Below are 52,890 nucleotides of genomic sequence, written 5' to 3' on the forward strand. Positions count from 1 at the left end.
ACGGGCTGCAGCGATCATGAGTCTGATCCAGTCCGCTCGCATGAATGGCCACGATCCGTACGCCTATCTCAAGGATGTACTCACCCGACTGCCGACGCAGAAGGCTAGCGAGGTCGGCCAACTGCTACCGCATCAGTGGATGCCGGGCTGATCGGCGCAAGGTGTATTCCCCGTACGCTTACCACGTTCCAGCCCTGATTTCGGGAGAACGTGATGAATCAAAGGATTAAGCGCACGCAGCGGGATTACACCCTGGCCTTTAAACAGGCGGTGGTGGACGAGGTGGAGCGCGGTGAGCTGACCTATAAGCAGGCCCAGGCCCGCTACGGTATTCAGGGCCGCTCGACGGTACTAAAGTGGTTACGTCGATATGGCGACCAGGACTGGTGTCCTGGCACCTCCCACCGTGCGAGTCGGAGCCCTACCGTGCCGAAGTCCCCACCTACCCCGGAACAGCGGATCAAGGAGCTTGAGGAGAAGCTGCGTCTGGTTGAACAGAAGGCCGAGTTCTTCGAAGCCGTGGTCGATGTCATGGAGAAGTACTACGGGGTGACGGTAAAAAAGCGGCCCGGCAAGTCCTCACGCAAAGACGCGTTGCCGGATTGACCGTCAGCAGGGCCTGTCATCTCCTGGGCATCAGCCGCCAGGCCTGGTATCAGGCCCAGAGAGCGGAGCATGCCAGGGAGGCTCGTGAGCAGCGGGTGGTGGACTGTGTCCGGGCGATTCGCCGCTGCCAGCCTCGCATTGGCGCTCGCAAGTTGCATTACCTTCTCCATGAGCAAGCGGACCGGGCTCTCCACCTTGGGCGTGATCACCTGTTCCAAGTGCTTCGGGCGCGGCGTCTACTGGTACCCCGGCGGCGGGCCTACCACAAGACCACGCACAGCCATCACCGCTTCCGGCGTCACCCGAACCTGCTCAAGCCGGGCCCGGAGCAAGTGGTTGCCAGGCGGCCGAATCAGGTCTGGGTGGCGGATATCACCTACCTGCCGACGCGCTCTGGAATGAGCTACGTGAGTCTGGTGACGGATGCCTACTCCCGCAAAATCGTGGGCCATCATGTGCATGAGAGCCTGCGCAGCGAGGAGGTGGAACAGGCGTTGCGCAAGGCTCTGCGGGAGCGCCCGGGAAGCCTGCCCCTGATCCACCACTCTGATCGCGGCGCTCAGTACTGCTGCGACAGCTACCAGGCGTTGCACCAGCAGCACGGCATCCAATGCTCAATGACCGACGGCTACGACTGCTATCAAAACGCCCTGGCGGAGCGGGTGAACGGCATCCTGAAGACGGAATTCTTGTTGGTACGACCGGGGAACTTGGAGCAGGCCCGCATGATGGTTGATGAGTCGGTGGAGATTTATAACCGGGGGCGGCCTCATCTGGCCCTGAAATACAAAACGCCCGATGCGGTGCATCGGGCGTTCTGAGACAAAATAGGTGTCAACCTATTCCAGGACTAGACATGCGGTGAAAAGACGGACGAGAGCCCTAACAGTTCGACCCGAGACTGGCTTAGCCGAGCCGAGTAATTCCTCTCCGCCAGGCGTGATAGCAAACCACTGATTTCATTGAGATTTCAGGGGTTTTTCTTTTTAGGCCCTAGAATATGTCGATAACTTGTCGAACATACCACGCCTTAACGCTCTCCGTGGGTTGCCAAGCATTGTGCATGACTATGCGTCCCCGATCTTCCTATAGCGCAAAACGTACCCCTCTTATGACGAAATGATCAGCGCGATCGCACAGGGCCTTGTCTATTGCCTAGCCACGAGCACTAGCTGTTTCTGGAAGAGTGAGACCAAGACAAGTTGGAAATAATTCTCAAAAAATGATGTGCGTCAACTAGCCTATGTCTCGTTGCTGATACATTCATAGGCGTCGATAACCGGCGTTTGGACTGATCAAGGTTGTTGCAACGAATTCACCTGTTTATAGGCGTCGCGTCAGGGGTGAATACGGACAGGGCTTCATTCTTCTGGAGGTGTCCAATGGACAGTGCACCCGAGCTAGAGAAAGATAAGAGCCAGGATCTGGCTTCCCGTTTTCCTACCGCGTATTCGATTCTTTTCCTTCTTATCATTCTGATGGCCGGTCTCACCTGGATCATGCCGGCAGGCAAGTTTGACCGCGAGATGAACGAGGCGGTTGGGCGTGAGGTGGCGGTTGCCGGGACTTACCATGAAGTTGAGCCGAATCCGCAGGGCATCGTCGAGGTGATGCTGGCGCCCGGCGCGGGTTTCTATGATCCGGACAGTTATGCGGCCAACGCGATTGATGTGGCGCTGTTCGTGCTGTTTCTGGGTGGCTTTCTCGGGGTAGTGAACGCCACGGGCGCCATTGATACGGGCATCCGGTCGGCGATGGTGCATCTGAAGGGCCACGAGATCTGGATGATCCCGATACTCATGAGCCTGTTTGCCATTGGTGGTACGACCTATGGCATGGCTGAGGAGACGCTGGCGTTCTATGCCTTGCTGATACCCGTGATGATGGCGGCCGGGTATGACTCGGTTACCGGTGTGGCGATCATTCTGGTCGGTGCCGGCATTGGCGTGCTTGGCTCGACAATCAACCCTTTCGCGACGGTCATTGCGGCTAATGCGGCGGGTATTCCGTTCACTGACGGGATTATCCCCCGGTTCGTGATTCTGCTCGGCGGGCTGGTGATCTGCATCGCCTACGTGATGGCGTATGCCCATCGCGTCAAACAGGACCCGTCCAGGTCGGCGGTGGCCAAGCGGCTTGAGGAGCACAAGGCCTTTTTCCTCAAGCGTCAGGCGGCCGAGGAGCATAGTGATCACCTGACCGGCATTCAGTCGGTGGTGCTGGTGCTGTTTGCGCTGACCTTCGCGGTGATGATCTGGGGCGTTTCATCGCAAGGCTGGTGGATGGCGCAGATGGGCGCGCTGTTCCTCGGGTCTGCAATCGTGATCGGCGTGATTGCGCGCCTGGGCGAGAAGGGCCTCACCAACCATTTTGTTGACGGCGCCAGAGAGCTGCTGGGCGTGGCATTGGTTGTCGGGTTGGCGCGCGGGATTGTGGTGATCATGGAAAACGGCCTGATCGCAGACACCATGCTGCACAGCGCAGCGCAGGCGCTGGACGGGGTTGGCGGGTTGGCTTTCGTCAATCTGATGTTCTGGATTGAGGCGGCTATGAGTTTTCTGGTGCCTTCGTCTTCCGGACTGGCCGTGCTGTCCATGCCCATTCTTGCTCCTCTGGCCGATTTCGCAGGCGTAGGACGCGACCTCGTCGTAACTGCCTATCAGTCCGCAAACGGGCTGGTGAACTTCATCAATCCGACATTTGCCGTCGTGGTTGGCGGGCTTGCCATTGGCCGGGTTTCCTATGACCGCTGGCTGGCTTTCATCTGGCCTCTTTTGCTTATTTTGATCCTGTTCATAACCGTCGTTCTGAGCATTTCCACCCTGCTTTGAGCGTTTCACCAATGGAATAGGGAGAAATGGATATGTCTGTACAAGAGCTTGGTGTGCATTCTGAAACGGGGCGTCTGCGTCAGGTAGTAGTCTGCCGGCCTGGTTTGGCGCACCGTCGCTTGACCCCTGGTAACTGCCAGGAGTTGCTGTTTGATGATGTGTTTTGGGTAAAGCAGGCTCAAAAGGATCACGACGTCTTTACCCAGGCGATGCGCAACGAAGGGGTGGAGGTGTTGGACGTCAACACCCTACTGGCAGAAACCCTCGATAATGCCGAGGCGCGCAGCTGGGTGCTCGATCACCGTATTACCGCAGACCAGGTAGGCGTGGGTGCGAAAGCGGAGCTGACCAGCTGGATGACAGAGATTCCGAGTGAGCTGCTGGCGACGCACCTGCTCGGTGGCTTGACGGTAGAGGAGCTGCCATTTGAGCCTTCGGGGCTGTTCGGCAGTTACATCGGGCACCACGGCTTTGTGTTGCCGCCGCTACCCAACGCGCTCTTTACCCGGGATAACAGTGCCTGGATCTATGACGGCGTGGTGGTCAATCCCATGTACTGGAATGCCCGCCGCCCGGAGACTCTGCTGAATACCGCCATTTACAAGTTCCACCCGAACTTTGCCGGCCGCACCAATATCCACTGGGGGGACCCGACGGTCGACCATGGCCTGGCGACCCTTGAGGGTGGCGACATTATGCCGGTCGGCAACAACACGGTATTGGTTGGAATGGGCGAGCGTTCCTCGCCGCAAGCGGTCGGTCAGTTGGCGCAGGCCCTGTTCGCCAAAGGTGTGGTCGAGCGCGTGCTGGCTTTCCGCATACCCAAATCCCGTTCGGCCATGCATCTGGATACCGTATTTACCCTGTGCGGCGGCGACGTAGTGACAACCTTTAAGGAAGTGGCGGATGAACTGGTGTGTTACGACATACGCCCAGGTAACGCTGAAGGGGCGCTTGATTTTCGCCAGGACCCGCGGCCGATCTTCGAGATTGTGGCCGAGGTGCTCGGCTACAACAAACTGCACATCGTGCCTACCGGTGGCGCTACCGAGGAGGAGCGCGCACGTGAACAGTGGAATGATGGCAACAACGTGCTGGCGATTCGCCCCGGCGTAGTCATCGGCTACGACCGTAATGACGATACCAACGCTGAGCTGAAAGCGGCGGGTATCGAGGTGCTAGAGATTCCTGGGGCCGAGCTTGGCCGTGGCCGTGGTGGCGGACATTGCATGAGCTGCCCAACGGCGCGTGACCCGGCGTGAACAACACAGGAGACAAGAGTTATGGCATTTAATCTGAAAAACCGCAGCTTTCTGACGCTGCGCGACTTTACGCCGAAAGAGATAGCCTTTCTGTTGAAGTTGGCAGCCGATCTCAAGGCAGCAAAATACGCTGGCACCGAGCAACCGGGTTTGCAGGGCAAGGATATCGCGCTCATTTTTGAAAAGAGCTCCACTCGAACCCGAGTCGGGTTCGAGGTCGCCGCCTACGACCAAGGGGCCCGAGTCACTTATCTTGGCCCCTCCGGCAACCATATTGGCCACAAGGAAACGGTGAAAGACACCGCGCGCGTGCTTGGCCGAATCTATGACGCTATCGAGTACCGGGGGTTTGGCCAAGAGGTGGTGCAGACCCTGGCCGATTACTCCGGCGTGCCGGTTTACAACGGGCTGACTGACGAGTTTCATCCGACCCAGATTCTGGCCGACTTCCTGACCATGCAGGAACATGTCGATAAGCCTCTGCATCAGGTTGCCTACGCCTTTCTCGGCGATGCGGGCAACAACATGGGCGACAGCCTGCTGATCGGCGGCGCCAAAATGGGGATGGATGTGCGGCTGTGTGCGCCTCTTGCCTGCTGGCCGGTAGAGGACGTTCAGCGCGAGGCGCGTGAGATCGCCGAGCAGACCGGTGCGCGCATCACGCTGACTGAGAGCGTTGATGAGGCTGTGCAGGGTGTGGATTTTGTCTACACCGACGTATGGGTGTCCATGGGCGAGGCGAAGGAAAAGTGGGCAGAGCGTATCAGGTTGCTCAAACCCTATCAGGTGACCCGCGAGGTGATGGCGAAGACGGGTAACCCGCGCGCCTGCTTCATGCATTGTCTTCCTGCCTTTCACAACGCTGAAACAGAGGTTGGGGCGGAAATTCAGCGCGAATTCGGGCTCGACTCGATGGAAGTGACGGAAGAGGTATTTGAGAGTCCGGCATCTATCGTATTCGACCAGGCAGAGAACCGCATGCACACCATCAAAGCGGTTCTGGTCGCCACACTAGGAGGCTAGCATGCTTATCGTCGTCGCCCTGGGTGGCAATGCCCTGCTCAAGCGGGGTGAAGCCATGACCGCAGAGACTCAGCGGGCCAATGTCAACAAGGCTGCTGCCGCGCTGGCTGAACTGGTCAGGGAAGGCCATCAACTGGTGATTACCCATGGTAATGGCCCGCAGGTTGGCTTGCTGGCCTTGCAGGGCGCAGCCTATCGACCTTCTGGTGCTGACCCGCTTGATGTGCTGGGCGCCGAGACCGAAGGCATGATCGGCTACATGATCGAGCAGGAGCTGGAAAATGCCATCGACCATCACAAGCCGGTCGCGACCTTGCTGACCCAGGTGGTAGTGGATATCGCTGACTCGGCGTTTCAAAAACCGACCAAGTTTGTCGGGCCGGTATACGACAAAGCCGAGGCCGAGCGCAGGGCAGCTGCTGCCAACTGGTCTATCGCGCAGGATGGTGACAAGTGGCGTCGGGTGGTTCCGTCGCCGGCGCCGCTTGAAATTCCGGACCTGTCGGTGCTGAAGATACTGCTGCGTAACGAGGTGATTGTCATCTGCGCAGGTGGCGGCGGTATTCCCGTGGTGCGTAAGCCTGACGGCAGCCTGGTTGGCGTAGAGGCGGTGATCGACAAGGACGCGGCCAGTGCCTTGCTGGCAGAGCAGATAGGCGCCGATGCACTGCTGTTGCTGACCGATGTTGATGCGGTCTATCGCGATTTTGGCACGCATCAGGCCCAACGGGTGAGTGCTCTGAGCGTGGATGATCTCGACCACATCAGCCTGCCGGCGGGCTCGATGTTGCCAAAGGCAAAGGCCGCCGCGCGGTTCGCAGGAACCGGCAAGATCGCCGCCATCGGCCGGCTGGAGGATGCGTCAAGCATTCTGCGTGGGAGCGCCGGGACGCGAATCGGCTGACCGTAACAGGGCTACTCCGTCAAACAAAGAGGGCCTTGGCGCAAGCCAAGGTCCTTTTTTTGTGCTCTGGTTACCCTCGGGATAATCCTATGCGTCGCACCGAGTCAGCGAATCATTCACCTGTGCTGACGCTTTCTACCTCAGTATTTACCCTTGTTCCTGTCGCCGTCTCGCGCAATGATCAGGTTGTCGCGGCAGTGTACCGCGTCCCCGGATTGGTCCGGGCCCAATGACAAGGAGTGGGTATGGCGGCGGTTGTGAGTTCGCAGGGTGAATGGCGCAACTGGTCAGGGTCGCAGCGTGCGATGCCTGGGCGCTGGTGGCGTCCGGGTAGCGAGGACGAGCTGGCTGCGCTGTTGCAGGGCTCGAGCGGTGAAGTGCGGGTGACCGGGGCGGGGCATTCGTTCAGTGCGCTGTGCAAAACGGCAGAGCATCTGGTTTCCCTCGAGGGTATGAACGGGCTGGTCTCCCACGACGCGGAACGGCTGACCGCCACCGCGATGGCGGGCACGCCGTTGCACGCGTTGGGCCCGTTGCTCTGGCCGCTCGGCCAGGGGCTGATCAATCAGGGCGATATTGATGCGCAGTCGCTGGCAGGGGCGTGCGGCACCTCTACTCATGGCACCGGGCTGGGTTTGGGGTCGTTCTCTGCACTGGTGCGTGGATTGCGGCTGGTGACGCCGAGCGGTGAGGTGATCGACGCTGATTCCGCGCACAATGCGGACATTCTGCAGGCGGGGGCAACCTCGCTCGGGGCGCTGGGCGTGATCACCCGGATCACCCTGCAAAACCGCCCCAATTATCACCTGGCCGAGCGTGAGTACCTGCTGCCGCAGGCTGAGGTGCTGAATTGTTTTGAGGGGCTTGCGCGGGATAACCGCCACGCCGAGTTTTGGGCGTTTTTCCGCACCGACAAGGCTGTCGTGAAGGTGCTGAATGAGTCAACCGAGCCGCCGACCCCACAGCCCCGTTTCAATCTGCCGGTCGACAGGGTGCTCGATATCACCTCACGGATTGCCCATGGCGTGGCAGGCGCAGATGCGTTGATGCAGCGGCTCCTGACCGCGCTGCACTCGGAGGTGCGTCGAGTCGGGCGCTCCTACCAGGTTTTCCCTAGCCCGCGGGCGTCGCGCTTCAACGAAATGGAATACGAGCTGCCGTTGGCACGCGGGCTTGAATGTGTCGAAGAGGTGCTGGCGACGGTGCAACGCTCGTCGCTGCGCACGTTGTTTCCGCTGGAATACCGCACGGTGGCGGCAGATGAGGCTTGGCTGTCGCCGTTCTACGGGCGTGACAGCGCGTCCATCTCGATTCACCAGCATGTCTGCACGGATTACCGCCCGCTGTTTGATCTGGTCGAGCCCATTTTCTGGAAGTACGGCGGGCGGCCCCATTGGGGCAAGCTGCATTCGCTGGATGCGGTGCGACTGGCGGAGCTGTATCCGCGCTGGGATGACGCTCGCCGCGTACGTGAGCAACTGGACCCGCAAGGGCGGATGCTCAACGATCACTTGCGCACGCTGCTGGTGCTGCCATGAGTACGCATGATGCCTATTTCAGCAGGCTTCAGGCTGCGCTGCAGGCGGAGGGTGAGCTGCTGCCGCGGCTGATCGTCGATCTGGATCGACTGGATCACAATATTGATCAGGCGGTGGCCTTTGCCACGCAGACCGGCAAGGCGCTGCGGCTGGTGGAGAAGTCGCTGCCGTCGCTCCAACTGCTTGATTATATTGCCCGGCGAGCAGGTACCCGGCGGTTAATGTCGTTTCATCAACCCTTTCTCAATCTCGACGCCCAGCACTGGCCGGATGCCGACATCCTGCTGGGCAAGCCCATGCCGGTAGCGCTGGCTGGGCGATTTTACGAGCAGTATTCCGGGCCCTTTGATCCGCAGCGGCAACTGCAATGGCTGATCGATACACCTGAGCGGCTGCAGCAGTATCTGGCGCTGGCGCAGCGGCGCGGGATTCGGCTGAATATAAATCTGGAGCTGGATGTAGGTCTGCATCGTGGCGGCATTCCCGAAGGGGAGGCGGGCGCGGTGATGCTGCGCGCCATGCTGCGGTTGCTAGCGCAGCACCCGCAGCATCTGCGCTTTACCGGTTTCATGGGCTACGAGCCGCACGTGGCGATGCTGCCACGTCTGTTTGGCGCGCCCGAACGGCTGCTGGCGCAGGCGATGGCGACGTACCAGGCTCGAGTGGAGCAGGTGCAGCGTGAGGCGCCGGCGCTCTGGGCCCAGGCGGTGGCCGCAGACGGCCAGCCACCGCTGACGCTGAACACTGCCGGCAGCCCGACCTATCGACTGCACGATCAGGAGCAGGTCAGCAACGAGCTGGCGCTCGGCAGCGGGCTGCTCAAACCCACGCACTTTGATCTGCCAAGCCTGGCCGGGCATCTACCCGCTCTGTTCATTGCCACGCCGGTGCTCAAGGCGGCAGGTGCCTTCACGCTGCCCGGCGCAGGGCGGCTGCCAGCAGCCATCTCGCGGCTGGCCGGGCGCGGTAAACAGGCGCTGTTTATCTACGGCGGCAACTGGCTGGCTGAACCCGTCTCACCCGCCGGGCTGACGGCGAGTGGTTTGTACGGCACCAGCTCCAATCAGCAAGTCTTGCTGGCGCCGACGGATACGGCGCTGCAGGTGGATGATCTGGTGTTCATGCGCCCTACGCAGAGCGAGGCGGTGCTGCTGCAGTTTGGCGATCTGCTGGCTGTCCGTGGCGGGCAGGTGGTCGAGCGATGGCCCGTGTTTGCCGACATCTAACGCTCTCTGGTTTACAGCAATTAGCTTCGCGATTTTTGCGCCGGATCACGCGCGTGGCCTGTGGCGATGGTGTGGCGCGGGTCTTTTTTGCACTCTGCCTCCAGGATTTGCTTGGGGCCGGAGGTAGCATGGATAGCACTCGATGGTTATTGCTGTTGTTAGGATGTGTGGGAGCGTTCTGGGGTTGGGAGCGTTACTGGGCGGCTGTGCCTGTCGCCGCGCCTGTGCCGGCGATCAGCACGCAGCCGCTGGCAGCGCCGGAGCCGATTGTTACGGCACCGGACTACGATGCCATCGTCAATAGCATGTTGCGGGAGTCGGCTGAAGCCGAGCTTAGCGCCGCTCCACCCCCTCGGCAGACGGTTTTCAATGACCGCAACTATGAGGCGCGGGCGCCGGACAACATCATGGAGTCGGCCCATGTACCCCGGTTACCTGCGGCGTCCGCGCGTCGTGAGCGGCCGCGGGCTGGTCTGAGTGGTAGCGGTGATGCCCGTTTTGAATGGGTGGATGCGCGGCGCAAGCGCAGCCGCTGGCAAACCCGCTACGAGTATCGCAATGGCGTCATCAATAACAGCAGTTTCTGCCGCAACTATCGCCGTGGCTCCATTGAATACCGCACCTGCCGCAAGGGCGCCAGGGCCTGGCTGGCCGAGCGTTGCGGGGATGGCACGCGCCTGGCGTCTGCCCGGCAACGGATGTACTGCCATGCACATAGCGGGTTCAGATTGTAGTAGCGAGGTATTCGGGAGGCTTCTTGCAGGGTATATCGACGCGCCAGGCGGGCAGGGGACGGCTTGCTTTTCGCGCCGGATAAATTTAGCTTCTCTATCCGAAGCTAAAAAGCGGGTCGACCAGCTCGACCTGTCACACTCCCCGCAAGAGGCGAAATCAACGTGAAAACACGCATTACAGAACTGTTTGGCATTGAGCACCCGATTATTCAGGGCGGCATGCACTGGGTGGGCTTTGCCGAGCTGGCTGCCGCTGTCTCCAACGCTGGCGGTCTGGGCACCATCACCGGTCTGACCCAGAAAACCCCGGCTGACCTGGCCAACGAAATTGCCAAATGCCGGGAGCTGACCGATAAACCGTTCGCCGTCAACCTGACCTTCCTGCCGACCGTCAACGCCCCGGACTACCCGGGCTACATCGAGGCGATCGTCAAGGGCGGTGTGAAGATTGTCGAGACGGCAGGCCGCAGCCCGCAGGAATACATGCCCGCGCTGAAAGATGCCGGCATCAAGGTCATCCACAAGTGCACCTCCGTGCGTCACTCGCTGAAAGCCCAGTCCATCGGTTGCGATGCCGTTTCCGTTGACGGCTTCGAGTGTGGCGGTCACCCGGGTGAAGATGACATCCCGAACATGATTCTGCTGCCGCGTGCGGCCGAAGAGCTGGAAATCCCCTTCGTTGCGTCCGGTGGCATGGCCGACGGCCGCTCGCTGGTATCGGCCATGGCGCTGGGCGCCGAGGGCATGAACATGGGCACGCGCTTTATCGCCACCAAGGAAGCGCCGGTGCACGAGAATGTGAAGCAGGCCATCGTTGCTGCCTCCGAGCTGGACACCCGTCTGGTCATGCGTCCGCTGCGCAACACCGAGCGTGTACTGAACAACGCGGCGGTTGAGCGCATTGTCGAGAAGGAGAAGGCGCTGGGCGATAAGCTGACCTTTGCCGACATCATCGATGAAGTGGCCGGCGTGTACCCGCGCATCATGCAAAACGGCGAGATGGATCTGGGCGCCTGGTCCTGCGGTATGGTCGCCGGCCTGATTCACGACATCCCGAGCTGTGAAGACCTGATCGAGCGCATCATGAAGCAGGCCGAAGGCATCATTCGCGAGCGTCTGCAGTCCATGCTGTGAGGATGTGCCGATTGATTCTGTAGGCCTTCAGGGTGAGCGGAATTGATCAGCGTGTTCTTGGGTTTTGCCACCGCCCGGCGTTGCCGGGCGGTGGTCATTTGGAGTCGTCATGCCGACCAGCCACATCGATTGCAGTGTTGTTAAAACCGCCGAGATCATCGGTGAATGGTGGTCGCTGCTTATTTTGCGCAATGCCTTTCACGGCATGCGTACCTTTGATGCCTTCCAGCGTCAGCTGGACATCTCCAGCAGCGTGCTCAGTGCCCGGTTGAAAAAGCTCACCGAGGCTGGCGTGCTGCAGAAAGTCCCCTCGGCGGCCGATGGCCGTTCTTTCGAGTACCGTTTGACCGCCGCCGGGCTGGATCTGTACCCGGTGATCATCAGCCTGATGCAGTGGGGTGAGAAGTGGCGCCCCAATGGCAAGGGAGACCGCTTGCGGCTGTTGGAAAAGGCCACCGGTGCACCGATCCGCGGCGCTGAGGTGTTGTCGGCCACGGGGCAGCCGCTCAAAGCCTGGGAAGTACAGGCGGTCGCCGGGCCCGGTGCCGATGGCTATGTCCGTGAACTGGTTGGCGAAGATGTCGCCGTAAGCGAGTAATCCGAGGCTCAAGGCTGGGCATTTGGTCTCAGTGGGGTATCATTTTGCACCCCTGCCGCGCGTTGCGCGGCGTTTTCACCATTACAGGGAAGGTTTTCATGAGAGCACCCTCTTTGCTGGCACTGGGTTTGACTGGTGTCTTGTTATCCATGCCGCTGCAGGCAGCCCCCGAGTACGAAAAGCGCGCCGATCTGAGTGGTCAGCTTACCCAGTGGGTTAAACAGGCCCTGGGCGGCGACGCTGCGGCTCAGCGTGAACTGGCGCAACGTTACTACGATGGTGATGGCGTCGAGCAGGATTACGTCAAGGCATTCGAGCTGTACAGCGAGGCAGCAGAACAGGGCGACGCCGCTGCCGAGTTCTCGGTGGCCTACATGTATGACATGGGCGAGGGTGTTGAGCTGGACGACCTCAAGGCCGTCGAGTATTACACCCGCGCTGCCGAGCAGGGCCATGCTGCGGCGCAGTTCAACCTGGCGTTGATGTACGACGAAGGTGAAGGCGTACCGGTTGATGACCTCAAGGCCATTGACTGGTATCAGCGCGCGGCAGAGCTTGGCCATGCCGACGCGCAGTACAACCTGGCGATCATGTACGACGAGGGTGAAGGGGTGCCGGTCAACGACACACGCGCCGCCGAGTATTACCTGAAAGCTGCCCAACAGGGCCACGCCGACGCGCAGTACAACCTGGCGCTGCTCTATGATCACGGTGAGGGCGTGGCGCTGGATGACCGTGAGGCGGTCCGCTGGTACACCGCCGCTGCTGAGCAGGGCGATGCCTCTGCACAGTACAACCTGGCCATTATGTATGACGAAGGAGAGGGCATGCCGGTGGATGACCGCCGTGCCATCGAGTGGTATCGCAAGGCGGCCGAGCAGGGCCACGCCGATGCCCAGTACAACCTGGCGCTGATGTACGACGAAGGCGAAGGCACCAAGGTAGATGACGCCGAAGCCATCAACTGGTACACCTTTGCAGCCGAGCAGGGCCATGCCAGTGCGCAATACAACCTGGCGCTGATGTATGACGAGGGTGAGGGTACGCCGGAGGACAACCAGGCGGCCATTCGCTGGTATACGGCAGCTGCCGAGCAGGGCGAGGTGAATGCGCAGTACAACCTGGCCATCATGCACGATGAGGGCGAGGGTACGCCGGAAGATAACCAGCTGGCCATTCACTGGTACGGCAAGGCAGCCAGTCAGGGCGAAGGCAACGCCATGTTCAACCTGGCGATCATGCATATGAACGGCGAAGGGACGCCGGTTAACACGCCGATGGCTTATATGCTGTTTGCTCTGTGTGCCGGCCAGGGTGTGGAAGGCGCGCGCAACGCGCGCGACATCGTGGCCGAGGACCTGTCTGCCTCTGAGGTCAAGCGCGCGCAGCGTGCAGCCTCCGAGTGGCAGCTGGGTGAACCGCTGCCGACGCTGTGAGTGCCACCTTATTCATCGTGTGAATGCACTGTATCAGTGTGAACGGGGTCCAATCCGCGCGCAATTTGCGTACTGTATCGGACCCCGCCTGTGACCGCATGGTCGCCGGCAAGCAATTTTCCGTTTTGTCATTTGAATTGGAGGTGGCTGCGATGGCTGCGTTTGAGGATATCAAGAAGGTTGGCGTGATCGGCGCTGGCACCATGGGTCGCGGTATCGTGATGAACTTCGTCAACGCCGGTTATCCGGTCACCTGGCTGGACGTTAACGGCGAAATGCTGGAAAAAGGCAAGGTTGAAATCGCTGCGGTGTACAAGCGTTCGGTCGCCCAGGAGCGTTTTGACGACGCCGAAGCTCAAGCTCGTCTGAACCGCATCAGCACCACTCAGGAATACGCCGACCTGGCTGACCTGGACCTGGTGGTTGAAGCCGTTTACGAGAACATGGATCTGAAGAAGAAGATCTTTACCGAGCTGGACAAGGCGGTTAAGCCGTCCGCCATCCTGGCGACCAATACCTCCTACCTGGACATCGACGAAATCGCCTCTGCGACCCAGCGTCCGACCCAGGTTCTGGGTCTGCACTTCTTCAGCCCGGCGCACATCATGAAGCTGCTGGAAGTGGTGCGCGGCAAGGCTACCGCCCAGGATGTCATGGACGCCTGTCTGGCTGTTGGCAAGAAGATTGGTAAAGAAGCGGTGCTGGCGGGTAACTGCCACGGCTTTATCGGCAACCGCATGCTGGAAAAATACTCCCGCCAGTCGCGCGAAGTGGTACTGGAAGGCGCCACCCCATGGGAAGTTGACCAGGCGCTGCAGGGCTTCGGCATGGCCATGGGCCCCTACCGCATGTACGACGTAGTAGGTGTTGACCTGGGCTGGCGCTCCCGTCAGCTGGCCGGCGTCGGCCGTGGTGAGCCGATCGTATGGCTGGACAACAAGCTGTGCGAAATGGAGCGCTTCGGTCAGAAGAGTGGTCACGGTTTCTACAAGTACGAAGCGGGCAGCCGTCAGGCCATCCACGATCCGGAAACCGACATGATGGCCCGTGAAGTGGCTGAAGAAGCCGGTTACACCGCCCGTGACGTGTCCTCCGACGAGATCGTTACCCGCTGCATCCTGGCGCTGGTAAATGAAGGTGCACGTATTCTGGACGAAGGCTATGCCGAGTCTGCCGAGGACATCGATCGCGTTTATCGCTTTGGCTACGGCTTCCCGGCCGAGCGCGGTGGCCCGATGGCCTACGCCGACAGCCTGGGCCTGGACAAGGTGCTGGCTGAGATCCGCGCGCTGGAAGCTGAGCGTGGCGAGTTCTGGACTCCCGCTGCCGGTCTGGTCAAGCTGGCCGAAGCAGGTGGTCGCTTCACCAAGGCGTGATAGCTCAGTTGCCCGCATCGCTGCGGGCAACGCCATAAAAAACCGCCGCACAGTCAGCCTGTGCGGCGGTTTTTTTTCATCGCTTTACTGGGCGCGGCGTTCCGCGCCTCAACGGCTGCTTCAGTCGCCCTTCACCGGAATGCCGCTGACCGGCTGACCGTCCATGCTCGCTTCCTTGAGCATGATCTGATAGTGCTGGCCGTCGGTTTCGGTCTGGCTCAGGCGTACCAGCAGGTAGTTCCAGTCCTTGGCAAACCAGAGGGTGGTTTCGCGCTTGGCGTCGGGCTCGCGGATACGCTCTACCTCCACGGCGTCAAACTGGCCTACACGGGTGGTCACCCGGTCTTCGCCAACGACGCGGAAGTGGTATTCCTCTACCTCGTCGCCATCCACTACGCGGTAGCGCATGTCTTGTTTCCCCGCTGCCAGGTCGGCCTGCAGAGCGAGCTGGTAGGTGGTTTTGTCCAGCAGGCCGGGTTCGGTCGGCAGGCTGAAGGCTTCGTCTTTGTACTGACCGTTGACTTGACCTTGCTGCCAGTCGAACTGCTGGGTGATTTCCTTGCCGCGGCCAAGGCCACGCCGTTCGTAGTGGTAGCTTAGAGGGCGAATTTGCTCATCAACAACCTGCAGGCTGCTTTGCTCTGTCAGGCGCGCTACAAACATGCTGGCACTGAACGAGAGTTGCCAACTGCCGTCAGCGTTCTGCTGCAGGCTGTGGACTGCTTCGCCGTTGACCGGAATGTTCTTCATGTCGGCGGCGTAGCTGGCGCTGAAAGGGGTTAGTTCAAGTGCGCTGGCGCCGCCGGCGGCGAGGGTTAGTGCCAGTGTCGCCAGAGGGGCGATGAAAAAGCGGGTAGTGCGCGATCTGAGGTTGGCGTGCATCTTTTGTGTCTCACATGCTGGATTCAATGGTTTCCAGTCTTAGTCCACCGGATGGAATCGGCTTGCCGTCCAGGCTGGCCAGTCCGTTAATCAGGCGCAGTCGGCCACTGGCGAACCAGCGTACCACCAGCGGATACAGCCGATGTTCCTGTTGCTGTACCCGCTTCGCCAGGCTGTCAGCGTCGTCGTCGGGATGAACCACTACACGCCCCTGGAGCACCAGAGGGCCGCCGTCCAGCTCTTCGGTCACAAAGTGGATGCTGGCGCCGTGTTCGGCATCGCCTGCGTCCAGTGCCCGTTGGTGGGTCTGCAGACCTTTGTACTTCGGCAACAGGGACGGATGAATGTTCAACAACCTGCCATGAAAATGTGTCACGAAGGTGGCGGTCAGAATGCGCATAAAGCCCGCCAGTAGGACCAGATCAGGGGCAAAGGCGTCGATCTGTTCGATCAGAGCCTGGTCGTAGGCGGCGCGATCAGCGAAGCAGCGATGGTCCAGCGCGCGGGTTTCGATACCTGCGCTGCGGGCCCGCTCAAGGCCGTAGGCCTCGGCTTTGTTGGAAATGACGGCGACAACCTCGGCCGGTGCGTCGGCACCGGCCAGGTCGTCCAGAACTGCCTGCAGATTACTGCCTGATCCGGAGATCAGAACGACAACACGGCAGCTCACCGATCAGTTGCCCTGCAGGACAACGGCTTCGGCGCCGTCGGCGGCGCTGCTGATCTGACCGATGATCCAGGGTTGCTCGCCGGCGTCGCGCAGGCTTTGCAGCGCCGCGTCTGCCTGGTCGGCTGCAACGCAGATGACCATGCCGACGCCGCAGTTCAGTACGCGGTGCATCTCGGTTTCATCAACGTTGCCTTGCTCTTGCAGCCAGTTGAAGACCGCCGGACGCTGCCAGCTGTTCAGGTCGATAACGGCCTGGGCACCGTCCGGCAGCACGCGCGGAATGTTCTCCAGCAGGCCGCCGCCAGTGATGTGGGCCATGGCTTTAACAGCGCCGGTCTGTTTGATCAGTTGCAGCAGGGCCTTGACGTAGATACGGGTAGGCGCCATCAGCAGTTCACTGAGAGACTTGCCGTCGAGCTGGGTGTCGTGGATGTTGATGCCGGCGACTTCGATGATCTTGCGGATCAGCGAGTAGCCGTTGGAGTGCGGGCCGGAGGAGGGCAGCGCAATCAGTGTGTCGCCGGTGCTCACCTTGGTGCCGTCGATGATGTCGGCCTTCTCGACCACGCCGACGCAGAAGCCGGCCAGGTCGTAGTCTTCACCTTCGTACATGCCGGGCATCTCGGCGGTTTCGCCGCCCACCAGGGCGCAGCCAGCCTGCTCGCAGCCAGCACCAATGCCGGTGACCACCTGCGCTGCGACGTCGATATTGAGCTTGCCGGTGGCGTAGTAGTCCAGGAAGAACAGCGGCTCGGCGCCACAGACGATCAGATCGTTGACGCACATGGCGACCAGGTCGATGCCGATGCTGTCGTGCATGCCCAGATCCATTGCCAGACGCAGCTTGGTGCCAACGCCGTCAGTGCCTGATACCAGGACCGGCTGGCGGTAACCTTCCGGGATTTCGCACAGCGCGCCAAAGCCGCCGAGACCGCCCATGACTTCGGGGCGGGCAGTGCGCTTGGCAACGTGCTTGATGCGGTCAACCAGGGCGTTGCCGGCGGCGATATCCACGCCGGCGTCTTTGTAGCTGATCGAAGGTTTGGAGGGCGTCTGGCTGCTCATGAGCGGGTCTCGAAGGGATCAAGGGACAAAATAGGTCCGCCGCCCCGTCATGCCTTGCCGGGCGCGGCGCCGGATAGCGGCATAGTCTATCAATTCATCGGCCTCAGAGCCATGCTGAAGGCGGCTCGGCCCGCCCGGACGCCATCCTGGCGCAGACGGCCACGCATCGCATGACGCTGCGGTTGCTGCGCACCGGTGGCTTGGTTAATGTAGAGGGCTTGGTCGGCTTGCAATACCTGCAGTCGAGCGTCCTGTGCCCGCCACCTTGACGGAACTGTTCATGCCCCTGTCGCGCTTTTTCTCTATCGGATTTCTCTCCCTATGCCTGCCCTTGGCTGCCCACGCGGCGGTGTTGGATTCGCTGTATGAGGTGCAACTGCCGCCGCAAGCCGATGCGGAGCAGGGTGCACAGTTGTCCAGCGCCCTGGACGTGATGCTGGAGCGACTGGCTGGCAACAACCTGGATGCTGAGGCCCCGGCGCTGGCCAAGGTGCTCGCCGAACCCAGCTCGGTGACCCGGCAGATCAGCGCACTGCAGGACGATGGCAGCATGCAGGTGGAGTTTGACCCCCTGCTGCTGCGTGATGCGCTGAGCCAGGCGAAGGTGCCGGTGTTAGGGCGCAATCGTCCGGGCGTGTTGGTGTGGGCCGTTCAGCGCGATGAGCTGGGGGGCGACTTCATGGCCCCCGGCAGCGAGATGGGCCAGGCACTGCGCACGGCGGCGCGGTTCCGTGGTGTGGCGCTGATGCAGCCGTTATCTGATCTGGAAGACCGCGCCAATATCAGCGAGGACGATGTGCTCAAGGGTGCTGCCGAGGCGCTGGAGGCGGCCAGCGAGCGCTATGCCAGCGAGGGTATCCTGGCCTTGGATGTGTACCGCGATGCGGGCGAGGATTGGCAGTTGGCCTGGACCTTCTGGCTCAATGACCGCACGCTCGAAGGCAAGGAGCGCAACGCAGATCCCGCCGTGCTGGCCGACAACCTGATGCGCGCGCTGGCACTCGAAGTACACAGCCAGTACGCCGTCGGTGCGCAAGCGGATGGCACGGCGTCGGGTTGGACCTTGCACATCAGCGGTATCAACCGCGTTGGCGCTTTCGCTGACCTGCAGCGCAGCCTGCAGCAGTTGAGCAGCCAGCATCAGCCAAGCCTGGTCTCGGTCAGCGGCGACCAGGTGGTATTCGCCATTGACTTCCCCGGCGATCAGGCTCAGTTGGAGCGCATGCTCATGCTGGACCAGCGGCTGATTCGCGTCGAGGCACCGGTACAGCCAGCGTCTGAGCCCGAGGCACCGGCGTCTTCGCTGGAAGACGGCGCGGCAATCGAGCCCGAGTTGCCGGTTCAGGCGGCAGCGCCGTCCAATACCCTGTATTATCGCTGGCGCTAGCTCTCGGGCTGGCTTGGCTTATCAGGTTATCTAAGGACTGCCCCATGACCCCGGACTGTGACTACCGGGCGGCTGCTGTTGTTGTGCAGCCGGTGCCTACGTGTCTTGCGCTGTTGCGTGTGCTTGCTTCTGCTCTGGCGGAGGTGCGCTGATGTCTGCCGGACGGCCTATCCAGCTGCCGCTGGGTATCAAGCTGCGCGATGAGGCGACCTTTGCCAGCTACTACCCGGGGCCAAATGCCGGCGTGCTGGCTGCGACCCAGGCCTTTGCCGAACCGCAATCGTCGATTGAGGAGTGCTGTCTCTATCTCTGGGGCAGCGAAGGTACCGGACGTACTCACCTGTTGCAGGCTGCCTGTCATGCCCTGGCCGATGTGGGCGGGCTGGCCATGTACCTGCCACTGGATGAGCTGGTAGAGGAAGGGCCGCTGCTACTGGAAGGCATGGAATCGGTAGACCTGCTGTGCCTGGACAAGCTGGAAGCAGTGGCCGGCCGCCCTGATTGGGAAGAGGCGCTATTTCATCTGTATAACCGGTTGCGTGAGCAGGGCAGCCGTCTGCTGGTGGCGGCTGTCGCCGCGCCTCGGGCCTTGGGTTTGCAGTTGCCGGACCTGGCCTCGCGTTTGGGCTGGGGCCTGGTGTTCCAGTTGCAACCGCTGGATGACGCCGGAAAGCAGGAGGTGCTGAAGTTGCGTGCCGCGCAGCGTGGCTTGCAACTGACCGACGAGGTTGCGCGCTATATCCTCAGTCGTGGCGCGCGCGGTATGGGCGAACTGTTCGCTGCCCTGGAAACGCTGGATCAGGCGTCGCTGCGTGACCAGCACCGCTTGACGATTCCCTTCGTCAAGCGCGAGATGGGCTGGTAGCCCGGGAGCTCAGGTCTCGCCGCGCTCGACCCGCTGGGCCTGAAAGCTCCAGCGGATAAAGTAGAGTGCGGCGACAAAGTACAGCACGCTGAAGCCGCTCATCAGCAGTCCGTATTCCAGCCGTCCCGGCTGAAAGCAGATCAAGACCCCCTGAATGAAATACAGGTTGATGGCGAACGCCAGCCAGGCGTGTGTGCGCACGTGCGCGGTAATAACACCGGGCAGGAAGATCAGCAGCGGCAGCAGCTGTACGCCGATGACGATAACCGGATTGGCACCATGCAGGTCAGCGAAGAACAGGTTGTAACCCAGCATGGACAGCAACAGGCCGGCATAGCCGACCAGGGCGACCAGACGGCTGACGCGACAGCGTGGCTGCAGGTATTCCAGCGAGGGAAGAGGTTTCTTCTTAGCCACTGATCTTGGCTCCTGCCGCCAGTTGCTGTGTGATACTGCCGACCCGTGAGCCGAGCACGCGGCACAGGTGGCTTTCGTGCTCATCCAGGCGCCGATCCCCCTGGCTGCCGGCGTGATGGCTGGCGCCATAAGGCGTGCCGCCACCGCGTGTTTCGGTCAGGGCGCTCTCACTATAAGGCAGGCCGACCAGCAGCATGCCGTGGTGCAGCAGCGGTAGCTGCATCGACAGCAGCGTCGACTCCTGGCCGCCATGCAGGCTGGCGGTGGAGGTGAAAACGGCAGCCGGCTTGCCGTTCAGACTGCCGCTCAGCCACAGGCTGCTGGTGCCGTCGATGAAGTACTTGAGCGGCGCGGCCATGTTGCCGAAGCGTGTCGGGCTGCCGAGGATCAGCGCAGAGCAGTGCTTGAGGTCGGCCTCGGTGCAGTAGATTGCGCCCTCGGTCGGCACCGGTGGCAGCGCGCTGGTGGTTTCTGGCGCCACCGGTGGCACGGTGCGCAGGCGCGCTTCCATGCCGGTGCTTTCCACGCCTTCGGCAATCAGTCTGGCCATCTCGGCGGTGGCGCCATGACGGCTGTAGTAGAGCACCAGAACGTAGGGTTCACTCATTCGAACAGCTCCAGTACGCGCTCAGGTGGGCGGCCGATGACCGCTTTGCCCTCGCGGATGACGATGGGCCGCTCGATCAGTTTGGGGTAGTCGACCATGGCTTGAACCAGCTGGGCTTCGGATAGCTCCGGGTTGGCCAGATTCAGTTCCTTGTAGGGATCCTCACCCTTGCGCATCAGCTCGCGAGCACTCAGGCCCAGGCGTTCCAGTAACTCGACCAGGGTGGCGGCGTCTGGCGGTGTGTCCAGGTAGCGAATGATGTCGATGTCGGCGCCCTGCCTCTCCAGCAGCTCCAGCGCCTGGCGGGATTTGGAGCAGCGTGGGTTGTGGTAAATGGTGGTGGTCATCGGTTGTCCTCCGGGGGCGCGGTGGCCTAAGGTTGGGGTTGGGGGTTATTCTAAGCGCTATTGCACCGGGCTGTCAGGGAGCAGGAATGCCGCGTCAACTGAACCAGTATTTGCACTTTGGCCGCTATCTGGCGCGCCGCTTTCTTGAGGATAACTGCATCAAGAATGCCGCAGCCCTGACCTATACCACGCTGTTTGCGGTCGTGCCGGTGATGACCGTTGCCTACGCCATGCTGGCGGCGATTCCGGCGTTTGATCAGGTTGGCGGTCAAGTTGAAGCTTTTATCTTCAAGAATTTTCTGCCGGCCAGCGGCGCTGCGCTGCAGGAACACCTGAGCGCCTTTTCCAGTCAGGCCCGGCAGCTGACCGGCGCCGGTGTCGCGCTGTTGATGGTCACCGCATTGATGATGCTGGTGAATATCGAGAAGGCATTCAACGCCATCTGGCGCATCCGTCAGCCTCGGCGTGGCCTGTCCAGCTTTCTGCTGTACTGGGCGGTACTCAGTATCGGCCCGCTGCTGCTGGGCGCGGGGTTTGTGGTCAGCACCTACGTTGCGTCCATGTCCTTCTTTCAGGAAGGTGCCTTCCTGGCCTCGGCCTGGAGTGGCATGCTGCGCTTCTTGCCGTTGATACTGAGTATCGCCGCCTTCACTCTGCTGTTTGTCGCCGTGCCCAATACCCGCGTGCCGCTGAAGTTTGGCGTGGCCGGCGGGGTGCTGGTGGCCTTATTGTTTGAGGGTGCCAAGGGATGTTTTGCCCTGTATGTGAAGCTGTTTCCCGGGTACCAGCTGATTTATGGCGCTTTTGCGGCGGTGCCGCTGTTTCTGCTGTGGATTTACGTCAGCTGGCTGATCATCCTGTTGGGCGCCGAGCTGGTCAGCAATATGGGTAACGGCTTTGCCTGGCGCCGACCGGATTACCCCTGGATGATCAATCTGCTGGTGTTGTTGAGGCTGTTTTTGTTGGCGCAGCAGCAGGGGCGGCAGGTGGATCTGACCTATGTGAATGGCAGTGGCTGGTCGATGCATGAAGAAATGTGGCTGCAGTTGACTGATTGGCTGGAGAGCGAGTCGCTGATCGCACGTACCCAGGGGGGTGGCTACGTCCTGTGCCGTGACCTGGATCAGGTCGAACTGAGCGCTATCCTGGAGCGGATACCGGAGCCGCCGCTAACCCATGAATCCCTGCCGGCTGCCTTGTCGGGCAATCAGGACTGGTTTGCCGGCTTCAGCGAAGCGCTGGCGGAGGCCGATCGGGCGCGTCGCCAGGCGCTGCGTGGCAGCGTTAAGCACTGGCTGCTGAGCGACGGGCTAGTGGCCGCGCCAATGCCGTCTCGGGAGGTCAGCTCATGAGAGTGCTGTTGCTATGCGCGAGTATGCTATTGGCTGCCTGTGATGCGGCAGGGCCTTGGCGCGATCAGCACGGCCGGTCTGTAGAGGCGGCGGCGCTCAGTCAGGGGCGGGTGCTGGTGAATTACTGGGCTGAGTGGTGCGGCCCCTGCCGGGATGAGTTGCCCGAGCTGAACCGGCTGGCAGCAGAGTTGCCTGTCGGCCGGGTGCTTGGTGTTGACTACGACGGCGCCGCTGGGAAGCAGCTACGCCAGACCAGCGAGCGCATGGGTATTGCGTTTCCGGTGTTGGGCGATGATTTCGTTCAGGATTTTGAGCTGCCGCGTCCGCAGGTGCTGCCAACCACTTACCTGCTGGACGCCGAGGGACGGATTGTTGAGGTGCTGCAGGGGCCGCAGCATTACGACGGCCTCATGCCGCTGATGACAGCAAACTCCGACAATAATAAGGAACAGGGCAATGAGTGAAATCTGTGTGCAGGGTAGGGTACGCGGTGTAGTGCAGGGTGTGGGCTTTCGGCAGGCGACGGTCCGTGAGGCCAATCGCCTGGGCGTCAGTGGCTGGGTGCGCAATGAAGAGGATGGCAGCGTCAGCGTTCTGCTCTGCGGCCCGGAAGACGCGCTGGAAGCCATGACCGGCTGGCTGCGCCGTGGCCCGCGCACGGCCAAGGTAGAGAGCGTCGAGCTGGCCGGTTGCCTTTGGCAGGACATCGCAGGCTTTGTGCGGCTAGGGTAGGGTGTTGCGCTCAGGGCTTTATGTTGCCGTTACTGGCGCTTACGGACGCGACATGTCGCGTCCCTACGATTGCTGAACATCCCCTTGCGTAGGGACACAGCATGCTGTGTCCGGACGGCCTTTGCCGCAGCAACGGGGCCTTGCCTGTGCGACGTCGGTCGGTAGCCGGTTTGATCAGGGCGTGACGTACCAGTAGCTGTACCAGTAATCCAGCACCTTGTCCGGGTAGCGATTGCTGCCAAGGCTGCCATTGTAGCGCGCCAGTGCCCGGCGCAGGTTGCCATTTTCCTTGTCCAGATAGAACTTGAGAATCGCACAGCCATACTGCAGGTTGGTCGCCAGGTCGATGAGGTTGTCATCGGGGCGGCCAATCTCGGCCTTCCAGAATGGCATCACCTGCATGACACCTTGGGCGCCGACGTAAGACAGCGCGTAGGGGTCAAACAAACTTTCCACATGCATGACGGCCAGCACCAGGTCGGGCTTCAGGCCCGCGCGGGTAGCAGCCTGGTGCACCAGTCGCAGCAGCCGCAGGCGCTGCTGCTCGTCGCGAATGTACGGAGTCATTCGGGTTGACATGTCGAGGAGCCAGACCTCGGCATCAAAACGGTCATGAAAGCTGTCCGCGCTGGCGATGGCCTGCTTGAGTTCGGCCCGCAACTCCGGGTCAACCGGCGGCGTGGTGGTGCTGGCACCGGCCGTTTGTGCGGCAAGCCAGCTCAGCAGAAGCAGCACGATCCTTGTGCGCATGGGCTATTCCTGCGGTGTAGTGGCGTTATCCAGCGCCTGGACGAACTCACCTTGCAGGTGCGGGTCGCCGGTGGTGAGCAGAATCAGCATGTTTTCCAGCTGACTGGCTTCTTCCTTTAGGCCCAGCTGGCGCAGACGCTCGATACGGTCCACCCACTGCTCGACGTCGTCTTCTTCCAGGTTGTCGTAGATCAGCTCCGAGGCTTCGTGCAGCACGCTGCGCAGTTCACGGTCGATCAACAGGGTGGCCTCGGCGCGTACTTCGGGCGTTGCCTGTGCGTCCAGTTCAATCACACGCAACTGGTCGAAGTCCACGGGCACGATATCCTCGTCCAGCAGGTTCAGGCGCAGCTGGCCGTCGCTGTCGGTTTGCCGGGTCACTGCCAGCTCGCCCAGCTGGATGGTCAGGGTGCGCTCGGCCCAGGGCAAGGTCTGGTACTGGCGATGCTCATCTTGCAGGGTGCCCTGGGCGTCGTACTGGCGGATGCTGAACAGTCTGCTTTCGGTGACGCGAATGCTGCGATGCGGCGTGTCCATGACCAGCGGCTCGCCGGTTTCGATGTGCAGGCTGTGGCTCAGCAGTTCGCGCTCGATCTGCGGCGCGACCATTGTGTTTGACGCCGGTGCGCTGCTGCAGGCTTGCAGCAGACCCAGCACCGCGCCCGCGCCAAGCAGACGCGCGGCTAGCGGATAAGTGGCGGTGTGCATCATCAGTTGCCCTGTACGCGCTCCAGCAGATATTGCAACATCTGGTCGGCAGCGACCGTGATTGCGTCCTGATCGCGGCGGTATTTGTATTCCAGCTGGCCGTCAGCCAGGCCGCGATCGCTGATCACGACGCGGTGCGGGATGCCGATCAGGTCCATGTCGGCAAACTTGACGCCAGGGCTGGTTTTCTTGTCGCGGTCATCCAGCAGTACTTCAACGCCTGCTGCTTGCAGGCCGTCGTACAGCGCCATGGTGGCTTGCTGAACGGCTTCGGAGCTTTCCATCTTCATCGGCACCAGGGCTACCTGGAAAGGCGCCAGCGCGTCAGGCCAGAGGATGCCGCGCGTGTCGTAGTTCTGCTCGATGGCCGCTGCGACCACGCGGGATACGCCGATGCCGTAGCAGCCCATGGTCAGCAGCTGGGTTTTGCCCTGTTCGTTCAGTACGTTGCAGTTCATCGCTTCGCTGTATTTCTTGCCCAGCTGGAAGATATGCCCGACTTCTATGCCGCGTTTGATAATCAGGGTGCCTTCGCCGTCGGGGCTAATGTCGCCCTCAACGACGTTGCGCAGGTCGGCAACCTGGTCAAATTGTGCATCGCGCTCCCAGTTCACCCCGGTGTAATGCTTGCCGTCGACGTTTGCGCCACAGACAAAGTCGGCCAGGTGCGCAGCACTGTGGTCGGCAATGACGGTGACCGGCAGTTTGACCGGGCCGATGGAGCCGGGCTTGCAGCCGATGGTGTCGATGATCTGGGCTTCGCTGGCAAAGGTCAGCGGTGCGTGTACCAAGGGTAGGTGCTCAGCTTTGATCTCGTTCAGCTCGTGGTCACCGCGCAGGACCAGAGCCACTAGCGGCTGCGCCTCGCCTTCTTCGGCTGCGCCCAGCACGATCAGGGTTTTTACCGATTGCTCGGGCGGCAGCTGCAGGAACTCGCTGACCGCGGCGATGGTGACCTGGTTGGGCGTGTCGACCAGCGTCAGCTCCTGGCTGGCAGCGGGGCGGTCACCTTGGGGCAGCTGGGCGGTGGCTTTTTCCATGTTGGCGGCGTAGCTGCCGCTGGAGGAAAACACGATGGCATCTTCGCCGGAGTCGGCCAGTACGTGAAATTCGTGGGAGCCCTCACCACCAATGGATCCGTTGTCCGCTACGACCGGGCGAAATTCCAGACCCAGGCGACTGAAAATGTTGCAGTACGCCTGGTACATGCCGTCATAGGTCTGCTGCAGGGACTCTTGGGTCAGGTGGAAGGAGTAAGCGTCCTTCATCAGAAATTCGCGGCCACGCATCAGACCAAAGCGCGGACGGATCTCGTCGCGGAACTTGGTCTGAATCTGGTACATGTTGATCGGCAGCTGTTTGTAGCTGGTGATCTCGTTGCGAGCCAGGTCGGTAATCACCTCTTCGTGGGTGGGGCCGACACAGAATTCGCGGTCGTGGCGGTCCTTCAGGCGCAGCAGCTCGGGGCCGTACTGCTCCCAGCGGCCGGATTCCTGCCAGAGTTCGGCAGGCTGAATGGCGGGCATCAGCACTTCGAGTGCGCCGGCCTTGTCCATCTCGTCACGTACGACAGCCTCCACCTTGCGCAGTACGCGCAGGCCCATTGGCAGCCAGGTGTACAGGCCCGACGCAATCTTGCGGATCATGCCGGCGCGCAGCATCAGCTGGTGGCTGATGACGGTGGCGTCCGAGGGGGTTTCCTTGAGGGTGGAAATCAGATAATGGCTGGTACGCATGAGCTAGTCAGGTCCTGAGCAGAGACGGGCAGAATGGGCGCTATTGTACGATTGTGCCGGTGCAGCGTACAGCCCGCGGGTCAGGCTGTTGTTGCCGACCGACGGGCAACAAAAAACCCGGCCGAAGCCGGGTTTTTTGGTACTGCCTGGGCTGCTTAGAGCAGGGTCCAGGTGTAGCCGACGATCAGACGGTTTTCGTCGACGTCGCCGCCGTCCAGGGCTGCGTCCTGGCGAACGGTGGCGTTACGCCAGCGGAAGTTCACGCCTTCCAGCGGACCGGCCTGCACGGTGTAGCGTACTTCGCTGTCACGCTCCCAGCGAGAGTCACGGTTTACGCCGGCATGTTGCGGGGCGTTGGTGTTGATGTCGGTACCGGCGATGTAGCGGGTCATGAAACTCAGGCCCGGGATGCCCAGACCAGCGAAGTCATAGTCATAACGCGCTTGGTAGGACTTCTCGTCAACGGCGTTGAAGTCAGCGTACTGAACGGAGTTGGCGATAAAGATTTCACCGTCGTCGTACAGGTAACGGCCGTCGCCACTCATCTGCTGGTAGGCCAGACCAAAGCCGTGGTAGCCAGTGTTCAGGGTCACGGCGATGGAGGCGGCCTGGTTGTCGAATTCGGTACCATCGGCGGAGTCGTCGTCGCTGGTATCGTAGTAGGCAACGTTAGTGTTCAGGCTGGTGCCTTCGCTCAGCGGGACAGTCCAGTCAAAGCCGGCGAACACGCGCTCGTACTGGTCTTCGCTGTCGGCGCCGTACAGAGTGGCGCTGAAGTTGTCAGTGAAGGTGTAGGTACCGCCAGCGTAGGTCAGGTCTTTATCGTCGCCGTGGATGCCGTCGGTCTCACTGGAGTCAGCCATTTCGCCACGATCGGTCAGGCGACCGGCTTCAACAAACAGACCGTCGATGGAGCTGTTGGTGATGCTGTAGCCCTGGTAGTGGTTGGGCAGCAGACGGGAGTCGTCATAGGCAGCAACCGGGTTCTCTGGCATGTGAAAACCGTAACGAATGACGGTGTCATCCAGGATGGCCATTTTGACGGCGCCACGGATTTCCATGTACTCGGCTTCAGCACGACCGTTGCTGTCAACCGGCAGCAGGCCAGTGCCGGAGCGGCCGCGGCCACTGTCCAGCTTGATACCTTCCTGGGCCATGACGTCTGCACCAAAGCCGATCGGACCCTTGGTGTAGCCGGACTCAAAGTTCAGCAAAAAGCTGGTTGCGGTTTCTTCGCGCTTGCTTTGACCGACGTTGTCACGAAAATCGCGGTTGAAGTAAACAGTGCGGTTGTACAGGGTGGCGGAGGCGCCTTCGACAAAACCTTCTCCCTCTGCCATTGCCTGGGTTGCCAGCAGGCCGTTGCCTGCAGCCACTGCCAGTGCCAGCGAGCTCCATTTAACTGCGTTCTTCATTGTGTGCTCCTTTGATTAAAAGATAACCGTTAGGCTCCAAGCGGATTCGGCTTCTTGTTTTCGCCTTATATTAAAGCATCTGTATTGGAACAGTGAAAGCAAGCGCTGAAAAAACAGCACCTTGTTAATGGATGTTTATAAGTTATTGCAGGCAAAATGGCGAGGTTTGCCGCTGTTTTTATATGTGAGCTGTGCGGCATTCCCGAAAAATGTAAGTTGCAGTTCTGGTTTGAGACGGTTTTCTTTTTTGTTTGCTATTGCGAGGCTTGCCAAGCATGTTTGAGTTGCATTCGCAGTTACAGGCTGACTGTGTCGTAGTGGGGGACTTCCCGCTTTGCCGGTTGTTGTTGTTGAACGATCGTCAATATCCCTGGTTCATACTGGTGCCGCGACGCGACGCCTTGCGTGAGGTGTTCGAGCTGTCTGTGGAAGATCGGGCGCAGTTTTACCTGGAGTCGGATGTGTTGGCGCAGGTGCTCAATGACGCCTTTGCTGCAGACAAGATGAACATTGCTGCGCTGGGCAATGTGGTGCCACAACTGCACGTACATCATATTGTTCGCTACCGGCAGGACCCTGCCTGGCCGGCGCCAGTGTGGGGCAAGTTGTCCGCCATTCCCTATGCAGGGGATGAGCTGGCTGACAGGTTGCAGCGAGTGCGCACGGCACTGGATGGCAAGGCTGGTTTTGATGAGGTGCTGCGATGAGTGAGGGTATGTTGACCGAGCGTATGGATGAGCTGGAGTCGCGTCTGGCGTTTCAGGATGACACTATTCAGGCGCTAAACGATGTGATTGCGGCGCAGCAATTGGAGTTGGGGCGCCTGCGGCGCTCACTGGAGTTGCTTGCTCAGCGCCAGGCTGACTTTGCTGCCCAGCTACCGGATGGCGGAGGCGACGAGGCGCCGCCTCCGCACTATTAGGAGTGACCACACTGATTGGTTCTGAACGCTCACTAATCAGTGTTTCCCCAGATTAGTCGAGGATTGCTACTTCCTCGGCCTGTAAGCCTTTCTCGCGCTTGGCAACGGTGTACTCAACCCGTTGCCCTTCCTGCAGCACCCGGTGTCCATCGCCCTGAATCGAGCGGAAGTGGACGAACACGTCACTGCCGGAGTCGCGGGTAATAAAACCAAAGCCTTTGCTGGTATTGAACCATTTGACTGTGCCCATCTCGCGGCCATCGTTGGCTTTGCCCTGGCGCTCCTGCTTGGGGCGAGGCTTGCGCGTGGTGGGCGTCTCTGTGGTGGTTGGCCGGGATCCGCTGCTCAGCTCCGCTGCCAGTGTCAGCAGGCTGGACAGGCAGACGCCGAGGACGCCGGCGGCCAGAGCCCAGATGTTCCAGTCAATAAAGTATGAGCTGACCAGCAGGCTGCAGAAGGGAATGCAGGCAGCCAGGATGAGGAGCGTGGAGCTGGCCAGAGAGACAGCGCCGGCGGCGCCTTGTTTTGGTAGTTCGGTTTGATTGAATTGCTGCAGATTGATCAGGCCGGTCAGTACGGCCAGTAGGCCGATATAGTTGATCGGGGCGGATTGAGTGAAGAACGGAATGCTGTGAAACAGGCCCGTCAGCAGGACGCCGACACCTGTCACCAGATGCAGATAACGAAGGGTTTTCAAGAGGCTCACCATGGATGCAACGATTTAGTATTGTCATGTCGGCAGGCCGATGGCTGTGGCGCTGCCGGATGGCACTCTAACCTGAAAACGCCCGGCTACCAAGCCGGGCGCTGTCGCGTTGCGGGCGAGGGAGGGGCGTTCAGCCCTCGAGCAGGCTGCGCAGCATCCAGGCCGTTTTCTCGTGTGTCTGCATGCGCTGGGTGAGCAGGTCAGCCGTTGGCTCGTCGTGAGCTTCGTCACAGATCGGGAAGACGCTGCGTGCGGTGCGGACGCAGGCTTCATGGCCTTCAACCAGCAGACGGATCATGTCCTTGGCTTCCGGCACGCCGTCTTCTTCCTTGATGCTGCTGAGTTCGACAAACTGCTTGTAGGTGCCCGGCGCCGGGAAACCCAGGGTGCGAATGCGCTCGGCGATATCGTCAACCGCCAGCGCCAGTTCGTTGTAGTGGGTTTCGAACATCAGGTGCAGGGTCTGAAACATCGGTCCTTTCACGTTCCAGTGAAAGTTGTGGGTCTTCAGGTAGAGGGTGTAGGTGTCGGCCAGCAGGCGCGACAGGCCCTCAGCGATTTGTCCGCGATCCGTTTCGGTAATGCCGATATCAATCTTCATCATGGCTCCTCGTGGTTGTCTGGCGGCGCGGCGTCGTGAGGCGCAGCGTCCGCAGTAACAGGTTACTTGTTCTGAGTGCAGATTGGCTGTTGGGTTCCCGTTGCGTATCGCCTTGGTGCTGCGAGCCGTGTCGAGGCTCCCTCGTTGGCCAAGTTTCGGGTATATTATGGCGTTTTTCTTCAGGCGCTCGTCGATGCGGTAAAAGGCCGCTGCGGCAACTGACGCCAAATTTGCCGACCACAGGAATCACCACACCATGATGCGTAGCCACTATTGCGGCCAGCTGAACCAATCGCTGGCGGATCAGGAAATCACTCTTTGCGGTTGGGTACACCGCCGTCGTGACCATGGTGGGGTCATCTTCCTGGATATCCGTGACCGCGAGGGCCTGGCCCAGGTCGTCTTCGATCCGGATCGCGCCGAGACCTTTGCCAAGGCCGACCGTGTCCGTAGCGAGTATGTCGTCAAAGTGACCGGTAAGGTGCGTCTGCGCCCGGAAGGTGCTCGCAATGCCAACATGGCCTCCGGCGACATTGAAGTGCTGGGTTATGAGCTGGAAGTGCTGAACGAAGCCGATACGCCGCCGTTCCCGCTGAATGAATACAGTGACGTGGGTGAGGAAACGCGCCTGCGCTACCGCTTTATCGATCTGCGCCGCCCGGAAATGGCGGAGAAGCTCAAGCTGCGCTCGCAGATCACCAGCAGCATTCGCCGCTACCTCGACGAGAACGGCTTCCTGGATGTCGAAACCCCGATTCTGACCCGTGCCACTCCTGAGGGGGCGCGTGACTATCTGGTGCCCAGCCGCACCCATCCCGGCCACTTCTTCGCGCTGCCGCAGTCGCCACAGCTGTTCAAGCAGCTGCTGATGGTGTCCGGGTTTGATCGCTACTATCAGATCGCCAAGTGCTTCCGCGACGAAGACCTGCGTGCCGATCGTCAGCCCGAGTTCACTCAGATCGACATTGAGACCAGCTTCCTGGATGAGTCCGACATCATGGGGCTGACCGAGGGTATGATCCGCCAGCTGTTCAAGCAGGTGTTGGATGTGGATCTGGGCGAGTTTCCACATATGACCTTCGAGGAAGCCATGCGTCGCTATGGCTCCGACAAGCCTGATCTGCGTAACCCGCTGGAACTGGTAGACGTAGCCGACCAACTGACCGAGGTGGAATTCAAGGTGTTCAGTGGTCCGGCGACCGACCCGAAAGGCCGCGTTGCAGCGCTGCGGGTGCCTGGTGGTGCCAGCATGCCGCGCAAGCAGATCGACGACTACACCAAGTTTGTCGGCATCTACGGCGCCAAGGGTCTGGCCTACATCAAGGTTAATGAGCGTGCCAAGGGCGTTGAAGGTCTGCAGTCGCCGATCGTCAAGTTCATTCCGGAAGCCAATCTGGAAGAAATCCTCAATCGCGTGGGTGCGGTCGATGGCGATATCGTCTTCTTCGGTGCTGACAAGGCGAAGATCGTGTCCGAGGCGCTGGGCGCACTGCGCATCAAGCTCGGCCATGACCTGGACTTGCTGACCTCTGAGTGGGCGCCGCTGTGGGTGGTCGACTTCCCGATGTTTGAAGAGAACGATGATGGCTCGCTGTCTGCGCTGCATCACCCGTTCACCGCGCCCAAGTGCTCACCGCAGGAGCTGCAGGCGAATCCGTCGACCGCGCTGTCACGCGCTTACGACATGGTGCTGAACGGCACTGAGCTGGGCGGCGGTTCGATCCGTATTCACCGCAAGGAAATGCAGCAGGCCGTGTTCAACATTCTGGGCATCAGCGCCGACGAGCAGCAGGAGAAGTTCGGCTTCCTGCTGGACGCACTGAAGTTTGGTGCGCCGCCGCATGGTGGCCTGGCCTTTGGTCTGGACCGTCTGGTCATGCTGGTAACCGGTGCGCAGTCGATTCGTGAAGTCATCGCCTTCCCGAAAACCCAGAGCGCAGCCTGTGTCATGACCCAGGCACCGGGTCTGGTGGACAACAAGGCACTGCGTGAGCTGAGCATTCGTCTGCGCGAGCAGACCAAGGTCGAGTAAGTCTTATACCCCCGGTTGCGTCCAGCGTGTAACCGGGGCCTGTTTTATCTGGAGTTGTGTTATGGCCGGTCATTCGAAATGGGCCAATATCAAGCATCGCAAGGCCGCGCAGGACGCCAAGCGAGGCAAGATTTTCACCAAGCTGATTCGCGAGTTGACCGTGTCGGCCAAGGTGGGTGGCGGCAATCCGGCGGATAATCCGCGTCTGCGTGCGGCGGTGGATAAGGCGTTGGGTGCAAACATGACCCGCGACACCATCGACCGTGCCATCGCCCGTGGTGCCGGCAGCAATGATGCCGACAACATGGAAGAGCTGACCTATGAAGGATACGGCGCCGGCGGTGTTGCTGTGCTGGTTGAGGCCATGACCGATAATCGCAACCGGACAGTCAGCGAAGTGCGTCATGCGTTTGGTAAATGTGGCGGCAACCTGGGTACCGATGGTTCGGTGGCCTACCTGTTTACTCGTCGCGGACAGATTGGCTTTGCTGCGGGCACGGATGAAGACGCACTGATGGAAGTGGCGCTGGAGGCCGGTGCTGAGGATGTTGTCGCCAATGACGACGGCTCCTTTGATGTGTTTACCAGCTTCGAGGAGTTCGGCGCGGTACGTGATGCGCTTGAGAGTGCCGGTTTTTCCGCTGAGTCAGCCGAGGTGGCGATGATTCCATCGACCGAGGCTGAGCTGGATCTGGATACCGCGCAAAAGGTTGTCCGGCTGATCGACATGCTGGAAGATCTGGATGATGTGCAGAACGTTTACTCCAATGCCTCGATCTCCGACGAGATTCTGGAGCAGTTGGAGTGATGGTGTTGCTGCGGCTGGTCGACGAGGGAGGCGCAGGCCTCCCTTTTTTCTATGGGTTGCTTGCTGATGGGTGACAGATGGCGCTGATACTGGGGATTGATCCCGGCTCCCGGATAACGGGCTTCGGCATTGTGCGTCACGAAGCGGGGCGGCAAGAGTACGTCACATCCGGCTGTATCCGTGTGGGCGAGGGCGCCTTCCCCGAGCGACTGCAGAAGATATTTCATTATCTGAGTGAGTTGATCGAGCAGTATCGGCCAGAGGTTGTCAGCATCGAGCAGGTGTTTATGGCGCGTAATCCGGACTCCGCGCTCAAGCTCGGGCAGGCGCGGGGGGCTGCCATTGTCGCGGCGGTGAACGCCGGCCTGACAGTACATGAATACAGCGCCCGGCAGGTCAAGCAGGCAGTGGTGGGTACCGGGGCTGCGGACAAGAAGCAGGTGCAGCACATGGTGACTCAACTGCTGGGGCTGGCGGGCACGCCGCAGGCTGATGCGGCCGATGCGCTGGCGATTGCGCTGTGCCATGCGCACATGACGGGGGTGCAGCGCCAAATGGGCAATGTCGCCCTGACCGTGCGTGCTGGGCGGGTGCGTCGACGCTAACCGAATAGAAGGAAGCAGGGTAAGTGATAGGACGTTTGACTGGAATTTTGCTGGAAAAGCAGCCCCCGCATATCCTTGTGGATGTACAGGGTGTCGGTTACGAGCTGGATGCGCCGATGAGTACCTTCTACCAGTTGCCGGCGCTCGGCGAAAAAGTGACGCTGCATACCCACATGGTCGTGCGTGAAGACGCTCAGCTGCTGTATGCCTTTGCCGACAAGCGCGGGCGTGAATTGTTTCGCGAGCTGATTCGCCTCAATGGGGTCGGCCCCAAGCTGGCGCTGGCGCTGATGTCCGGTATGGACGTCGATGAGCTGGTCATGGCGGTTCAGCATCAGGATGTGAGTGCTCTGGTCAGGGTCCCTGGGGTTGGCAAGAAGACCGCTGAGCGGCTGCTGATTGAGCTGCGTGATCGTTTCAAGGCCTGGGATGCCGCGCCTGGTGCGATGGTGCTGGCGGGGCCGGTCGGCGCAGGCGCGGCGCCAGTCAAGCCGAGCGCGGATGCTGTCAGCGCCTTGATTGCTCTGGGCTACAAGCCTCAGGAAGCCAGCAAGGCCGTGTCGGCGGTCGATGAAGACGGTCTCAGCAGTGAAGAGTTGATTCGCCGGGCGCTCAAGGGCATGGTGTAGAGCGCGCGCTGAGGGCCGCAACGCCTCCCTTTTTGATGGATAAGACATGCTGGAAGAAGATCGCCTGATTGCGGCAACGCCCAGGCAGCAGGAAGAAGTCATTGATCGGGCGATTCGTCCGCTGAAGCTGGCCGACTACATAGGTCAGCCGACCGTGCGCGAACAGATGGAGTTGTTCATCAAGGCTGCCAGAGGACGTGGCGAGGCGCTGGATCATGTGTTGATCTTCGGCCCGCCCGGCCTCGGCAAAACCACCCTCGCCAATATTATCGCGCAGGAGATGGGTGCCAAGATCAAGAGCACCTCCGGTCCGGTGTTGGAGCGCGCCGGCGATCTGGCTGCGCTGCTGACCAACCTGGAAGCGGGCGACGTACTCTTTGTGGATGAGATACACCGCCTGTCGCCGGTTGTTGAAGAGATTCTCTATCCGGCGATGGAGGACTACCAGCTCGATATCATGATCGGCGAAGGGCCTGCCGCGCGATCAATCAAACTGGATCTGCCGCCCTTTACCCTGGTCGGCGCGACGACGCGGGCGGGCATGCTGACCAACCCGCTGCGCGATCGCTTCGGCATTGTGCAGCGGCTGGAGTTCTATTCGGTTGCTGACCTGGCAACGATCGTGGCGCGCTCTGCTGTCATTCTCGGTCTGCAGATGGATGACGGCGGCGCCCGCGAGATCGCCCGTCGTTCCCGTGGCACCCCTCGCATCGCCAATCGTCTGCTGCGCCGGGTACGCGACTTTGCCGAGGTGCGCAGCGCGGGTGTGATCAGTGCTGACGTGGCCGATCAGGCGTTGAACCTGCTGGATGTGGATGAGCAGGGTTTTGATCACATGGACCGCCGTCTGCTGCTTACCATGATCGACAAATTTGATGGTGGCCCGGTTGGCATTGACAACCTTGCTGCGTCGATCAGCGAGGAGCGTCACACGATTGAAGACGTACTTGAGCCCTACCTGATTCAGCAGGGTTTTATCATGCGTACGCCCCGCGGTCGGGTGGTCACGCGCCATGCCTATCAGCATTTTGGCCTAAATGCGCCAGCCCGCATGGCACCTGCCTCTGCGGATTTGTTTGATGACCCGGCGGCGCCCGATTCGCCTTGAAAAATATTTTTGCAAATAGCGAGTAAACCCACTATGCAAAACCTTTGCTTGGCTCTACATTATGCGCGTTGAACGTTCTGGGCCGCCGTTCGAGCTGAAAGCCCGCGTCTACTTTGAAGATACCGATGCCGGCGGCATCGTCTACTACGTCAATTACCTGAAGTTTATGGAGCGTGCGCGGACGGAGCTGGTCCGCACTCTCGGCTTTGATCAAAGCGCTCTGCAGAGAGAAAACGTCATTTTTGTTGTGCACTCTGTCACGGCACGCTATCACGCGCCTGCACGATTGGACGATGAACTTGTCGTATCTGCGACTGTCTTGGAAACCAAGCGAGCAAGTATTCGTTTCCGCCAGAGAGTAACTCGGGCGGGAGATTTGTTGTGCGAGGGCGACGTGCTCGTGGCTTGCGTGAGTGCAGACCAGTATCGGCCCCGAGCCATTCCGGACAGCCTGCGAGCGGCTTTTCAGAACAGCGCCTCCGAGGCGTGACGACCGAACCGAAAGAACGTATGAGATTGCGAGGAGTGGTAGAGCGTGCAGGCTGATCAAATGTCGATATGGCACCTGGTGTCCGGCGCCAGTGTACTGGTGCAGCTGGTGATGTTGACCCTGCTGGCGGCGTCGGTGGTGTCTTGGGTAATGATTTTCCAGCGCAGCAGTGTCATGCGTTCGGCAAAAAATGCTCTGGATGATTTCGAAGACCGTTTCTGGTCAGGTGTGGATCTGTCACAGCTGTATCGTCAGGTCACTGGTTCGCCAGACGAAAACTCGGGTCTGGAGCAGATTTTCCGCGCGGGCTTCAAGGAGTTTTCGCGTATGCGCCAGCAGTCCGGTGTTGATCCGGATGCGGTAATGGATGCGGTACAGCGCTCGATGCGTGTGGCGATTTCCCGCGAGGAAGAAAAGCTGGAGCAGCACCTGCCGTTCCTGGCGACCGTCGGTTCTACCAGCCCCTATGTGGGCCTGTTCGGCACCGTCTGGGGGATCATGAACTCGTTCCGCGGCTTGGCCACGGTGCAGCAGGCGACGCTGGCAACGGTAGCTCCGGGTATCGCCGAGGCGCTGGTGGCCACGGCTATTGGTCTGTTTGCTGCGATTCCGGCGGTGGTTGCGTATAACCGCTTCGCGGCGCGCTCTGAGATGCTGATTGGTCGCTACTACACCTTCGCCGACGAGTTTTCCAGCATCCTGCATCGCCGCGTTCACGCGCGCGAGGAGTAAGCGGAGGCCGCTATGAGCATGCACATGCACAGGCGCCGCGATAAGCGCAAACCGGTCGCAGAAATGAACGTGGTGCCCTACATCGACGTGATGCTGGTGCTGCTGGTGATTTTTATGGTGACCGCGCCAATGCTGAATCAGGGCGTCAAAGTCGACCTGCCGCAGGTTTCCAGTGAAGTGCTGCCGAGCGACAGCAACCAGCAGGTGCTGACCTTGTCCGTCCTGGCTGATGGGACCTACTACTGGAACCTGGGCGAAGCCGTGGACACGGAAAACCATTCCGATAGCGCTGTTTCTCTGGAAGCGATGACCGAAGGCGTGACCAAGATCATGCGCGCCAAGCCCGACACGCTGGTGTACATCCGTGGTGACAAGAATGCCAATTACGGGGTGGTTGTCACCGCCATGGGCGCCCTGCAACAGGCGGGTGTGCCCAACGTAGGCTTGATTACCGAGGCGCCGTGAGCACGCGATATCAATACCGGCCTGCAGCCTCGGAGCGTTATTCGTCTCCGCTGCTGAAGGCGGTCGGACTGCACCTGCTGGTGGCGATCCTGCTGTTCGCCTCTTTTAGTAGTGCGCCGGAATTCGAACCGGCCAAGCCGATCGTGCAGGCGACCCTGGTGCAGCTGGACTCGATGAGTCCCAGCACCACGCCGACGGATCAGAAGATCGCCGGCGAGGCGCAGCAATCGCGTTCGCCGCGTGCGGACGAGGAAGCGCTGGAGAAGCAGCGCGAGCAGCAACAGGCAGCCGAGGCGGCCAGAGCAGAGCAGGCCGAACAGGCCCGTCAGGCGCAAGCCGAAGCGCAGCGCAAAGCCGCAGAGGCCGAGCGCCAGGCCGAGGCCGAAGCTGAGCAAAAAGCCGCTGATGCGGCCGCCGCAGCAGAGCGCCGTCAGGCAGAAGAGGCACGCAAGGCCGCCGAAGCGCAGGCCGCCCGTGAGCGCGCCGCTGCCGAGGCCGAGCGCAAGAAGGCTGAAGAAGAAGCGCGTCGCAAAGCGCAGGAAGAGGCCAGACGCAAGGCAGCCGAAGAAGCTGAGCGTAAGGCTGCCCAGGAGGCCGAGCGTCGTCGTGAGCAAGAGCGTGTCGCCCGGGAGCAGCGTGAGCGCGAAGCGGCCAAGGCCAGTGCCTTGAACGAGCTGTTGGGTGAGGAAACCGAGTTTCAGCAGGCGCAGGCTGATCGCATTGGCGATCAGGTGGCGGCCAGCTACGACGATGTCATTCGTCGGTACGTGAGTCAGCAGTGGCGTCGTCCGCCGACTGCGCGTAACGGCATGGTGGTGGAAGTGCGTCTGAGTATGTTGCCGACGGGGCAGATCACCGATGCAGTGGTGATCCGTTCCAGTGGCGACCCGGGTTTCGATCAGTCTGCAGTGCAGGCCGTGAAGAACGTGGGGCGCATCCCGGAAATGCAGCAGCTGTCGAGTGAGAATCCGGCGGAATTCAATCGCCTGTATCGTCAGCGTAACCTGCGCTTCAGACCAGAGGATCTGTCATTCTGATGAAAAGGTTTAGTCAAGTATTGCTGGGTCTGGTGGCCCTGTGTGTATGCCAGCTGCTGCTGGCCCAGGAAGCCATTGAGATCACCAAGGGGACCGACAAGGCCACGCCGATTGCGGTAGTGCCGTTCGGTTGGCAGGGCAGTGCGCCGTTGTCTGAGGACATGGCGCAGATTGTCGGTAATGACCTGCGTAACAGTGGCATGTTTGCACCGCTGGAGCGTAACAACATGCTGAGCTATCCGGTGCGCGGTGAAGAGATCAACGCCCGCGACTGGCGCATGATTGGTGCCGATTACGTGGTGGTAGGGCAGGTGAACAGTACCGGTGGCGAGAACCTGGATCTCACCTATAGTCTGTACAGTGTGGCGCGGGAAGAAGTGCTGCTGTCGCGTTCGATCAGCGGCACCCGTACCCAGCTGCGCGACATCGCTCATCACCTGAGCGACGAGGTATTCAAGGAGCTGACCGGCATTCAGGGCGCCTTCGGTACCAAGATTCTATACGTTGCGGCTGAGCGTTTCTCTGTCGATAACACGCGTTACACCCTGCAGCGCAGTGATTACGACGGCGCGCGCGCGGTGACGTTGCTGCAGTCGCGTGAGCCGATTCTGAGTCCGAGCTACTCGCCGGACGGCGAGCGCATTGCCTATGTGTCCTTTGAGTCACGCCGGCCCGAGATCTATGTGCATTACATTCGCACCGGTCGCCGCGAGCGGGTGAGTAGTTTTGAAGGCTTGAATGGCGCGCCAGCCTGGTCTCCGGACGGCAACCGCCTGGCCTTTGTGCTGTCGCGCGACGGTAACCCCGAGATCTATGTGATGGAGCTGGCCAGCAAGCAGCTGCGTCGCGTGACCAATCATTTCTCGATTGATACCGAGCCGTTCTGGATGGACAACAACACAATCGTGTTTACCTCCGACCGTGGCGGCCGGCCGCAGATTTATAAGCAGAGTCTGGGCTCTGGCTCACCCGAGCGCCTGACCTTTGTTGGCAACTATAATGCCAACGCCAAGCTCTCTGTCGACGGTCGCACCATGGTTATGGTGCATCGCCAGGAGGGTTACCGTAATTTTCAGATTGCCACGCAGGATCTTGAGCGCGGGAATTTGAGAGTTTTAACAGAAACGTCACTGGATGAGTCGCCAACCGTCTCTCCCAATGGCGCTATGTTAATTTATGCTACCCGTCAACAGGGACGGGGCGTACTCATGCTGGTATCTACAAACGGGCGTGCGCGGTCGGAGATTCCGACACAGTTCACCGACCTGCGCGTACCTTCATGGTCCCCATACCTGCCATAGGGCGCACCAACACTAAACCATATGGGGTTAATAGGAGTTCATGATGCAAGTTATCAAGTTTGGCAAAGCCGCTGCTCTGGTTGTCGCGTTCGGCGTGGTTGTAGGCTGTTCCTCCAAGGGTGGCGACACCTCTGGCGCTGGTGCAGTTGACCCGAACGCAGGCTACGGCGCTGGTACTTCCGGTGCAGGTTCCAATAGCGGCATGAACAGCGAAGAAGCTGCTCTGCGCGCTATCACCACCTTCTACTTCGAGTACGACAGCTCCGAGCTGAAGCCCGAAGCCATGCGTGCTCTGGACGTACACGCCAAGGACCTGAAGTCCGCTGGCAACCGTGTCGTTCTGGAAGGTCACACTGACGAGCGTGGCACCCGCGAGTACAACATGGCTCTGGGCGAGCGTCGTGCTGCTTCCGTTCAGCGTTACCTGGTTCTGCAGGGTGTGTCCCCGGCTCAACTGGAACTGGTATCCTACGGTGAAGAGAAGCCGGCAGCGATGGGTTCCAGCGAGGAAGCCATGGCTCAGAACCGCCGCGTAGAGCTGCGCAAGTAAGAGACGAGGTCGTATGAAGGGTTACAGAGGAGTACTGGTTGCCTTTGCCCTGTCGCCATTGGCGGCAATGGCACAGGTTCCAGTGATGGAAGGCAGTTCGAACAATGGCTCGAATGCCGTGTATCAGGGCTCCTCGGTGACCCAGCAGACCCAGGCTGGCCTTTCCAGTGAAGGCCAGCTGTTTCAACAGTTGTATCAACTTCAGCAGGAAGTAACCCTGCTGCGTGGCATGCTCGAAGAGCAGAGCTACAAAATCAAGCAGATGGAACAGGATCAGCTTGATCGTTACAAGGATATCGACAGCCGTCTGTCTGGCATGAACACCGCACCTGCATCCGGCAGTAGCGGGGCAAGCCCAGACGTTGCTGACACCCAGCAGCCCGCCGCCAATGCGGGCGCTTCTGCCGCGCCACCGGACCCGGAGCGCGAAAAACTGATGTACGACGCGTCCTTTGATCTGGTCAAGGCGCGCGATTTTGAAAAGGCCGCGCAGGCCTTTACCGCTTTCCTGCGCCGTTACCCCGACAGTCAGTACGCGGGTAATGCGCAATACTGGCTGGGCGAAGTGTACCTGGTCCAGTCTGACCTTGAGTCTGCCGGCCGCGCCTTTGCTCAGGTGATTAGCCGCTATCCCGACCACCGCAAGGAGTCGGACGCAATGTACAAGCTGGGTGATGTCGAGCGCCGTCTGGGTCGTGACGACAAGGCGCGTGAACTGTTTCAGCAGGTCATCAGCAAGTACCCTGACTCCTCCGCCGCGCAGCTTGCCGGGCGCGAGCTCAGCAGCCTGAACTGATCTTCCTCCGGGGGCTTTTGCCCCCGGTTTACGTTTCTATCGAGTACTTTCCATGTCTGCCAAGCCTGATTCCTCTGGTCGCGCCGTTGTACTGCTGTCTGGTGGGCTGGATTCGGCGACGGTGCTGGCTATGGCGCAGGCCGAGGGGCGAGCCTGTTACACCATGAGCTTCGATTACGGCCAGCGCCACCGGGTGGAGCTGGAGGCAGCCGAGCGCGTAGCGCGGGCTGCGGGTGTGGTCGAACACAAGGTGATTGGCATGAACCTTAACGGCATTGGCGGCTCGGCTCTGACCGACGAGCGCATTGCCGTGCCCGAGTCGCCGCAGGAGGGTATTCCGGTTACCTACGTGCCGGCGCGCAATACGCTGTTTTTGGCGCTAGCACTGGGCTGGGCCGAGGTGCTGGAGGCGCGCGACATTTACATCGGGGTCAATGCGGTCGACTACTCGGGCTACCCGGATTGCCGGCCAGAGTTTGTCAGCGCCTTCGAGCAGCTCGCCAATTTGGCGACGCGGGCCGGCGTGGAAGGCGAGGGATTCCGTATACGGGCGCCGTTGCAGCAGTTGAGCAAGGCGCAGATCATTCTGGCCGGTCAGGCATTGGGCGTGGACTACAGTCAGACGGTGTCGTGCTACCAGGCGGATGAGCAGGGCCGTGCTTGCGGTGTCTGCGATAGCTGTCGTTTGCGGGCTGAAGGCTTCGCTGCTGCCGGTGTCGCTGACCCGACGCGCTATCAGGGAAAATTTGCCGGCCATTGAAAAAAAGGCTTGAGTTTCCTCGGTAAATCAGTAATATAGCGCGCTTCCAGCAGGGGGTCGTTAGCTCAGTTGGTAGAGCAGTTGGCTTTTAACCAATTGGTCGTAGGTTCGAATCCTACACGACCCACCACTCTGGAAACTCTCTCCGGCCGTCCCTGGCCACCCTAGTGTATCGCTTCCCTGTATTCGTGTTTTTCGCAGTGCTTATCCGTTTTCCGGAATAACGTATCCACCGTCCAGTGGCTGCCACCAAAGCTCCATGAAAAAGAACCCTGACGTCAGCACTACCAGGATTGCGGCTGCCAGAATGCAGGTGGCGTAGAAGCGCTCCTGATCATTGCGCTTGAGCTGCATGTAGCCCGGCAGGCCCTGGTAGAGCAGCAGGATGCTGCAAAGCCCGCCCAGCGCCAGTGCGGGTATCAGCAACCAGCGCACCGGCAGGATGCTGACTATGCCGGCCAATAGCAGCGGCATGGCAAGGATCGTGGTGAAAGTGGCTGCAACCGTAAAGGCCGGCCGGCGGGTGGTGCGAAACAGTACCCAGCGTGTTGCCAGGGCGGTCACCAGTACGCTTGTCAGGCAGGTGAGGTAGAGCATCAATGCCAGCAAGCCTGCGCTACTGCTGTTGAGCTGGCGCTCCTGATCCGAGCCGAACAGGCTCCAGCCCACATCGGTTGTACCCACATAGACGCAGAGCGCAGGTAGCAGGGGTAGCAGCATGAGCGTGGGCACGAAGCTCCACGGGTGCTGGTTGGCATGTTCGCGGATTGGGCTCCACCCGCGTGAGGGTGATGAGATAAGCCCAGGAATCAGATGAATCATGTCAGGCCTCCTCCGGGGGACGTGTTTTGATACTGCAGACGGTTGACTGGCCTGAAGCGCTATGGGTTCATTTTTGCGTGGGCTGCGCGGCGGGCATGCTACAATCGCCCGTTCCGTTGTTCCTGATGGATTGAAACATGTCCCAGATTTCAGAGCGTTTGCTGGTGCAGGCGCACCTGGACGCCAAGGCGCCTGCGCCGCTGAGCGATGCCGAGAAGGCCGACTACAAGGCCCGCATTGCTGCTGCATTGAAAGCGCACAACGCGGTACTGGTTGCCCACTATTACACTGATCCGCTGCTGCAAGAGCTGGCTGAAGAGACTGGCGGCTGCGTGTCGGATTCGCTGGAGATGGCACGTTTTGGTCGTGACCACGAAGCAACCACCCTGGTGGTGGCTGGCGTGCGTTTCATGGGTGAGACAGCCAAGATTCTCAGCCCCGAAAAACGCGTATTGATGCCTACGCTGGAGGCGACCTGCTCGCTGGACCTGGGTTGTCAGATCGATGAGTTCTCGGCGTTCTGCGACCAGCACCCCGACCGCACCGTGGTGGTGTATGCCAATACCTCGGCGGCGGTGAAGGCGCGGGCCGACTGGGTGGTGACGTCCAGCTGCGCGCTGCCGATTGTCGAGCACCTGATCGACAAGGGTGAAAAGATCCTCTGGGCGCCGGATCAACACCTGGGTAACTACATTCAGCGCGAAACCGGCGCCGACATGCTGCTGTGGGAAGGCTCCTGCATCGTGCATGAGGAGTTCAAGGCCAAAGTGCTGGAAGACCTGCGCAAGGTGCATCCGGAGGCGGCGATTCTGGTGCATCCTGAGTCGCCTCAGTCGGTGGTGGAACTGGCCGATGTGGTTGGCTCGACCAGTCAGCTGATTCAGGCTACCCGTGATTTGCCGAACCCGACATTTATCGTGGCAACCGACCGCGGCATCTTCTACAAGATGCAGCAGGCAGCGCCAGACCGCCTGCTGATCGAGGCGCCGACGGCCGGCAACGGGGCGACCTGTCGCAGTTGCGCGCACTGCCCATGGATGGCGATGAACACCCTGCCGCGCGTGTTGGCCGCGCTCGAGACCGGTGCTGATGAAATCCATGTGGATGCAGACCTGATTCCCAAGGCCGTCAGGCCGCTGGATCGCATGCTGGACTTTACCCGTAACGCCAATCTCGCCGCCAAAGGCAACGCCTGACACAACACAGCCGCCCTGGGGCGGCTGTGTTGCATTATGCGGCGCGCTGCTCCCGGTGTTTACATCGATTCAACCAGGGCCCGCTGACGGCGCAGGGCATTTTGCTGCTCCTTGATACGTGAGCTGGTGACGAAGTTGCCGCCAGCGCGCTGCAGCGCCAGTTCGAGCTGTTGCTCCGCCTGCTGCAGATCGCCGGTCAACTTGAAGTAGTGCGCGCGGGCCAGATGAACACCCAGAATGTTGCCTGCCAGGCCGCGAATTTCCGCAGCCAGGTACCACACGTCAGGGTCGTCATCACGGCGGTTTGCCAGGCGATCAATGGCGCGTTCGGCATCGGCGTACTGCTGCTGCTTGAGTAGCAGGTCCGCTTCGGCAAAATCCAGCGGGAAGTTGTTCGGAAAGCGCTGCTGCATGGTGCGCGTGCGTTCCAGTGCCTGGGCAAGGCGGCCAGCATTGGTGTCCAGTTCAATCTGAGCAAGGTTGAACGGCAGACTGTTCGGGTTCTCCTTCAGCAGCGGGGCGAGCGCCTCACTCGCTTCATCGTGCTGCCCTCCGCGTGACAGGGCCAGCGCCAGGCCGTAGCGAGCGGCATCGTGATTGCCCTCGTGATCATCCAGTAATGCGCGAAATCGCTTGGCTGACAAGCCAGGGCTTTGTTCATACTTGAGCTGCACCCGGGCGCGCATCAGCTGGTATTCCAGGCTGTCCTGTTCGCCGCCGGGCGGCAGTTGCTCGGCGCGGTTGCGGGTATCGGCCATCCGCGACTGGCTCACGGGGTGCGTCAGCAAAAATTCGGGTGGATTGCTATCGTAGCGGCTAAGCTGGGCCAGCCGCTCAAACATGGTGGGCATGGCCTTGGGGTCGTAACCAGCCTTTTCCAGGTTGAGGATGCCGATGCGGTCGGCTTCCTGTTCATTTTGGCGAGAAAAACGGCGCTGTTCCTGAATTGCTGCAGCCTGGGTCGAGGCAAGGGCAGCAAAGCCGGCGTCGCCTCCGCCCGCCGCGGCCAGCACGATCGAGGCCAGCATTGCGGTCATAAACGGCACCTGCATGCGCTGCTGTTGCTCCAGGCCGCGGGCGAAGTGGCGTTGGGACAAGTGGGCCAGTTCGTGCGCCATGACCGATGCGAATTCGGCCTCACTCTGCGCGTGCAGAAACAGCCCGCCATTGACGCCGACGACGCCACCTGGCGCGGCAAAGGCGTTCAGTTGCGGGCTGTCGATCAGCACAAAGGCCAGGCGGCGATCGGTTAACTGACTGGTCTCGGCCAGACGATAGGTACGCTCTTCGACAAACGCCTTGAGTTGCGGGTCGTCCAGGGTGGGTACGGCCCCCCGCAACATGGTCAGCCAGGTGCGGCCGAGCTGATACTCCTGCTCGCGTGACATCATCGAAGAGCTGGTGTCGCCAAGCGAAGGCAGGTTGAATTCATCCGCGCTGACGGTCGCACCGGTGGGCAAGCCGAGTGCACCGGCCAGCAGCGCCGCGGCTAGCAGGCGTTTCGCGGACATGGTTTCTTGCATCATTTTTGTCTCATACCGGGTCTGGCTGTTGTCGAGGGGAGCGCCTGCAAGGCTATACTGTCGGCCACTTGCTGTGGAGTCCTTGTATGCCTGTTGATTTGCCCATCGATGCTGTTGTTGACGCCCGCGGACTCAGTTGTCCGTTGCCCCTGCTGAAAGCCAAGCAGGCGCTGAACAGCATGGTAGCAGGCCAGACGTTGCATGTAATGGCTACCGATGCGGGGTCCGAGCGGGACTTTCAACGCTTCGCGGAACTGTCCGGAAATCACTTGCTTGAAGCCCGTGTATTGGACGGCGAATTTCACTATTGGTTGCGTAAAGCAGATTAATTCACATGTTAAAAGTCTTTCAGGGCTGGGTTCAGCGGTACTTTTCCGATGAAGAAGCAGTGGTGCTGGCAGTGGTGCTGGCGCTGGGTTTCGCGATCGTCATTTCTTTTGGCGACAAACTGGCGCCGTTGCTGACGGGGGTTGTACTGGCCTATCTGTTGCAGGGCCTGGTGACCCGCTTGCAGCGTTGGCTGCCGCATTCGCTGGCGGTCTGGATTGTCTTTCTGCTGTTTCTGGGCGCATTGGCAGCCCTGTTTGGTGTGGTGATTCCGCTGGTCTGGAAGCAGATGCTCAACCTGTTCAACGAGCTGCCGGGCATGCTGGGCGAGTGGCGAGCCCAGTTGCTGCACCTGCCGGAGGAATATCCGTCCTTTATCTCCGAGGCGCAGATCGAGCGCCTGATGAATTCCATCAACGGCGAAGTGGGGGCGTTTGGCCAGTGGGCATTGTCGCAGTCGCTGGCCAGCCTGCCGGTGGTGGTAACGGTGCTGGTGTATCTGGTGCTGGTGCCGATCCTGGTGTTTTTCTTCCTCAAGGACAGCCAGACACTGACCGCCTGGACCGTGAGTCACCTTCCCCGTGAGCGTCGCCTGATGCGCGTGGTCTGGACCGAGATGAATCAGCAGATCGCCAACTACATTCGCGGTAAGGCGGTGGAGATTCTGATCGTCGGTGCGGTGACCTATATCTCCTTCGCGATACTCGGGGTCAACTACGCCGCGTTGCTGGCGGTGCTGGTCGGGTTGTCGGTACTGGTGCCCTATATCGGCGCCACCGTGGTAACCATTCCGGTGGCGCTGATCGGTCTGTTCCAGTGGGGGCTGGGTAACGAGTTCATGGTGCTGATGATCGTCTATGCGGTGATTCAGGCGCTGGACGGCAACGTGCTGGTGCCCATCCTGTTTTCCGAGGCAGTCAACCTGCACCCGGTTGCCATTATCGCGGCGGTGCTGATCTTTGGCGGGTTGTGGGGCTTCTGGGGGGTGTTCTTCGCCATTCCGCTGGCGACTCTGTTCAAAGCTGTGCTCTACGCCTGGCCGCGCGGTCTGGAGGCCGCGCACGATGCCCAAGCCGAGGCGCCAGAGCCGGTCTGAACGCCTGGGCGGGGCGGGCGCTGCGGCTGATTACAGTGCCTGGACTGCAGCCAGTACCTCGGCGACGTGCCCTGGCACCTTCACCTTGCGCCACTCCTGGCGCAATACACCTTGTTCGTCGAACACAAAGGTGCTGCGCTCAATCCCTTCATATTCCTTGCCGTAGAGCTTCTTGGGCTTGATCACGTCGAACAGGCGGCAGAATGATTCGTCCGGATCGCTGATCAATTCGAACGGGAACTCGTGTTTGGCCTTGAAGTTGCTGTGCGTACGCAGGCTGTCACGCGAAACGCCATAGATCACGGCGCCAGCGTCGGTAAAGGCCGCGTAATTGTCGCGGAAGTCCTGGCCTTCAGTGGTGCAGCCGGGGGTGTTGTCCTTGGGATAGAAGTAAATGACGACCTTCTTGCCGGCCAGACTTGCAGGCGTGACGGTCTGGTCGCCGGTAGCGCTGGCGCTGAAGTCGGGGAAGGGCTGATTCAGTTCAACGGACATGGGCGGTCTCCTCGTCGGATATCAGTGCAGTGGGCGCCAGGGTTCGATCACAGCATCCAGGTTCAGTTCGTCGCAAAAGTCCAGAAACTGCTCTCGCAGCCAGCTCAGCTGAGTCTGCGCCGGAATGGCGATGGTCAGCGTCAGGTTTAGCATGGGCGTACCCGTGTGCTGAGCCTGGTAGGTGAAACTTTGCAGCTCCTCGATGTCGATGCTCAGTTGCTGGAAGAAGTTGCATAGCTCGCCGACCAGTTCGGCGCGTTGTGCAGCGGTAACAAAGACGTTGTACGGCAGGGCCTGCGGGCGTTCGTCCAGGCTGTGGCTGCGCGACATGGAGAGCAGGATGTGTTCGCGCTTGGCCAGCGGCGGCAGCAGGGTTTCCAGTCGTGCCAGGGCATCCCAGTTGCCGCTGACCTGCAGCAGTAACACGGCACAGCTGCCGTGACGACTCATGCGGCTGCTGACAATCTGGCAGCGATGTTCGGTGCACAGGCGGGTCAACAGGCTGGCCAGCGATGTGGTTTCCTGGCCCATGACGTTGATGACCAGATATTGCTCGCGTTGACCCGGTGGGGTGGACATGGTGATCCTCTAATTCACGGAAGCGCCTTGTGGGCGCGATAGACAAGCGCCTATTGTCCCAGCCTGCCGGAGGCGGGGCAACTGCCCATGCTGCTGGCACGCAGAACTACCGGCAAATGCGCTGCGCGTCTGGTGCTAAGGCGCTAGGGTACCTGCAGCGGCCGTGAGGAATTAATCAGCGCGTCGCTTGTACTGGCTGCGGGGCGAAAGTACCATTGTCGTTTATTGTTCCAAGTGGAGAGTTGCATGATCTCGGGCAGTCTGGTGGCGCTGGTTACACCCATGGATTCAAACGGAGACCTGGATTGGCAGGCTCTGGAGCGCCTGATCGACTTCCACCTGGAAAAGGGTACCGACGGCATCGTTGCGGTGGGTACCTCCGGCGAGTCCGCTACTCTGGATATGGCTGAGCACAAGGAGGCCATTCGCCGCGTTGTGCAGCAGGTCGCTGGCCGTATTCCGGTGATTGCCGGCACTGGCGCCAACTCCACGCGCGAAGCCGTCGAGCTGACCGAAGCCGCCCGCAGCGTCGGCGCAGATGCCGCCTTGCTGGTCACGCCCTATTACAACAAGCCGACCCAGGAAGGCTTGTATCTGCACCACAAGCATATCGCTGAAGCCGTCGCCATTCCGCAGATCCTCTATAACGTCCCCGGTCGCACCGCCTGCGACATGTTGCCGGAAACGGTTGAGCGCCTGGCAGCCATCGACAATATCGTTGGCATCAAGGAAGCCACCGGTGACCTGCAGCGCGCCCGCGAAGTGATTGAACGGGTGGGCGACCGCATGGCGGTGTATTCGGGTGACGATGCCACCGCAGTCGAGCTGATCCTGCTGGGCGGCAAGGGCAACATCTCCGTCACTGCCAACGTCGCGCCTCTGCAGATGCATGAAATGTGTGCCGCCGCCCTGCGCGGCGACGAGGCAACGGCGCGTCGTCTTAACGAGGCCCTGATGCCGCTGCACAAGGCGCTGTTTATCGAAGCCAATCCGATTCCCGTCAAGTGGGCCCTGCTGGAAATGGGCCTGATTGCCGACGGCATTCGCCTGCCGCTGACCCCGCTCAGTGCCCGTTGCCATGACACCGTTCATGGTGCATTGCGTCAGTGTGGCCTGCTCTAATCAATCGGAACACCTGTTGACCAAGGAAACATTTATGAAGCCTGTGCTGAGCGCACTGACCCTGGGAATTTTGGCCAGCCTGAGCGGCTGTGGGTATTTGATGGGAGACAACGGCTACTTCCGTGACCGGGCCGGCGACTACCAGCAGGCTGAGGTCAAGCCTCGCATGACCGTACCGGCAGATCTCGAAAGCAAGCCGATGGGGGATCTGTTGCCGGTGCCGGGTCAGGTTGCCGCCGCGCCGCAGCCGGGTGAAAAGTTTGAAACCCCGCGCCCGCGTCCGATGGCCGCTGGTGTCGACACCTCGACCTTCTCGCTGCAGCAGGAAGGCAGCCAGCGTTGGGTGCTGGCGCAATTGCCGGCCTCTGAAGTCTGGCCGCTGCTGCAGCGCTTCTGGTCTGATTATCGGGTGCCGATGGCGCGCAGCGATGCCGCCCTGAGCGAAGCCTCTACCCAGTGGGTTGATTTCAGCCAGTCCACCGGGAATCCGTTGGTGCGTCGTATGCTGCCGCTCGTCCAAGAGGGGCAGCGCATCGATGATGAGGAGCAGCGCTTCCGCGTGCGTCTGGAGCCGGGGGTCAACAACGGCACCGCAGAGATCAAGGTACTGCATCAGGCTCGAGACCTGGGTGATGACGACAGCGAGTGGCCCAGCCGTTCCGACAACACCAACTTTGAGCGCGCTCTGCTCGCCGAGCTGGAAACCTACCTGAACCAGAGCACCAGCACCGATGGTCCGGCGCTGGTCTCCAGCATTATCAACAGCGGCCCGGTAGAGACCAGTCTGGAGCAGGACGGCGCTGGCAACAGCGTGTTGTACATGCTGACCGACTTCAACCGTGCCTGGTCTGATGTAGGCGAGGCGCTGGCACGCGCGGACGTCTACGTCACGGACTATAACCGCAGCTCCGGTGTCTACTACGTCAACTTGGATCAGACCCGCTCCGAGCAAGAGGAGGAGCCTGGCTTCTTCGCGCGCTGGTTCGGTGGTGATAACGAAGACGAGCAAGTTGAATATGACGGCAGCCAGCTGCAGGTGCGCCTGACGCCGACCTCCAACCGTATTGAAGTCAGCGTTGATGCCGGCATTGAACACGCGGCCGACGGAACCACCGCCCGTGAGCTGCTCGAGCGCATTCAGCGCGGCCTGAATGAGCGGCCGCCGCGGCAGTGAGGTACTGCTCCCTCGGCAGCGGTAGTCGTGGCAACGGCACCTTGATCGAGCAAGGTGCCAGCCGAGTACTGGTGGATTGCGGCTTCAGTTTGCGCGCCACCGAGCAGCGCCTGCGCCAGGCCGGCACCAGTGGCGACCAGCTCAGTGCCATCCTGGTTACCCATGAGCACAGCGACCACATTCAGGGCGTGGCCAAGTTGGCCCGACGTTATGAACTACCGGTATACCTGACGCCGGGCACTGGCTATGCGCTGCGCGAGGAGTCGGGGCTGGATATTCGCCATATCGATCTCCACAGGCGCTTTGCTGTTGGCGAGCTAGAGGTTACCCCGGTTGCCGTGCCCCATGACGCCAGAGAGCCCTGTCAGTACGTTTTTGACAACGGGCGCCAGCGTTTTGGCGTGCTGACCGATACCGGCACCATTACACCCTGGATTGTCGAGCAATACGCCGATCTGGATGCACTTTTCCTGGAAGCCAACTATGATCCGCACATGCTGTCTAGCGGCCCCTATCCAGCGTTTTTGAAGGCCCGGGTTGGCGGCAATCTGGGTCATCTGAGCAATCAGCAGGCGGCCGGTTTTCTCCGGGGCGCCGGCCTGGAGCGACTGCGGCATATTGCTGTGGCGCACATCAGTGAAAAGAACAACCGCCCGGAGCTGGCGTTGGCAGCGTTGCAAGACGCGCTGACAGACTGGTCCGGCGAGCTGCTGCTGGCGCAGCAGGACCAGGGGCTGCCCTGGCAATCAATTCAGTAACTGCCCATCACCATTTTGCGGACAGCGGGAGCCGATAATGGAAAAACGTAACGAACTCTATCGCGGTAAAGCTAAGTCGGTTTATACCACCGACGACCCGGATCGCCTGGTCCTGCTGTTCCGCAACGACACCTCCGCCTTTGATGGGAAGAAGATCGAACAGCTCGATCGCAAGGGCATGGTCAATAACCGCTTCAACGCCTTCATCATGCAGAAGCTGGAAGACGCGGGTATCCCGACCCAGTTTGACGCACTGCTGTCTGACAACGAGTGCTTGGTCAAAAAACTCGACATGATTCCGGTCGAGTGCGTGGTGCGTAACTTTGCTGCCGGCAGCCTGGTCAAGCGCTTGGGCGTGGAAGAGGGCATGGCGCTGACCCCGCCGACCTTCGAACTGTTCCTGAAAGACGACGCCAAGGGCGACCCCTTCATCAACCAGTCCCACGTTGTCACTTTCGGCTGGGCGACCGCTGAACAGCTGGCGCGCATGCAGGAGCTGACCCTGAAGATCAACGACATCCTCAAGGGGCTGTTTGATGAGGCCGGCCTGCTGCTGGTCGACTTCAAGCTGGAGTTTGGTCTGTTCAACGGCGAAATCGTACTGGGTGATGAATTCAGTCCGGACGGCTGCCGCCTGTGGGACAAGGAGACCCGTAAAAAGATGGACAAGGACCGTTTCCGTCAGGGTCTGGGCGGTGTGATCGAAGCCTACGAGGAAGTAGCCCAACGCCTCGGCGTGCCGCTGTCCTGAGCATCTTCGGCTACCGCATTGTCAGCAAAAGCTGGTAATATGCGCGCCGACTTGGAGAGTTGCCAGAGTGGTCGAATGGGACGGATTCGAAATCCGTTGTACGGGCAACCGTACCCAGGGTTCGAATCCCTGACTCTCCGCCAATAAACAAAAACGCCCAGCCTAGCTGGGCGTTTTTGTTTATCCGGTGAGCTCTCGGTGAGAACCCTCGTTCGACCGAGCCTGCCGCGCAGGCGAGGAACGCCGGAGCACAGCGACGGCGGCCCCTCGAAGAGGGGTGAGGTGCGCAGCGCCGAATAATCCCTGACGAAGCCTCAGACGGCACAGTCCTTCGCCTAGCTGGGCGTTTTTGTTTATCCGGTGAGCTCTCGGTGAGAACCCTCGTTCGACCGAGCCTGCCGCGCAGGCGAGGAACGCCGGAGCACAGCGACGGCGGCCCCTCGAAGAGGGGTGAGGCGCGCAGCGCCGAATAATCCCTGACGAAGCCTCAGACGGCACAGTTCTCCGACTAGCTGGGCGTTTTTGTTTATCCGGAGGGTTCTCGGAGAGAACCCTCGTTTGGCCGAGTCGGCACACCAGCAAACCTGAGCAGAACAACCATTGCGTTGGTAGAGCTAAGTCGAACAGGTTGGTGGTTTGGCCGGTTCTATGCTTTTCGTTCAGCGCTTTGCGATAGCTTGCGCAAGCGCTCAGAGCCGTCTTCAGCCAGGTAGTCTCTCGCAATGTGAGTGGCAGAAAACTCACTCTGTGTTCTGCCGCGCAACATCTCCTTAAAGCGCTCGGAGCCATCCTCAGCCAAATACGTGTTTGTTGGCACCTCATAGAGCGATGCTCTGATTTCTGCTGCCTTGCTGCGCAATTTAATAAGACGCTCCGCGCCATCCTCGGCATGAGCAACACCAACAGAGGAGCCAATGAGCACGGCGGCTGATACCAGCGCTGCCAGTACAGTAAAAGATGGGCGATTTGACACTTTCATTTTGTGTACCTCCAGAACCATTTCGACTTGAGGCGCACTGTTTGTACGAGCACCTTCAAGATTCCTGCAGAGCAAGCGCTTTGGCCTTCTGCTTGGGTGATACGGTAAAGAGTTGGCGAAAAACGCGGTACACATATGCTGTCGAGTGAATGCCTAATCCTCTTGGGTGGAATTTGATTTTCTTCTGGAGGTGATGCGTAGGCGCCGTTTTTCGGTGCTTTCAGGCAAGATGTAACAATGCTCTCGAATTATTGCCTATTGCTGTTTGCCTATATGTCCAAAAAACAGCTTTTGCCTCGCCGTGATGCAAGAGCGGCTTGGCTATGCGCTGACGGATAAAAATCAATGGAGTGTGTGCCGGGGTTAAGATCAGGCCATAGCCGCCTTATACAAATGGCGGCCGACCAATGACTCTTGGCAGCTATAAGAAGGCGGACAGCGATGCTCTGTGTGTCTTGTAATTTTCCGCTTGCTCGAAGATTTCTTTATACACTTCATCCCGGTCTACCGGCGGGTAGCCATGCTTGGCCAACAGCAGTATCAGATCGACCTTCAACTCGGCCTTGATGTCCTCGCGCTGGCTCCAGTCGGTGTATCGCACCTTGTCGTCCACCACGGTTTTTACCTCGGCGGCCAAGGCGAGCAGCTTATCTTCGGGGTAGCTGAAGTCGTATTTGATGGCCAGCTCTTTGAGAATGTCGTAGAAGGCTTTTTCTTCCAGATCAATGCCCAGATCGGCGTAGGAGTCGCGCTCTGACTTCAACGCTTGAATCAGGCCAACGATTTCGTCGGAGAACTCTTCGAGCACCTCGCTCACCAAGACATCTTCTTCCCTGCGCTCGTTGTAATGCTCTACCAGTGCCTTGAATTTCTTGGCAAAGTCGATGCCTTTGGTTTTATTGGTGGCGGCGGCAAAAACTGAGTG

Annotated in this window: 57 protein-coding genes, 2 tRNA genes and 1 pseudogene; 42 read left to right on the top strand and 18 right to left on the bottom strand. The window is 60.4% G+C overall.

Annotated elements, in window-relative coordinates:
- The 13 genes and pseudogenes from CNQ84_RS18385 to CNQ84_RS18445 all read left to right on the top strand — a co-directional run.
- Positions 1–151 (top strand): transposase domain-containing protein (locus CNQ84_RS18385; RefSeq protein WP_133065921.1); only part of this gene is annotated, 151 nt, incomplete at its 5' end.
- 62 nt (positions 152–213) lie between these two features.
- A pseudogene (locus CNQ84_RS18390) lies at positions 214–1,427 on the top strand (IS3 family transposase).
- Between the two features lie 561 nt (positions 1,428–1,988).
- Entirely contained in the window at positions 1,989–3,437 is a 1,449-nt protein-coding gene (locus CNQ84_RS18395; protein ID WP_096006261.1) for a YfcC family protein, read from the top strand.
- A 26-nt stretch (positions 3,438–3,463) separates the two neighbouring features.
- Positions 3,464–4,699: an arginine deiminase gene (locus CNQ84_RS18400; protein ID WP_217350126.1), complete on the top strand. Its 1,236-nt coding sequence runs from the start codon at positions 3,464–3,466 to the stop codon at positions 4,697–4,699.
- 21 nt (positions 4,700–4,720) lie between these two features.
- The gene (gene argF / locus CNQ84_RS18405; protein ID WP_096006262.1) at positions 4,721–5,722 is read left to right on the top strand and encodes an ornithine carbamoyltransferase; all 1,002 of its coding nucleotides are present in this window, start codon (positions 4,721–4,723) and stop codon (positions 5,720–5,722) included.
- A gap of 1 nt (position 5,723) precedes the next feature.
- The gene (gene arcC, locus CNQ84_RS18410) at positions 5,724–6,626 is read left to right on the top strand and encodes a carbamate kinase (protein ID WP_096006263.1); all 903 of its coding nucleotides are present in this window, start codon (positions 5,724–5,726) and stop codon (positions 6,624–6,626) included.
- A 245-nt stretch (positions 6,627–6,871) separates the two neighbouring features.
- Positions 6,872–8,164 (top strand): D-arabinono-1,4-lactone oxidase, encoded by a 1,293-nt coding sequence (locus tag CNQ84_RS18415; protein ID WP_096006264.1) that lies wholly within the window; start codon positions 6,872–6,874, stop codon positions 8,162–8,164.
- Positions 8,161–9,390 carry an alanine racemase gene (locus CNQ84_RS18420; RefSeq protein ID WP_096006265.1) on the top strand — a complete coding sequence of 410 codons (1,230 nt, stop codon included), beginning with the start codon at positions 8,161–8,163 and terminating at the stop codon, positions 9,388–9,390. The genes CNQ84_RS18415 and CNQ84_RS18420 overlap by 4 nt, the downstream gene beginning before the upstream one ends.
- A gap of 128 nt (positions 9,391–9,518) precedes the next feature.
- On the top strand, positions 9,519–10,124 hold the full coding sequence (locus CNQ84_RS18425) for a hypothetical protein (protein WP_133065922.1): 606 nt from the start codon (positions 9,519–9,521) through the stop codon (positions 10,122–10,124).
- Positions 10,125–10,286: 162 nt separating this feature from the next.
- On the top strand, positions 10,287–11,258 hold the full coding sequence (locus CNQ84_RS18430) for an NAD(P)H-dependent flavin oxidoreductase (RefSeq protein WP_096006267.1): 972 nt from the start codon (positions 10,287–10,289) through the stop codon (positions 11,256–11,258).
- Between the two features lie 109 nt (positions 11,259–11,367).
- Positions 11,368–11,856 (top strand): winged helix-turn-helix transcriptional regulator, encoded by a 489-nt coding sequence (locus CNQ84_RS18435; protein WP_096006268.1) that lies wholly within the window; start codon positions 11,368–11,370, stop codon positions 11,854–11,856.
- Positions 11,857–11,954: 98 nt separating this feature from the next.
- Positions 11,955–13,292 (top strand): tetratricopeptide repeat protein, encoded by a 1,338-nt coding sequence (locus tag CNQ84_RS18440; RefSeq protein WP_096006269.1) that lies wholly within the window; start codon positions 11,955–11,957, stop codon positions 13,290–13,292.
- Between the two features lie 152 nt (positions 13,293–13,444).
- Positions 13,445–14,668 carry a 3-hydroxyacyl-CoA dehydrogenase gene (locus CNQ84_RS18445; RefSeq protein ID WP_096006309.1) on the top strand — a complete coding sequence of 408 codons (1,224 nt, stop codon included), beginning with the start codon at positions 13,445–13,447 and terminating at the stop codon, positions 14,666–14,668.
- A 120-nt stretch (positions 14,669–14,788) separates the two neighbouring features.
- Here CNQ84_RS18445 and CNQ84_RS18450 read toward each other — a convergent pair whose 3' ends face one another.
- Genes CNQ84_RS18450 through purM form a run of 3 tightly spaced genes read right to left on the bottom strand, consistent with a single transcriptional unit; the run spans position 14,789 to position 17,285 of the window.
- Positions 14,789–15,550 carry a DUF3108 domain-containing protein gene (locus CNQ84_RS18450; RefSeq protein ID WP_096006270.1) on the bottom strand — a complete coding sequence of 254 codons (762 nt, stop codon included), beginning with the start codon at positions 15,548–15,550 and terminating at the stop codon, positions 14,789–14,791.
- 10 nt (positions 15,551–15,560) lie between these two features.
- Complete coding sequence (gene purN / locus CNQ84_RS18455; RefSeq protein WP_096006271.1) at positions 15,561–16,220, bottom strand: phosphoribosylglycinamide formyltransferase; 660 nt, start codon at positions 16,218–16,220, stop codon at positions 15,561–15,563.
- A gap of 3 nt (positions 16,221–16,223) precedes the next feature.
- Positions 16,224–17,285 carry a phosphoribosylformylglycinamidine cyclo-ligase gene (gene purM, locus CNQ84_RS18460; RefSeq protein ID WP_096006272.1) on the bottom strand — a complete coding sequence of 354 codons (1,062 nt, stop codon included), beginning with the start codon at positions 17,283–17,285 and terminating at the stop codon, positions 16,224–16,226.
- Between the two features lie 280 nt (positions 17,286–17,565).
- On the opposite strand from purM, the gene CNQ84_RS18465 reads away from it, so the two are divergent.
- Both CNQ84_RS18465 and hda read left to right on the top strand, forming a co-directional pair.
- Positions 17,566–18,672: a DUF2066 domain-containing protein gene (locus CNQ84_RS18465; protein WP_096006273.1), complete on the top strand. Its 1,107-nt coding sequence runs from the start codon at positions 17,566–17,568 to the stop codon at positions 18,670–18,672.
- A 151-nt stretch (positions 18,673–18,823) separates the two neighbouring features.
- Positions 18,824–19,537 carry a DnaA regulatory inactivator Hda gene (hda, locus tag CNQ84_RS18470; RefSeq protein WP_096006274.1) on the top strand — a complete coding sequence of 238 codons (714 nt, stop codon included), beginning with the start codon at positions 18,824–18,826 and terminating at the stop codon, positions 19,535–19,537.
- Positions 19,538–19,546: 9 nt separating this feature from the next.
- Here the strand turns inward: hda and CNQ84_RS18475 are convergent, their stop codons facing one another.
- Genes CNQ84_RS18475 through arsC form a run of 3 tightly spaced genes read right to left on the bottom strand, consistent with a single transcriptional unit; the run spans position 19,547 to position 20,908 of the window.
- A complete protein-coding gene (locus tag CNQ84_RS18475) occupies positions 19,547–19,954 on the bottom strand; it encodes a DUF2069 domain-containing protein (RefSeq protein WP_235827343.1) in 408 nt (135 codons plus the stop codon).
- Positions 19,947–20,561 carry an NAD(P)H:quinone oxidoreductase gene (gene wrbA / locus CNQ84_RS18480; protein ID WP_096006276.1) on the bottom strand — a complete coding sequence of 205 codons (615 nt, stop codon included), beginning with the start codon at positions 20,559–20,561 and terminating at the stop codon, positions 19,947–19,949. The genes CNQ84_RS18475 and wrbA overlap by 8 nt, the downstream gene beginning before the upstream one ends.
- Entirely contained in the window at positions 20,558–20,908 is a 351-nt protein-coding gene (arsC, locus tag CNQ84_RS18485) for an arsenate reductase (glutaredoxin) (RefSeq protein ID WP_096006277.1), read from the bottom strand. Before arsC ends, wrbA begins: the two co-directional genes overlap by 4 nt.
- Positions 20,909–20,994: 86 nt before the next feature.
- Here arsC and CNQ84_RS18490 point away from each other — a divergent pair, with 86 nt between their 5' ends.
- Genes CNQ84_RS18490 through yccX form a run of 3 tightly spaced genes read left to right on the top strand, consistent with a single transcriptional unit; the run spans position 20,995 to position 22,992 of the window.
- Positions 20,995–22,260, top strand: a complete 1,266-nt coding sequence (locus tag CNQ84_RS18490) for a YihY family inner membrane protein (protein ID WP_096006278.1) — start codon at positions 20,995–20,997, stop codon at positions 22,258–22,260.
- Positions 22,257–22,724 carry a TlpA family protein disulfide reductase gene (locus tag CNQ84_RS18495; RefSeq protein ID WP_096006279.1) on the top strand — a complete coding sequence of 156 codons (468 nt, stop codon included), beginning with the start codon at positions 22,257–22,259 and terminating at the stop codon, positions 22,722–22,724. The genes CNQ84_RS18490 and CNQ84_RS18495 overlap by 4 nt, the downstream gene beginning before the upstream one ends.
- The gene (gene yccX, locus CNQ84_RS18500; RefSeq protein ID WP_096006280.1) at positions 22,717–22,992 is read left to right on the top strand and encodes an acylphosphatase; all 276 of its coding nucleotides are present in this window, start codon (positions 22,717–22,719) and stop codon (positions 22,990–22,992) included. The genes CNQ84_RS18495 and yccX overlap by 8 nt, the downstream gene beginning before the upstream one ends.
- Positions 22,993–23,166: 174 nt before the next feature.
- Here yccX and CNQ84_RS18505 read toward each other — a convergent pair whose 3' ends face one another.
- From CNQ84_RS18505 to CNQ84_RS18520, 4 genes are all read right to left on the bottom strand, one after another.
- Positions 23,167–23,742 (bottom strand): lytic transglycosylase domain-containing protein, encoded by a 576-nt coding sequence (locus CNQ84_RS18505; RefSeq protein WP_096006281.1) that lies wholly within the window; start codon positions 23,740–23,742, stop codon positions 23,167–23,169.
- Positions 23,743–23,745: 3 nt separating this feature from the next.
- On the bottom strand, positions 23,746–24,453 hold the full coding sequence (locus CNQ84_RS18510) for a hypothetical protein (protein ID WP_065335830.1): 708 nt from the start codon (positions 24,451–24,453) through the stop codon (positions 23,746–23,748).
- Entirely contained in the window at positions 24,453–26,186 is a 1,734-nt protein-coding gene (locus CNQ84_RS18515) for a proline--tRNA ligase (protein ID WP_096006282.1), read from the bottom strand. Before CNQ84_RS18515 ends, CNQ84_RS18510 begins: the two co-directional genes overlap by 1 nt.
- 155 nt (positions 26,187–26,341) lie before the next feature.
- Entirely contained in the window at positions 26,342–27,601 is a 1,260-nt protein-coding gene (locus tag CNQ84_RS18520) for an OprD family porin (protein ID WP_096006283.1), read from the bottom strand.
- Between the two features lie 275 nt (positions 27,602–27,876).
- On the opposite strand from CNQ84_RS18520, the gene CNQ84_RS18525 reads away from it, so the two are divergent.
- Positions 27,877–28,308: an HIT family protein gene (locus CNQ84_RS18525; protein WP_096006284.1), complete on the top strand. Its 432-nt coding sequence runs from the start codon at positions 27,877–27,879 to the stop codon at positions 28,306–28,308.
- Positions 28,305–28,523, top strand: coding sequence for a SlyX family protein (locus CNQ84_RS18530; protein WP_425439982.1), 219 nt, complete (start codon positions 28,305–28,307; stop codon positions 28,521–28,523). The genes CNQ84_RS18525 and CNQ84_RS18530 overlap by 4 nt, the downstream gene beginning before the upstream one ends.
- 52 nt (positions 28,524–28,575) lie before the next feature.
- Here CNQ84_RS18530 and CNQ84_RS20950 read toward each other — a convergent pair whose 3' ends face one another.
- Complete coding sequence (locus CNQ84_RS20950; RefSeq protein WP_281254840.1) at positions 28,576–29,220, bottom strand: cold-shock protein; 645 nt, start codon at positions 29,218–29,220, stop codon at positions 28,576–28,578.
- Between the two features lie 139 nt (positions 29,221–29,359).
- Positions 29,360–29,830, bottom strand: coding sequence for a Dps family protein (locus CNQ84_RS18540; protein WP_096006286.1), 471 nt, complete (start codon positions 29,828–29,830; stop codon positions 29,360–29,362).
- 256 nt (positions 29,831–30,086) lie between these two features.
- Between CNQ84_RS18540 and aspS the strand changes: the two genes are divergently transcribed.
- The 14 genes from aspS (at position 30,087) to CNQ84_RS18610 (ending at position 41,273) form a co-directional block, all read left to right on the top strand.
- Positions 30,087–31,862, top strand: coding sequence for an aspartate--tRNA ligase (gene aspS, locus CNQ84_RS18545; protein WP_096006287.1), 1,776 nt, complete (start codon positions 30,087–30,089; stop codon positions 31,860–31,862).
- Positions 31,863–31,923: 61 nt separating this feature from the next.
- Positions 31,924–32,670 (top strand): YebC/PmpR family DNA-binding transcriptional regulator, encoded by a 747-nt coding sequence (locus tag CNQ84_RS18550; protein ID WP_096006288.1) that lies wholly within the window; start codon positions 31,924–31,926, stop codon positions 32,668–32,670.
- A gap of 77 nt (positions 32,671–32,747) precedes the next feature.
- Positions 32,748–33,275, top strand: coding sequence for a crossover junction endodeoxyribonuclease RuvC (gene ruvC, locus CNQ84_RS18555; RefSeq protein WP_096006289.1), 528 nt, complete (start codon positions 32,748–32,750; stop codon positions 33,273–33,275).
- A gap of 23 nt (positions 33,276–33,298) precedes the next feature.
- Positions 33,299–33,904 carry a Holliday junction branch migration protein RuvA gene (ruvA, locus tag CNQ84_RS18560; RefSeq protein ID WP_096006290.1) on the top strand — a complete coding sequence of 202 codons (606 nt, stop codon included), beginning with the start codon at positions 33,299–33,301 and terminating at the stop codon, positions 33,902–33,904.
- Between the two features lie 46 nt (positions 33,905–33,950).
- A complete protein-coding gene (gene ruvB, locus CNQ84_RS18565) occupies positions 33,951–35,012 on the top strand; it encodes a Holliday junction branch migration DNA helicase RuvB (RefSeq protein ID WP_096006291.1) in 1,062 nt (353 codons plus the stop codon).
- A 61-nt stretch (positions 35,013–35,073) separates the two neighbouring features.
- Positions 35,074–35,502, top strand: a complete 429-nt coding sequence (gene ybgC, locus CNQ84_RS18570) for a tol-pal system-associated acyl-CoA thioesterase (RefSeq protein WP_096006292.1) — start codon at positions 35,074–35,076, stop codon at positions 35,500–35,502.
- A 60-nt stretch (positions 35,503–35,562) separates the two neighbouring features.
- Positions 35,563–36,234: a protein TolQ gene (gene tolQ / locus CNQ84_RS18575; RefSeq protein WP_096006311.1), complete on the top strand. Its 672-nt coding sequence runs from the start codon at positions 35,563–35,565 to the stop codon at positions 36,232–36,234.
- A gap of 24 nt (positions 36,235–36,258) precedes the next feature.
- Complete coding sequence (gene tolR / locus CNQ84_RS18580; RefSeq protein WP_096006312.1) at positions 36,259–36,699, top strand: protein TolR; 441 nt, start codon at positions 36,259–36,261, stop codon at positions 36,697–36,699.
- The gene (tolA, locus tag CNQ84_RS18585) at positions 36,696–37,736 is read left to right on the top strand and encodes a cell envelope integrity protein TolA (RefSeq protein ID WP_096006293.1); all 1,041 of its coding nucleotides are present in this window, start codon (positions 36,696–36,698) and stop codon (positions 37,734–37,736) included. Before tolR ends, tolA begins: the two co-directional genes overlap by 4 nt.
- The gene (tolB, locus tag CNQ84_RS18590) at positions 37,736–39,037 is read left to right on the top strand and encodes a Tol-Pal system beta propeller repeat protein TolB (RefSeq protein WP_096006294.1); all 1,302 of its coding nucleotides are present in this window, start codon (positions 37,736–37,738) and stop codon (positions 39,035–39,037) included. Before tolA ends, tolB begins: the two co-directional genes overlap by 1 nt.
- Before the next feature lie 43 nt (positions 39,038–39,080).
- A complete protein-coding gene (pal, locus tag CNQ84_RS18595; RefSeq protein WP_083727692.1) occupies positions 39,081–39,587 on the top strand; it encodes a peptidoglycan-associated lipoprotein Pal in 507 nt (168 codons plus the stop codon).
- 13 nt (positions 39,588–39,600) lie between these two features.
- Positions 39,601–40,383 carry a tol-pal system protein YbgF gene (gene ybgF / locus CNQ84_RS18600; RefSeq protein ID WP_096006295.1) on the top strand — a complete coding sequence of 261 codons (783 nt, stop codon included), beginning with the start codon at positions 39,601–39,603 and terminating at the stop codon, positions 40,381–40,383.
- A gap of 52 nt (positions 40,384–40,435) precedes the next feature.
- Positions 40,436–41,143, top strand: a complete 708-nt coding sequence (gene queC, locus CNQ84_RS18605; RefSeq protein ID WP_096006296.1) for a 7-cyano-7-deazaguanine synthase QueC — start codon at positions 40,436–40,438, stop codon at positions 41,141–41,143.
- A 54-nt stretch (positions 41,144–41,197) separates the two neighbouring features.
- A tRNA-Lys gene (locus tag CNQ84_RS18610) sits at positions 41,198–41,273 on the top strand.
- A gap of 74 nt (positions 41,274–41,347) precedes the next feature.
- On the opposite strand, the gene CNQ84_RS18615 is transcribed toward CNQ84_RS18610, so the two are convergent.
- Positions 41,348–42,214: a YIP1 family protein gene (locus tag CNQ84_RS18615; protein ID WP_133065923.1), complete on the bottom strand. Its 867-nt coding sequence runs from the start codon at positions 42,212–42,214 to the stop codon at positions 41,348–41,350.
- On the opposite strand from CNQ84_RS18615, the gene nadA reads away from it, so the two are divergent.
- Complete coding sequence (nadA, locus tag CNQ84_RS18620) at positions 42,103–43,161, top strand: quinolinate synthase NadA (RefSeq protein ID WP_096006298.1); 1,059 nt, start codon at positions 42,103–42,105, stop codon at positions 43,159–43,161. The genes CNQ84_RS18615 and nadA overlap by 112 nt on opposite strands.
- A 59-nt stretch (positions 43,162–43,220) precedes the next feature.
- Here nadA and CNQ84_RS18625 read toward each other — a convergent pair whose 3' ends face one another.
- Positions 43,221–44,672 carry a M48 family metalloprotease gene (locus CNQ84_RS18625; protein WP_096006313.1) on the bottom strand — a complete coding sequence of 484 codons (1,452 nt, stop codon included), beginning with the start codon at positions 44,670–44,672 and terminating at the stop codon, positions 43,221–43,223.
- A 98-nt stretch (positions 44,673–44,770) separates the two neighbouring features.
- Here CNQ84_RS18625 and CNQ84_RS18630 point away from each other — a divergent pair, with 98 nt between their 5' ends.
- Positions 44,771–45,013: a sulfurtransferase TusA family protein gene (locus CNQ84_RS18630; RefSeq protein ID WP_096006299.1), complete on the top strand. Its 243-nt coding sequence runs from the start codon at positions 44,771–44,773 to the stop codon at positions 45,011–45,013.
- A gap of 5 nt (positions 45,014–45,018) precedes the next feature.
- Complete coding sequence (locus tag CNQ84_RS18635) at positions 45,019–46,107, top strand: AI-2E family transporter (protein WP_096006300.1); 1,089 nt, start codon at positions 45,019–45,021, stop codon at positions 46,105–46,107.
- Between the two features lie 30 nt (positions 46,108–46,137).
- On the opposite strand, the gene CNQ84_RS18640 is transcribed toward CNQ84_RS18635, so the two are convergent.
- Positions 46,138–46,602 carry a peroxiredoxin gene (locus CNQ84_RS18640; protein WP_096006301.1) on the bottom strand — a complete coding sequence of 155 codons (465 nt, stop codon included), beginning with the start codon at positions 46,600–46,602 and terminating at the stop codon, positions 46,138–46,140.
- A 21-nt stretch (positions 46,603–46,623) separates the two neighbouring features.
- Positions 46,624–47,181 carry a glycine cleavage system transcriptional repressor gene (locus CNQ84_RS18645; RefSeq protein ID WP_096006302.1) on the bottom strand — a complete coding sequence of 186 codons (558 nt, stop codon included), beginning with the start codon at positions 47,179–47,181 and terminating at the stop codon, positions 46,624–46,626.
- 246 nt (positions 47,182–47,427) lie between these two features.
- Between CNQ84_RS18645 and dapA the strand changes: the two genes are divergently transcribed.
- The 5 genes from dapA (at position 47,428) to CNQ84_RS18670 (ending at position 51,129) form a co-directional block, all read left to right on the top strand.
- Entirely contained in the window at positions 47,428–48,303 is an 876-nt protein-coding gene (gene dapA, locus CNQ84_RS18650) for a 4-hydroxy-tetrahydrodipicolinate synthase (RefSeq protein WP_096006303.1), read from the top strand.
- A 34-nt stretch (positions 48,304–48,337) separates the two neighbouring features.
- On the top strand, positions 48,338–49,477 hold the full coding sequence (gene bamC / locus CNQ84_RS18655) for an outer membrane protein assembly factor BamC (protein ID WP_165771326.1): 1,140 nt from the start codon (positions 48,338–48,340) through the stop codon (positions 49,475–49,477).
- Positions 49,474–50,235 (top strand): MBL fold metallo-hydrolase, encoded by a 762-nt coding sequence (locus tag CNQ84_RS18660; RefSeq protein WP_096006305.1) that lies wholly within the window; start codon positions 49,474–49,476, stop codon positions 50,233–50,235. Before bamC ends, CNQ84_RS18660 begins: the two co-directional genes overlap by 4 nt.
- 37 nt (positions 50,236–50,272) lie before the next feature.
- A complete protein-coding gene (gene purC, locus CNQ84_RS18665) occupies positions 50,273–50,986 on the top strand; it encodes a phosphoribosylaminoimidazolesuccinocarboxamide synthase (protein WP_096006306.1) in 714 nt (237 codons plus the stop codon).
- Positions 50,987–51,039: 53 nt separating this feature from the next.
- A tRNA-Ser gene (locus CNQ84_RS18670) sits at positions 51,040–51,129 on the top strand.
- A gap of 503 nt (positions 51,130–51,632) precedes the next feature.
- On the opposite strand, the gene CNQ84_RS18675 is transcribed toward CNQ84_RS18670, so the two are convergent.
- The gene (locus CNQ84_RS18675) at positions 51,633–51,965 is read right to left on the bottom strand and encodes a hypothetical protein (protein ID WP_096006307.1); all 333 of its coding nucleotides are present in this window, start codon (positions 51,963–51,965) and stop codon (positions 51,633–51,635) included.
- Positions 51,966–52,386: 421 nt separating this feature from the next.
- Positions 52,387–52,890: type I restriction enzyme endonuclease domain-containing protein (locus CNQ84_RS18680; protein ID WP_133065924.1), on the bottom strand; the 504-nt coding region annotated here is incomplete at its 5' end.

This window comes from Pseudomonas abyssi (assembly GCF_002307495.1).
Taxonomy (GTDB): domain Bacteria; phylum Pseudomonadota; class Gammaproteobacteria; order Pseudomonadales; family Pseudomonadaceae; genus Halopseudomonas; species Halopseudomonas abyssi.

Excerpts from the sequence above, each read along its gene's own strand:
- CNQ84_RS18395 (WP_096006261.1), top strand. The coding sequence starts at position 1,989 with ATGGACAGTGCACCCGAGCTAGAGAAAGATAAGAGCCAGGATCTGGCT.
- CNQ84_RS18400 (WP_217350126.1), top strand. The coding sequence starts at position 3,464 with ATGGATATGTCTGTACAAGAGCTTGGTGTGCATTCTGAAACGGGGCGT.
- argF (WP_096006262.1), top strand. The coding sequence starts at position 4,721 with ATGGCATTTAATCTGAAAAACCGCAGCTTTCTGACGCTGCGCGACTTT.
- arcC (WP_096006263.1), top strand. The coding sequence starts at position 5,724 with ATGCTTATCGTCGTCGCCCTGGGTGGCAATGCCCTGCTCAAGCGGGGT.
- CNQ84_RS18415 (WP_096006264.1), top strand. The coding sequence starts at position 6,872 with ATGGCGGCGGTTGTGAGTTCGCAGGGTGAATGGCGCAACTGGTCAGGG.
- CNQ84_RS18420 (WP_096006265.1), top strand. The coding sequence starts at position 8,161 with ATGAGTACGCATGATGCCTATTTCAGCAGGCTTCAGGCTGCGCTGCAG.
- CNQ84_RS18425 (WP_133065922.1), top strand. The coding sequence starts at position 9,519 with ATGGATAGCACTCGATGGTTATTGCTGTTGTTAGGATGTGTGGGAGCG.
- CNQ84_RS18435 (WP_096006268.1), top strand. The coding sequence starts at position 11,368 with ATGCCGACCAGCCACATCGATTGCAGTGTTGTTAAAACCGCCGAGATC.
- CNQ84_RS18440 (WP_096006269.1), top strand. The coding sequence starts at position 11,955 with ATGAGAGCACCCTCTTTGCTGGCACTGGGTTTGACTGGTGTCTTGTTA.
- CNQ84_RS18445 (WP_096006309.1), top strand. The coding sequence starts at position 13,445 with ATGGCTGCGTTTGAGGATATCAAGAAGGTTGGCGTGATCGGCGCTGGC.
- CNQ84_RS18450 (WP_096006270.1), bottom strand. The coding sequence starts at position 15,550 with ATGCACGCCAACCTCAGATCGCGCACTACCCGCTTTTTCATCGCCCCT.
- purM (WP_096006272.1), bottom strand. The coding sequence starts at position 17,285 with ATGAGCAGCCAGACGCCCTCCAAACCTTCGATCAGCTACAAAGACGCC.
- CNQ84_RS18465 (WP_096006273.1), top strand. The coding sequence starts at position 17,566 with ATGCCCCTGTCGCGCTTTTTCTCTATCGGATTTCTCTCCCTATGCCTG.
- hda (WP_096006274.1), top strand. The coding sequence starts at position 18,824 with ATGTCTGCCGGACGGCCTATCCAGCTGCCGCTGGGTATCAAGCTGCGC.
- wrbA (WP_096006276.1), bottom strand. The coding sequence starts at position 20,561 with ATGAGTGAACCCTACGTTCTGGTGCTCTACTACAGCCGTCATGGCGCC.
- arsC (WP_096006277.1), bottom strand. The coding sequence starts at position 20,908 with ATGACCACCACCATTTACCACAACCCACGCTGCTCCAAATCCCGCCAG.
- CNQ84_RS18490 (WP_096006278.1), top strand. The coding sequence starts at position 20,995 with ATGCCGCGTCAACTGAACCAGTATTTGCACTTTGGCCGCTATCTGGCG.
- CNQ84_RS18495 (WP_096006279.1), top strand. The coding sequence starts at position 22,257 with ATGAGAGTGCTGTTGCTATGCGCGAGTATGCTATTGGCTGCCTGTGAT.
- yccX (WP_096006280.1), top strand. The coding sequence starts at position 22,717 with ATGAGTGAAATCTGTGTGCAGGGTAGGGTACGCGGTGTAGTGCAGGGT.
- CNQ84_RS18505 (WP_096006281.1), bottom strand. The coding sequence starts at position 23,742 with ATGCGCACAAGGATCGTGCTGCTTCTGCTGAGCTGGCTTGCCGCACAA.
- CNQ84_RS18510 (WP_065335830.1), bottom strand. The coding sequence starts at position 24,453 with ATGATGCACACCGCCACTTATCCGCTAGCCGCGCGTCTGCTTGGCGCG.
- CNQ84_RS18515 (WP_096006282.1), bottom strand. The coding sequence starts at position 26,186 with ATGCGTACCAGCCATTATCTGATTTCCACCCTCAAGGAAACCCCCTCG.
- CNQ84_RS18520 (WP_096006283.1), bottom strand. The coding sequence starts at position 27,601 with ATGAAGAACGCAGTTAAATGGAGCTCGCTGGCACTGGCAGTGGCTGCA.
- CNQ84_RS18525 (WP_096006284.1), top strand. The coding sequence starts at position 27,877 with ATGTTTGAGTTGCATTCGCAGTTACAGGCTGACTGTGTCGTAGTGGGG.
- CNQ84_RS18530 (WP_425439982.1), top strand. The coding sequence starts at position 28,305 with ATGAGTGAGGGTATGTTGACCGAGCGTATGGATGAGCTGGAGTCGCGT.
- CNQ84_RS18540 (WP_096006286.1), bottom strand. The coding sequence starts at position 29,830 with ATGAAGATTGATATCGGCATTACCGAAACGGATCGCGGACAAATCGCT.
- aspS (WP_096006287.1), top strand. The coding sequence starts at position 30,087 with ATGATGCGTAGCCACTATTGCGGCCAGCTGAACCAATCGCTGGCGGAT.
- CNQ84_RS18550 (WP_096006288.1), top strand. The coding sequence starts at position 31,924 with ATGGCCGGTCATTCGAAATGGGCCAATATCAAGCATCGCAAGGCCGCG.
- ruvC (WP_096006289.1), top strand. The coding sequence starts at position 32,748 with ATGGCGCTGATACTGGGGATTGATCCCGGCTCCCGGATAACGGGCTTC.
- ruvB (WP_096006291.1), top strand. The coding sequence starts at position 33,951 with ATGCTGGAAGAAGATCGCCTGATTGCGGCAACGCCCAGGCAGCAGGAA.
- ybgC (WP_096006292.1), top strand. The coding sequence starts at position 35,074 with ATGCGCGTTGAACGTTCTGGGCCGCCGTTCGAGCTGAAAGCCCGCGTC.
- tolQ (WP_096006311.1), top strand. The coding sequence starts at position 35,563 with ATGTCGATATGGCACCTGGTGTCCGGCGCCAGTGTACTGGTGCAGCTG.
- tolR (WP_096006312.1), top strand. The coding sequence starts at position 36,259 with ATGCACAGGCGCCGCGATAAGCGCAAACCGGTCGCAGAAATGAACGTG.
- tolB (WP_096006294.1), top strand. The coding sequence starts at position 37,736 with ATGAAAAGGTTTAGTCAAGTATTGCTGGGTCTGGTGGCCCTGTGTGTA.
- pal (WP_083727692.1), top strand. The coding sequence starts at position 39,081 with ATGCAAGTTATCAAGTTTGGCAAAGCCGCTGCTCTGGTTGTCGCGTTC.
- ybgF (WP_096006295.1), top strand. The coding sequence starts at position 39,601 with ATGAAGGGTTACAGAGGAGTACTGGTTGCCTTTGCCCTGTCGCCATTG.
- queC (WP_096006296.1), top strand. The coding sequence starts at position 40,436 with ATGTCTGCCAAGCCTGATTCCTCTGGTCGCGCCGTTGTACTGCTGTCT.
- nadA (WP_096006298.1), top strand. The coding sequence starts at position 42,103 with ATGTCCCAGATTTCAGAGCGTTTGCTGGTGCAGGCGCACCTGGACGCC.
- CNQ84_RS18615 (WP_133065923.1), bottom strand. The coding sequence starts at position 42,214 with ATGCAGCAGCAATGCGGGCCTTGTAGTCGGCCTTCTCGGCATCGCTCA.
- CNQ84_RS18625 (WP_096006313.1), bottom strand. The coding sequence starts at position 44,672 with ATGTCCGCGAAACGCCTGCTAGCCGCGGCGCTGCTGGCCGGTGCACTC.
- CNQ84_RS18630 (WP_096006299.1), top strand. The coding sequence starts at position 44,771 with ATGCCTGTTGATTTGCCCATCGATGCTGTTGTTGACGCCCGCGGACTC.
- CNQ84_RS18635 (WP_096006300.1), top strand. The coding sequence starts at position 45,019 with ATGTTAAAAGTCTTTCAGGGCTGGGTTCAGCGGTACTTTTCCGATGAA.
- CNQ84_RS18640 (WP_096006301.1), bottom strand. The coding sequence starts at position 46,602 with ATGTCCGTTGAACTGAATCAGCCCTTCCCCGACTTCAGCGCCAGCGCT.
- CNQ84_RS18645 (WP_096006302.1), bottom strand. The coding sequence starts at position 47,181 with ATGTCCACCCCACCGGGTCAACGCGAGCAATATCTGGTCATCAACGTC.
- dapA (WP_096006303.1), top strand. The coding sequence starts at position 47,428 with ATGATCTCGGGCAGTCTGGTGGCGCTGGTTACACCCATGGATTCAAAC.
- bamC (WP_165771326.1), top strand. The coding sequence starts at position 48,338 with ATGAAGCCTGTGCTGAGCGCACTGACCCTGGGAATTTTGGCCAGCCTG.
- purC (WP_096006306.1), top strand. The coding sequence starts at position 50,273 with ATGGAAAAACGTAACGAACTCTATCGCGGTAAAGCTAAGTCGGTTTAT.
- CNQ84_RS18675 (WP_096006307.1), bottom strand. The coding sequence starts at position 51,965 with ATGAAAGTGTCAAATCGCCCATCTTTTACTGTACTGGCAGCGCTGGTA.